Source organism: Bradyrhizobium sp. LA2.1 (genome assembly GCF_040547725.1).
Lineage (GTDB): Bacteria > Pseudomonadota > Alphaproteobacteria > Rhizobiales > Xanthobacteraceae > Bradyrhizobium > Bradyrhizobium barranii.
Map to the genome: position 1 here is coordinate 1 of NZ_JBEPQI010000040.1, position 56564 is coordinate 56564.

The 56564-nt window shown below is 63.6% G+C and carries 54 protein-coding genes and 1 tRNA gene; 27 read left to right on the forward strand and 28 right to left on the reverse strand.

What is annotated here, in order from left to right; genetic code table 11:
* Positions 1–204: 204 nt before the first annotated feature.
* Positions 205–1935: an adenylate/guanylate cyclase domain-containing protein gene (locus ABIB95_RS43555; RefSeq protein WP_354248759.1), complete on the reverse strand. Its 1731-nt coding sequence runs from the start codon at positions 1933–1935 to the stop codon at positions 205–207.
* A gap of 441 nt (positions 1936–2376) precedes the next feature.
* Between ABIB95_RS43555 and ABIB95_RS43560 the strand changes: the two genes are divergently transcribed.
* Both ABIB95_RS43560 and ABIB95_RS43565 read left to right on the forward strand, forming a co-directional pair.
* Positions 2377–3882 (forward strand): glycosyltransferase family 39 protein, encoded by a 1506-nt coding sequence (locus tag ABIB95_RS43560; protein ID WP_354248791.1) that lies wholly within the window; start codon positions 2377–2379, stop codon positions 3880–3882.
* A gap of 287 nt (positions 3883–4169) precedes the next feature.
* Positions 4170–4412, forward strand: coding sequence for a hypothetical protein (locus tag ABIB95_RS43565; protein WP_166081584.1), 243 nt, complete (start codon positions 4170–4172; stop codon positions 4410–4412).
* Positions 4413–4424: 12 nt separating this feature from the next.
* On the opposite strand, the gene ABIB95_RS43570 is transcribed toward ABIB95_RS43565, so the two are convergent.
* The 5 genes from ABIB95_RS43570 to ABIB95_RS43590 all read right to left on the reverse strand — a co-directional run bounded on the left by ABIB95_RS43570 (position 4425) and on the right by ABIB95_RS43590 (position 8154).
* The gene (locus ABIB95_RS43570; protein ID WP_354248760.1) at positions 4425–4628 is read right to left on the reverse strand and encodes a hypothetical protein; all 204 of its coding nucleotides are present in this window, start codon (positions 4626–4628) and stop codon (positions 4425–4427) included.
* 79 nt (positions 4629–4707) lie between these two features.
* Positions 4708–4914 (reverse strand): hypothetical protein, encoded by a 207-nt coding sequence (locus ABIB95_RS43575; RefSeq protein ID WP_071909669.1) that lies wholly within the window; start codon positions 4912–4914, stop codon positions 4708–4710.
* A 27-nt stretch (positions 4915–4941) separates the two neighbouring features.
* Entirely contained in the window at positions 4942–5076 is a 135-nt protein-coding gene (locus tag ABIB95_RS43580) for a hypothetical protein (RefSeq protein WP_256461605.1), read from the reverse strand.
* A gap of 586 nt (positions 5077–5662) precedes the next feature.
* Positions 5663–6688 carry a YcjF family protein gene (locus ABIB95_RS43585; protein ID WP_354121216.1) on the reverse strand — a complete coding sequence of 342 codons (1026 nt, stop codon included), beginning with the start codon at positions 6686–6688 and terminating at the stop codon, positions 5663–5665.
* Positions 6685–8154, reverse strand: a complete 1470-nt coding sequence (locus ABIB95_RS43590; RefSeq protein ID WP_354248761.1) for a YcjX family GTP-binding protein — start codon at positions 8152–8154, stop codon at positions 6685–6687. Before ABIB95_RS43590 ends, ABIB95_RS43585 begins: the two co-directional genes overlap by 4 nt.
* A 179-nt stretch (positions 8155–8333) precedes the next feature.
* Here ABIB95_RS43590 and trhA point away from each other — a divergent pair, with 179 nt between their 5' ends.
* The gene (gene trhA / locus ABIB95_RS43595) at positions 8334–9029 is read left to right on the forward strand and encodes a PAQR family membrane homeostasis protein TrhA (protein WP_028151267.1); all 696 of its coding nucleotides are present in this window, start codon (positions 8334–8336) and stop codon (positions 9027–9029) included.
* A 93-nt stretch (positions 9030–9122) separates the two neighbouring features.
* Entirely contained in the window at positions 9123–9917 is a 795-nt protein-coding gene (locus ABIB95_RS43600) for an SDR family oxidoreductase (protein ID WP_354248762.1), read from the forward strand.
* 139 nt (positions 9918–10056) lie between these two features.
* On the opposite strand, the gene ABIB95_RS43605 is transcribed toward ABIB95_RS43600, so the two are convergent.
* Positions 10057–10518 carry a MarR family winged helix-turn-helix transcriptional regulator gene (locus ABIB95_RS43605; protein WP_354248763.1) on the reverse strand — a complete coding sequence of 154 codons (462 nt, stop codon included), beginning with the start codon at positions 10516–10518 and terminating at the stop codon, positions 10057–10059.
* An 84-nt stretch (positions 10519–10602) separates the two neighbouring features.
* Between ABIB95_RS43605 and ABIB95_RS43610 the strand changes: the two genes are divergently transcribed.
* The 3 genes from ABIB95_RS43610 (at position 10603) to ABIB95_RS43620 (ending at position 13272) form a co-directional block, all read left to right on the forward strand.
* Positions 10603–11379, forward strand: coding sequence for an SDR family NAD(P)-dependent oxidoreductase (locus tag ABIB95_RS43610; RefSeq protein ID WP_354248764.1), 777 nt, complete (start codon positions 10603–10605; stop codon positions 11377–11379).
* A gap of 149 nt (positions 11380–11528) precedes the next feature.
* Positions 11529–12383 (forward strand): hypothetical protein, encoded by an 855-nt coding sequence (locus tag ABIB95_RS43615; RefSeq protein ID WP_354248765.1) that lies wholly within the window; start codon positions 11529–11531, stop codon positions 12381–12383.
* 25 nt (positions 12384–12408) lie between these two features.
* Positions 12409–13272, forward strand: a complete 864-nt coding sequence (locus tag ABIB95_RS43620; RefSeq protein ID WP_354248792.1) for an AIPR family protein — start codon at positions 12409–12411, stop codon at positions 13270–13272.
* Positions 13273–13297: 25 nt separating this feature from the next.
* On the opposite strand, the gene mdlC is transcribed toward ABIB95_RS43620, so the two are convergent.
* The 4 genes from mdlC to ABIB95_RS43640 form a co-directional block, all read right to left on the reverse strand.
* Complete coding sequence (mdlC, locus tag ABIB95_RS43625; RefSeq protein ID WP_354248766.1) at positions 13298–14917, reverse strand: benzoylformate decarboxylase; 1620 nt, start codon at positions 14915–14917, stop codon at positions 13298–13300.
* Positions 14918–15057: 140 nt separating this feature from the next.
* Positions 15058–15909: an HTD2 family dehydratase gene (locus ABIB95_RS43630; RefSeq protein ID WP_354248767.1), complete on the reverse strand. Its 852-nt coding sequence runs from the start codon at positions 15907–15909 to the stop codon at positions 15058–15060.
* A gap of 15 nt (positions 15910–15924) precedes the next feature.
* Entirely contained in the window at positions 15925–17028 is a 1104-nt protein-coding gene (locus tag ABIB95_RS43635; protein WP_354248768.1) for a CaiB/BaiF CoA transferase family protein, read from the reverse strand.
* Between the two features lie 9 nt (positions 17029–17037).
* Entirely contained in the window at positions 17038–18207 is a 1170-nt protein-coding gene (locus ABIB95_RS43640; protein ID WP_354248769.1) for an acyl-CoA dehydrogenase family protein, read from the reverse strand.
* Positions 18208–18332: 125 nt separating this feature from the next.
* On the opposite strand from ABIB95_RS43640, the gene ABIB95_RS43645 reads away from it, so the two are divergent.
* On the forward strand, positions 18333–19253 hold the full coding sequence (locus ABIB95_RS43645) for a LysR substrate-binding domain-containing protein (protein ID WP_354248770.1): 921 nt from the start codon (positions 18333–18335) through the stop codon (positions 19251–19253).
* Positions 19254–19490: 237 nt separating this feature from the next.
* Here ABIB95_RS43645 and ABIB95_RS43650 read toward each other — a convergent pair whose 3' ends face one another.
* Positions 19491–20765, reverse strand: a complete 1275-nt coding sequence (locus ABIB95_RS43650; protein ID WP_354248771.1) for a cytochrome P450 — start codon at positions 20763–20765, stop codon at positions 19491–19493.
* Positions 20766–20819: 54 nt separating this feature from the next.
* Positions 20820–22085, reverse strand: coding sequence for a cytochrome P450 (locus ABIB95_RS43655; RefSeq protein WP_247315191.1), 1266 nt, complete (start codon positions 22083–22085; stop codon positions 20820–20822).
* 390 nt (positions 22086–22475) lie between these two features.
* Between ABIB95_RS43655 and ABIB95_RS43660 the strand changes: the two genes are divergently transcribed.
* Together ABIB95_RS43660 and ABIB95_RS43665 are read left to right on the forward strand one after the other, a co-directional pair.
* The gene (locus tag ABIB95_RS43660; protein WP_502917934.1) at positions 22476–23630 is read left to right on the forward strand and encodes a YjgN family protein; all 1155 of its coding nucleotides are present in this window, start codon (positions 22476–22478) and stop codon (positions 23628–23630) included.
* A 3-nt stretch (positions 23631–23633) separates the two neighbouring features.
* Positions 23634–24746, forward strand: a complete 1113-nt coding sequence (locus tag ABIB95_RS43665) for a M48 family metallopeptidase (RefSeq protein ID WP_354248772.1) — start codon at positions 23634–23636, stop codon at positions 24744–24746.
* A 66-nt stretch (positions 24747–24812) separates the two neighbouring features.
* Here ABIB95_RS43665 and upp read toward each other — a convergent pair whose 3' ends face one another.
* The 3 genes from upp to ABIB95_RS43680 form a co-directional block, all read right to left on the reverse strand.
* Positions 24813–25442: a uracil phosphoribosyltransferase gene (gene upp / locus ABIB95_RS43670; protein WP_014492299.1), complete on the reverse strand. Its 630-nt coding sequence runs from the start codon at positions 25440–25442 to the stop codon at positions 24813–24815.
* A gap of 252 nt (positions 25443–25694) precedes the next feature.
* Positions 25695–26933, reverse strand: a complete 1239-nt coding sequence (locus tag ABIB95_RS43675; RefSeq protein ID WP_354248773.1) for a URC4/urg3 family protein — start codon at positions 26931–26933, stop codon at positions 25695–25697.
* A 7-nt stretch (positions 26934–26940) separates the two neighbouring features.
* Positions 26941–28197: a GTP cyclohydrolase II gene (locus ABIB95_RS43680; RefSeq protein WP_354248774.1), complete on the reverse strand. Its 1257-nt coding sequence runs from the start codon at positions 28195–28197 to the stop codon at positions 26941–26943.
* A 388-nt stretch (positions 28198–28585) separates the two neighbouring features.
* Here ABIB95_RS43680 and ABIB95_RS43685 point away from each other — a divergent pair, with 388 nt between their 5' ends.
* On the forward strand, positions 28586–29713 hold the full coding sequence (locus ABIB95_RS43685; protein WP_354248775.1) for a threonine synthase: 1128 nt from the start codon (positions 28586–28588) through the stop codon (positions 29711–29713).
* A 54-nt stretch (positions 29714–29767) separates the two neighbouring features.
* On the opposite strand, the gene ABIB95_RS43690 is transcribed toward ABIB95_RS43685, so the two are convergent.
* Together ABIB95_RS43690 and ABIB95_RS43695 are read right to left on the reverse strand one after the other, a co-directional pair.
* On the reverse strand, positions 29768–30583 hold the full coding sequence (locus ABIB95_RS43690; protein ID WP_354248776.1) for a DUF2927 domain-containing protein: 816 nt from the start codon (positions 30581–30583) through the stop codon (positions 29768–29770).
* A gap of 84 nt (positions 30584–30667) precedes the next feature.
* On the reverse strand, positions 30668–31246 hold the full coding sequence (locus ABIB95_RS43695; RefSeq protein WP_063985416.1) for a L,D-transpeptidase: 579 nt from the start codon (positions 31244–31246) through the stop codon (positions 30668–30670).
* 269 nt (positions 31247–31515) lie between these two features.
* Between ABIB95_RS43695 and ABIB95_RS43700 the strand changes: the two genes are divergently transcribed.
* On the forward strand, positions 31516–33063 hold the full coding sequence (locus ABIB95_RS43700) for an acetolactate synthase large subunit (RefSeq protein WP_028151250.1): 1548 nt from the start codon (positions 31516–31518) through the stop codon (positions 33061–33063).
* Between the two features lie 38 nt (positions 33064–33101).
* Positions 33102–33620, forward strand: coding sequence for a hypothetical protein (locus tag ABIB95_RS43705; protein WP_259256258.1), 519 nt, complete (start codon positions 33102–33104; stop codon positions 33618–33620).
* Between the two features lie 87 nt (positions 33621–33707).
* Here the strand turns inward: ABIB95_RS43705 and ABIB95_RS43710 are convergent, their stop codons facing one another.
* Together ABIB95_RS43710 and ABIB95_RS43715 are read right to left on the reverse strand one after the other, a co-directional pair.
* Entirely contained in the window at positions 33708–35246 is a 1539-nt protein-coding gene (locus ABIB95_RS43710) for a peroxidase family protein (protein ID WP_354248777.1), read from the reverse strand.
* Positions 35247–35582: 336 nt separating this feature from the next.
* Positions 35583–35816, reverse strand: a complete 234-nt coding sequence (locus ABIB95_RS43715; RefSeq protein ID WP_354248778.1) for a DUF3551 domain-containing protein — start codon at positions 35814–35816, stop codon at positions 35583–35585.
* 254 nt (positions 35817–36070) lie between these two features.
* Between ABIB95_RS43715 and ABIB95_RS43720 the strand changes: the two genes are divergently transcribed.
* The 6 genes from ABIB95_RS43720 to ABIB95_RS43745 all read left to right on the forward strand — a co-directional run bounded on the left by ABIB95_RS43720 (position 36071) and on the right by ABIB95_RS43745 (position 40884).
* Entirely contained in the window at positions 36071–36409 is a 339-nt protein-coding gene (locus ABIB95_RS43720; RefSeq protein WP_259256260.1) for a hypothetical protein, read from the forward strand.
* A 176-nt stretch (positions 36410–36585) separates the two neighbouring features.
* The gene (locus tag ABIB95_RS43725) at positions 36586–37071 is read left to right on the forward strand and encodes a hypothetical protein (RefSeq protein WP_354248779.1); all 486 of its coding nucleotides are present in this window, start codon (positions 36586–36588) and stop codon (positions 37069–37071) included.
* A gap of 99 nt (positions 37072–37170) precedes the next feature.
* Positions 37171–37653, forward strand: a complete 483-nt coding sequence (greA, locus tag ABIB95_RS43730) for a transcription elongation factor GreA (protein WP_354248780.1) — start codon at positions 37171–37173, stop codon at positions 37651–37653.
* Positions 37654–37855: 202 nt separating this feature from the next.
* A complete protein-coding gene (locus ABIB95_RS43735) occupies positions 37856–39442 on the forward strand; it encodes a tetratricopeptide repeat protein (protein WP_354248781.1) in 1587 nt (528 codons plus the stop codon).
* A gap of 20 nt (positions 39443–39462) precedes the next feature.
* The gene (locus ABIB95_RS43740) at positions 39463–40026 is read left to right on the forward strand and encodes a hypothetical protein (RefSeq protein ID WP_354248782.1); all 564 of its coding nucleotides are present in this window, start codon (positions 39463–39465) and stop codon (positions 40024–40026) included.
* A gap of 180 nt (positions 40027–40206) precedes the next feature.
* Positions 40207–40884 (forward strand): hypothetical protein, encoded by a 678-nt coding sequence (locus ABIB95_RS43745; RefSeq protein ID WP_354248783.1) that lies wholly within the window; start codon positions 40207–40209, stop codon positions 40882–40884.
* Between the two features lie 91 nt (positions 40885–40975).
* Here ABIB95_RS43745 and ABIB95_RS43750 read toward each other — a convergent pair whose 3' ends face one another.
* From ABIB95_RS43750 to ABIB95_RS43760, 3 genes are all read right to left on the reverse strand, one after another.
* Positions 40976–41341 carry a hypothetical protein gene (locus ABIB95_RS43750; RefSeq protein ID WP_354248784.1) on the reverse strand — a complete coding sequence of 122 codons (366 nt, stop codon included), beginning with the start codon at positions 41339–41341 and terminating at the stop codon, positions 40976–40978.
* Positions 41338–41772, reverse strand: a complete 435-nt coding sequence (locus tag ABIB95_RS43755) for a hypothetical protein (RefSeq protein WP_085398740.1) — start codon at positions 41770–41772, stop codon at positions 41338–41340. Before ABIB95_RS43755 ends, ABIB95_RS43750 begins: the two co-directional genes overlap by 4 nt.
* Before the next feature lie 62 nt (positions 41773–41834).
* Positions 41835–43112: a metallophosphoesterase family protein gene (locus ABIB95_RS43760; protein WP_354248785.1), complete on the reverse strand. Its 1278-nt coding sequence runs from the start codon at positions 43110–43112 to the stop codon at positions 41835–41837.
* Positions 43113–43422: 310 nt separating this feature from the next.
* On the opposite strand from ABIB95_RS43760, the gene ABIB95_RS43765 reads away from it, so the two are divergent.
* Both ABIB95_RS43765 and ABIB95_RS43770 read left to right on the forward strand, forming a co-directional pair.
* Positions 43423–44760, forward strand: coding sequence for a TAXI family TRAP transporter solute-binding subunit (locus ABIB95_RS43765; RefSeq protein WP_354178678.1), 1338 nt, complete (start codon positions 43423–43425; stop codon positions 44758–44760).
* 33 nt (positions 44761–44793) lie between these two features.
* The gene (locus tag ABIB95_RS43770) at positions 44794–45543 is read left to right on the forward strand and encodes a bestrophin-like domain (protein WP_354248786.1); all 750 of its coding nucleotides are present in this window, start codon (positions 44794–44796) and stop codon (positions 45541–45543) included.
* A 304-nt stretch (positions 45544–45847) separates the two neighbouring features.
* Here the strand turns inward: ABIB95_RS43770 and ABIB95_RS43775 are convergent, their stop codons facing one another.
* Positions 45848–46753 (reverse strand): LysR family transcriptional regulator, encoded by a 906-nt coding sequence (locus tag ABIB95_RS43775; protein WP_071917142.1) that lies wholly within the window; start codon positions 46751–46753, stop codon positions 45848–45850.
* Between the two features lie 113 nt (positions 46754–46866).
* Between ABIB95_RS43775 and ABIB95_RS43780 the strand changes: the two genes are divergently transcribed.
* The 3 genes from ABIB95_RS43780 (at position 46867) to fabG (ending at position 50548) form a co-directional block, all read left to right on the forward strand.
* Positions 46867–47763 (forward strand): sterol desaturase family protein, encoded by an 897-nt coding sequence (locus ABIB95_RS43780; protein ID WP_038388984.1) that lies wholly within the window; start codon positions 46867–46869, stop codon positions 47761–47763.
* Between the two features lie 394 nt (positions 47764–48157).
* A complete protein-coding gene (locus ABIB95_RS43785) occupies positions 48158–49684 on the forward strand; it encodes a coniferyl aldehyde dehydrogenase (RefSeq protein WP_354248787.1) in 1527 nt (508 codons plus the stop codon).
* Between the two features lie 183 nt (positions 49685–49867).
* Positions 49868–50548 (forward strand): 3-oxoacyl-ACP reductase FabG, encoded by a 681-nt coding sequence (gene fabG / locus ABIB95_RS43790; protein WP_354248788.1) that lies wholly within the window; start codon positions 49868–49870, stop codon positions 50546–50548.
* Positions 50549–51111: 563 nt separating this feature from the next.
* Here fabG and ABIB95_RS43795 read toward each other — a convergent pair.
* The 3 genes from ABIB95_RS43795 to ABIB95_RS43805 all read right to left on the reverse strand — a co-directional run bounded on the left by ABIB95_RS43795 (position 51112) and on the right by ABIB95_RS43805 (position 53468).
* Positions 51112–51186 (reverse strand) — tRNA-Val (locus ABIB95_RS43795).
* Between the two features lie 157 nt (positions 51187–51343).
* Positions 51344–52642 (reverse strand): coiled-coil domain-containing protein, encoded by a 1299-nt coding sequence (locus ABIB95_RS43800; RefSeq protein WP_354248789.1) that lies wholly within the window; start codon positions 52640–52642, stop codon positions 51344–51346.
* Positions 52643–52862: 220 nt separating this feature from the next.
* Positions 52863–53468, reverse strand: a complete 606-nt coding sequence (locus ABIB95_RS43805) for a DUF1134 domain-containing protein (RefSeq protein ID WP_028151234.1) — start codon at positions 53466–53468, stop codon at positions 52863–52865.
* 139 nt (positions 53469–53607) lie between these two features.
* Here ABIB95_RS43805 and ABIB95_RS43810 point away from each other — a divergent pair, with 139 nt between their 5' ends.
* Positions 53608–54093 (forward strand): YHS domain-containing (seleno)protein, encoded by a 486-nt coding sequence (locus ABIB95_RS43810; RefSeq protein ID WP_071916429.1) that lies wholly within the window; start codon positions 53608–53610, stop codon positions 54091–54093.
* 8 nt (positions 54094–54101) lie between these two features.
* On the opposite strand, the gene ABIB95_RS43815 is transcribed toward ABIB95_RS43810, so the two are convergent.
* Complete coding sequence (locus ABIB95_RS43815) at positions 54102–54932, reverse strand: 3'(2'),5'-bisphosphate nucleotidase CysQ family protein (RefSeq protein WP_247315146.1); 831 nt, start codon at positions 54930–54932, stop codon at positions 54102–54104.
* A 171-nt stretch (positions 54933–55103) separates the two neighbouring features.
* Between ABIB95_RS43815 and chpT the strand changes: the two genes are divergently transcribed.
* Both chpT and ABIB95_RS43825 read left to right on the forward strand, forming a co-directional pair.
* On the forward strand, positions 55104–55757 hold the full coding sequence (chpT, locus tag ABIB95_RS43820) for a histidine phosphotransferase ChpT (RefSeq protein ID WP_063985400.1): 654 nt from the start codon (positions 55104–55106) through the stop codon (positions 55755–55757).
* A gap of 195 nt (positions 55758–55952) precedes the next feature.
* Positions 55953–56564 (forward strand): Hpt domain-containing protein (locus tag ABIB95_RS43825; RefSeq protein WP_354248790.1); only part of this gene is annotated, 612 nt, incomplete at its 3' end.

Sequence of the window (56564 nt, forward strand, 5' to 3'; positions counted from 1 at the left end):
CCCACGGCCTGCAACGACCTGGGGGTTTGCGGGCTCCCGTCCGTCACCGCAACGTCTACAATAGCAGACCTGCGGCGCTTCGACTTACAAGGGGGAGTCTCCGCGAGCGAGGTGAGAGTTGGATTCGCGGAGGCTCCCCCTCACCCGGAATCCGCGCTGCGCGCGCATTCCGACCTCTCCCCGCAAGCGGGGAGAGGTGAAGAATCAGGCTGCGACGCGCTCGCTTCGGTCAACCAGCGCCGACAGCTGCCTCGTGTCCGCAACCACGCGCACGGCCAGGGGCTCGTCGCGGCCGCGGATCGCGACCTCCTGCTGCGGCAGCGCATCGTCGGCAAGGCCCGCGGTACGGCGGACCTCCTCCGAGACGATTGCTTCGCAGGCCAGTGTCTTGGTCATGTCCTGGAGCCGGGCGGCGACGTTGACGGCATCGCCGAGCGCGGTGAAGACGATGTGATCGCGATAGCCGATGTCGCCGATGATGACCTCGCCGCCGTGAATGCCGATGCCGAAGCGGATCGGCTGGCGGAGATCGTGGCTCAGGAGCTCGTTGAGCTCGTCGATATGCATGGCGATGCCGGCGGCAGCCTTCAGCGCTTGCCGGCAGGCGGTCTCCGGATCGGCTGACAGCCCGAACAGCGCCAGCATGCCGTCGCCGACGAACTGGTTCGGCTGGCCGCCGTTCTCGATCACGGCTCGCGAGACGGCGCCGAGGAAACGGTTGACGATGAAAACGGTGTCGAACGGCAGCCGCTTCTCGGCAAGCTGCGTCGAACCGCGCATGTCCACGAACAGGCTGACGAGGTAGCGCTCCTGGCCGATTCTGGCTGATGTCGAGGCCTGCCCGTCCGCCGAATGTGTGTGGGGCGTGAACAGCTGGAAGAAGGAGAGGTCGGAGTCCGGCCGCAGCTGGCAGGCAAGCCGGATCGAGGGATCGGCAGTGCCGACGCGCGCGAGCACGAAGGCCTCGCGCTGCGACGGCTCGGGCAGGGCGGCATGGTCACCGATGATGCGGATGCGGCAGGTCGAGCAGCGGGCGCGGCCGCCGCAGACGCTGGCATGCGGCACATTGTGGCGCAGGCTCGCCTCCAGCACGGAGAGACCCTTCGGCACGCGCACCGTCTTGCCGTTGCCGTAGGACAGCGCGATCATGCCGCGGCGCCGCTCGCGCAAGGCGCGCACGCCGCGTGCCGCCAGCGCCAGTCCGAGCAGGCCGACATAGCCGATGGTGAGGCCGCCGGTGATGCGGTCGAGCGTCGCCGCTTCCGCGGTCGAGCCGAGCTGGCGGCGGGTGAGATTGTGCGTGCGCCATTCGCCGTCGTCGACCTCGACCTGGACGCTGCGTCCGCCCTGGTAGACGCCGAGCAGCGACAGCGTCGGGATCAGCACGGCGGCGGCGAGCAGATAAGGCGCGGCGCGCGCGAAGAACGGTTTCAGGCGCAGCCAGAAATAGATGCCGATGCAGCCATGGACCCAGGCGATGATCAGCAGGACCGTCATGGTCCAGATCCGGTTCGAGGTGACGAAGAACAGATAGAGTTCCTGCGGATAGAGTTTCTGGTGCCCGTACAGCGTGTAGCCGAGCCGGACGCCGATCACATGGGCCATGACGAGGGCGGGGATGCTCAGGCCCAGCACGAGCTGGAGCGGCTCGATCGTCCGCCAGCGGAACTGGCGGCGCTGATAGAGCGCGTAGATGCCGAGCCCCATATGCGTGAGCGCGGCCGTATAGAACACGATCGCGATGGGGAGGAACCGCCAGAACGCCGTGTGATAGTAGACCCCGATCTCCATGGCATCGACCGAGATGTTGCCGAGCGCATGGTTGAGGAAATGGCTCACCACGTAGGAGAACAGGATGACGCCGCAGACCAGCCGAACCTGCCGCATGCTGGTCGCGCGGGAAAGTTCGGACAATCGTGAGGATGCAGTGGCCATGATTCGGTTGTATCAGTTCATGAAGGAGAACAGCCAGCGTAGCGTTTAATTCCAGGGGCGGACAGCTGGCCTGATCACATGCGCGGCAAGGTTACCGAACCGTAGGGTGGGCAAAGGCGCGCGCCACACCCACCGCTGTCGTCCCGGACAAGCGCCGCGAAGCGGCGCGCCGATCCGGGATCCATAGCCACAGGATCGGATTTGACGAAGACTCGTGGTTACCAGTTCGCGCCAAGACTTCTCCCTGTGGCTATGGGTCCCGGGCTCGCGACTTCGTCGCGCCCCGGGACGACATCGGTGTTTGCGGCACCACCCCCCGCATTGACTCCCCCTCCCAGGTTGGCGAAAAGCGCGGCCGTGACGACAGCCCCTGATATCACCGTGTCCCCAGCCGGCGCCGCGCGCCGGCCCCTCGTCGTGGCCGTGCTCGTCATCGCCGCGATGACGCTGCTGCGGATCGTCTACGCCTCCGCCGTCGAGCTGCGCACCGACGAGGCCTATTACTGGACCTGGTCGAAGGAGGGGGCGCTCAGCTTCCTCGATCATCCCCCCATGATTGCCTGGTTCATCCGTTTTGGCACCGCGATCTTCGGCGACACTCTGCTCGGTGTTCGTTTCGGCGGCATCGTCGCGATGCTGGTGACGCAGCTGCTGCTCGCCGATATCGTCCGCCGCCTCACGCATGATGCGCGCGCCATCATGTTCGCGGTGCTGATGCCGGAGGCTGCGCTCTATTACGGCCTGCTGATGGCCAAGGTCGCGCCGGACGTTGCCATGATCCCGTTCGCGGTGGCGATGATGTGGTCCCTGGTGCGGCTCGCGCAGGGCGGCGATGGACGCTGGTGGCTGGCGGCGGGCCTGTTCGCCGGACTGTCGATGCTGTCGAAATTCACCGCGATCATGTTCGCGCCGGCGGTCGCCGCGTTTCTGCTGGTGCCGGATTGGCGCTGGCGCTGGCTGCGCAGCCCTTACCCCTATCTCGCGGTGCTGATCGCGATTGCCGTGTTCTCGCCGGTGCTGATCTGGAACGCGCAGCACGACTGGGCCTCGTTCCGTTTCCAGGGTGTGCGGGCCACCGCCAATTACGGCATCTCGCTGCGCACGATCGGCGACTACATCGGCCTGCAATTCGGCCTGGTCGGCTTCGTCATGCTGCCGGTCGTGCTGTCAGGCCTCGTGATGACGGCGTGGCGCGGCTATCGCACGCGCGAGCCGATCGCGATCCTGCTGTCCACCGCGGTGCTGGTGCCGTTCCTCTATTTCTTGTTCAAGTCGACGACGCTCAGGGTCGGCGACACCTGGCCGATGTTCATGTGGCCGGTCGGCTTTGCTGCCGCTGCGGTCAACCTCGTCATGCTGTCGCGCGAGCACTGGTCGGCGCGGATGATCCGCTCGAGCATTTTCTGGCTCAACACGGCGGTCGTCTCCGGGATCGCCTTCGTCGTCATCGTATTCCTGTACTACGTCGCCGCGCCCTGGAATCTGCTCGGCAAGATCGACCCGATCGGCGCTGAAGCCGGCTACGAGCAGGTAGCTGTGCGTGCGCAGGCCGCGCTCGATGAGACCGGCGCGACCTGGATCGCGACCACGGACTATCGCACCTACGCGATGATGCGCTGGCTGTTCAGGGGCCGCGTGCCCGTCATCGAGATCAACGAACGCGGCCGCTTCCAGGATTTTCGCGATCCCGGCATGGATCGGATCAGCGGGCATGCGGGTATCTATGTGGGCCGAGAGCCGGACAATCGCGCACCGGTGTGGGGATCGATCCCTGCGAAGCGCGAGCAGCTCGGCCAGGTCGAACGTCGCTGGCGCGGCGTTCTGACGGACACCTATGTGGTTGAGAAGCTCACCGGTTGGACGCCGGAACTCTCGCCGCCAACGGATTCACCGCTGTTTCAATGGCGGGTGCTGGCGGGGGAATTCGAGAAGCGTACGCTCGCCTAGCGAGGCACCCTTCTTCCCTTGCGGGAGAAGGGGTTGACCACCACCGTAGCCAAGCATTGCAGATGTCCCAAATGCAATCGAGGCCACGCGTTGAAGCGGCTTGGCGTGGCATGATAACAACATAGAGCAGAAATCTGAGCTGATCGCTTAGCTGCAACCAGCATTTTTCCCGACATTCACAGGCCGCCATCCCAGATTACCACCCGCTCAAGCAATTAAGCCACTAAGCTGGAGCTATCGTGACGAAACATATTTTCTCTTATTGATATTATCTACGGGGATAGGACATGTTTGATGTCTATCGCAATGGCAAGCGGGACTTCCTCGTCGTCAGCAACGGCTCTCCGATGCCCGCGCTCTACTCTTCCAACAAATGGCGCAAGAGCAGAGCGAGAGTTCTCAAGGTCAGCGACGAGATCAAGGCAGCCGTCCAGGAGCGAGGTTATTATCTTGGCAGCGTGCGAGTGACCAAGAAGGACCTGATCCACACCGAGTGCAGCGTTGCCGATACGACACCGGGCAATCTCTGAACATCCGGCCGACTAGGCCGCCAACCGCACCAGCCCGGCCTCAGTCACGACGATGTCTTCCTCGATTTGCCGGATCGTACTCCTGCAGTCGATCCCGGTACATGCATCGAGATCTGCGATAAGTTTGCGACGCTGTGTTCGAAGCTCATCAAGAGCTGCTTGGTCCCTGAGGGAAATGTAGCCCTCCACGATCAGCTCAATTGCACCTGCCGCCATCAAACTCCCCACGCCTTGTTAGCCCCGTCAAGGCACTCCCGACCAGGCGAGGATCGAGCGTGCCAATTGGTTACGCGGCTCAATCCCGCGCACTGAGTTCTTCCAGAACAACGCGCCTCCGCAGCTCGTGTGCAGCAGCGGTCAATTGAGACCCTGCGATCAGCCCGAGCCGCTTCAATCTTGAGAGAGCGACGGGGTCACACAGCTCGATGGAGAGCCCGGCTCCCAATATCGCAATGGCGCGTTGCTCCTCCGCGTCGAGATCAGTCCATGGGATGCCCTTCATCACCGGCCTCAAATCGTCCAGTGCACCTCAAAATCCAAACGCGCGCCTGATTTGCCGCAGCATATCCATGGCCGCGTCGGTGTACCGACCGTTGGTCAGGTATCGATCCAGTTGCAGTGTGCTGATCAGCGCCACAAGCGCTGCCATTAAGCCCTTAAACATTGGGCCTCTCCTGAAAGAGACCGCCAACCGGGCGTGTCGAAATATTGAGCCGTTCTCAGAATGCGCGCCGCATATGGCGGCCTAATATGCAAATGGTGACATCGACTGGTAACCAGTTTCTTAACGGGTTGATGCGCCGTGGTATGGGGCGGCCAGAGGCTGACTTAAAAGCGACGACTTGAATTGCCGCCTCCTTGTGCTCAGTTGCCATTAACCGCGGCACATAATCCTCCAATACTCGAAAGGGCTAACTCGATAGTTCGCTTGCGAGGCGCGGCTTGACTGAGCAAGGTCATTTTACCGGACAATTGCCCTTTAACCCCGTCCGGGTCTGCCTCAGATCAGCCGGCGAGGGATGATATTCCTCTCGTTGGCTCGATTGGGTGGCATCAGCTGCTCGGAGCCTTTCGTGTGGTCCTTTGCTGTTGCGGCACTGTTCCTGGCGCTGTTGGTGTTTGGTGCGGTCGGGTTTATCATTGTCAGCTTCGACTTTCCCGATGAACCGCGAGCTTAAGCTTCGCTCATTCAGACGGCGCGCCATGTGTCGGTCCGGCGAATGGCGCGAACGATGGCGCGAATAGCGCCGCTACTCCTCGTCCTTCTTCCGCAGCAGATCCGTCGCGAGGTCCGACAGTTTTGGCGGCGGCAGCGCCGCGAACGGCAGCGGCCGCGTCACGTCGATCGCGGCCAGACCCAGCCGCGCGGTCAGCAATCCGTTCAGCACACCTTCGCCGAGCCGCTGCGACAGCTTTGCCGCGATCCCATGGCCGAGCATCTGCTGCACCAGGCTGTCGCTCGCGGCCATGCCGCCGGTGATGGCGAGATGGGCGATCACGTGGCGGAGCAGGCGGATCATGCCAAGCGCGCCGGGGCGGCCGCCATAGAGAAAAGCGAGCTGACGGATCAGGCGCAACGCGGCTACGAACACGAACAATACGTCGATCGCCGCGCGCGGCGAAACTGCGGTCACGATCGAGACCTTTTGCGCGGCCGACGACACCAGCCGCCGCGCTTCCGCATCCAGCGGCGACATCAGTTCGCGCTCGGCAAGCCGGATCATGTCGGCGCCGTCGATGATCTCGCCGGTGTGGCTTTCCAGCGTCGCGCGTGCGCGGGCGAGCTGCGGGTTCTGGTGCGCGATCTTCAGCAGGTCCTGCACGATCACGCGGCTCTCCTTGCGATCGTCGCTGGCAAGGACCGCGGCCGCGCGCGCATGCAGCTTCTCGATGGTTGCAAGGCGCGCCAGACCAAAGGCCTCGCGCCCGATCACCACCGCGAGCGCCAGTGCGGTGACGAAGGCGAATGCGAGGCCGACGAAGCCGAGCGTTTCGCTGCGCGCAAACAGATCCTCGATCAGACGGACCACGCCGAGCCCGGTGCCGAGCAGCGTCAGCCCGCCGAGCCCGGACCAGAACAGCGTGCCCCAGGGAAAGCCGCGACGCACCGGGAGCGCGGCCTCGATCGGCACCGGCAATGCCTGCGGATCGTGCTCGGGCGTGATCTGGATCGTGGTGCGGCCAAGCCGCGCCGCTTCGTCGGCTTCGGTGACGACGACGCCGGGATCGTCGAGCCGGAACGTCGCCGGCCGCCGCGGCTTGGATCGGTCGTTCATGACAGCTTGTCTCCGATCAGGAACTGCAGGGCACGGTCGAGGCGGATGTGTGGCAGCGCCGGCTCGTCATTGCCCTCGCGTTCGAGCTTTGGCGGACGGAAGCGCAGGAAGCGAAAATCGCTCTTCTCGGCGGCCTCGGTCGCGAGGCCCCGGAATGCGTCGGTGCCGTTGAACAGCGCCTCGGGGTCCGGCGGCAGGTCACCCGGAAAGGTCGCAACCTCCGTGTTGCCGTCAAAAAACTCGCCGCCTGCGCTTTCGCCGGCCGCCGGCGTTCCCAGGATCGACGGCAATTTGTCGCGGCCATGCGCGACCTGGGCCTCGCGCGTGGCGCGAACGGCGGCGAGCGCCACCACGTCGATCTCCGCGCCGGTATCTTCCGCGCGCACCACCGCGCGGGTGACCGCGCGGCGCAGCACCGCCTCGAGCCGGTCGTGACTGGAATGATGCAGATGGTCCGCCTTGGTCGCCGCGAACAGGATGCGATCGATACGCGGCCGGAACAGGTTGGAGAGGAACGTGCTGCGGCCGATGCGGAAGCAGTCGAGAATTCCGGCAAGCGCGGCTTCGAGATCGTGCAGCGCTTCGGGGCCGGAGTTGAATGCGGCGAGCGCATCGGCCAGCACGATCTGGCGATCGAGCCGGGCAAAATGATCATGGAAGAACGGCCGCACCACGACGTCCTTGTAGGCCTCGAAGCGGCGGACCATCATCGCCCACAGCGAGCCGTCCGGTGCTTGGCCGCCCACGGGCACGTCGAGCGGTGCAAAAGTCAGCGCCGGCGTGTCGGCGAGATTGCCGGGCATCAGGAAGCGGCCGGGCGGCAGCAGGCTCATCGCGAACCGCTCGTCGCGGCAGGCGCGCAAATAGCCGGTGAAGAGCTTTGCCGCGGTGAGCGTCGCCTGCTCGTCCTCGCGCGCCTCGGGCTTGAGCGTCGCGAGATGCGCGTGCCAATCCCCCGCAAGATGCGCGCGCGGCGCCTCGCGCGACAGCGCGAGGCTTTCGGCCGACCATTGCTCATAGCTCTTCTGGAGCAGCGGCAGGTCGAGCAACCATTCGCCGGGATAATCGACGATGTCGAGCGTCAATGTGCGATCGGCGCCGTTCTGGCGCTGATAGTCGATGACGAGCCTGAGTTCGCTGATGTCGACGGTCGAGTTCGGCCAGCGCCGCTCCTCGAGCAGCGCGCGCAAATGGTTCTCATAGGCGAAGCGCGGCACGGCGTCGTCCGGCTGCGGCGCCAGATGCGCCCGCGCGATCCGGCCCGAGGCATAGGCCTCGAACACCGGAAAGCGGCCGCCACGGGTGAGGCCGTGGATCAGCGCGGTGATGAATACGGTCTTACCGGCCCGTGACAGGCCGGTGACCCCGAGACGCACCGTCGGGTTGAAGAAGTGCTCGCCATAGTCGATCAGCGCCCTGGCCGACAGCCGCGCTTCTTCGACCATATCCTGGAAACTGAATGCCATATGAACGTGATTGATCTCGGGGCGGGCGGAACAGTGAAGCCGTTCACAAAAGTGGCAATTGCGTAGGGAAAATCAAGCTTCATACTTCCACCGCCTTTGTCGGCAAATCAGCCGTTTGAACGATGCGCCGATCGCGAAAGACCCTACAAGAGGGCATTGTCTGAGCCTTGCGGATTGCCATGACCGTCTTCCAGCTGAAACAGCTCGCATCCACCTCCGTCCACGCCGCGGCCGACGCGATCGGCTGGAACTACGACCGTGCCGAATTGATCGCGGACGGCGTGATCCACGCGATCGGCGTGTTCTGCGGCATCGTCGCCGCCACGGTCCTGGTGGTGCTGACGGCGGTTTATGCAGACGCCACCAACATCGTCGGGGTCTCGATCTATGTCGCCGGCCTGCTCTCGATGCTGGTGCTGTCGGCGACCTATAATCTCTGGCCGGTCTCGCCGGCCAAATGGCTGCTGCGGCGGTTCGACCATTGCGCGATCTATCTGCTGATCGCGGCGACCTACACGCCGTTCATCCTCGAGGTGAGGGACAGTGTGTTCGCGCTGGTGCTGCTCGGCGGCGTCTGGTGCGTCGCGATCCTCGGTATCGTGCTGAAACTTCTCTACCCCGGCCGGTTCGACCGCGTCGCAGTCGGAATCTATCTCGCGATGGGCTGGAGCGGCGTGATGGTCTACGACGCCGTGGTCAAGGCGCTGCCTGCGCTGGTGCTGGGCTTCATCCTTGCGGGCGGCCTGCTCTACAGCTTTGGCGTGATCTTCCATGCCTGGCGGCGGCTGCGCTTCCAGAATGCGATCTGGCACGGCTTTGTCTTGGCCGGCGCGGCGTGCCATTATACCGCGGTGCTCGACCTCGTGTTGAGCTGAGCGAGATCCGCGAAGCGGAATAAGCGAAGCGGTATAAGATAGCGAAGCGCTATCCGAAAAGAGAAGCGCTACAAGACAAAGAGGAGACGTCGCATGCAGGTGACCGGCAAGGTCGTGGTCGTCACGGGCGGCGCAAACGGCATCGGCAAGGCGCTGTGCGAGGCCTTCCACAAGGCGGGTGCCGCCAAGGTCGTCGTCGCGGACATGGATGCCGCCAATGCAAGAGCCGTCGCCGCCACGGTGGATGGCGCGGCCTTCCGATGCGACGTCGCGCAGGAAAAGGAGGTCGCCCACGTCATCGAGGAGACCGAACGGCAGTTCGGCCCGATCGAGCTGTTCTGCTCCAATGCCGGCATCGGCGGGGGCTTCGATCCGATGTCGGTCAATGCCGGCGGCGCCTCCGACGAGCCCTGGCAGCGGAGCTGGGCGATCCATGTCATGGCCCATGTCTATGCGGCGCGGCATCTCATTCCCCGCATGAAGGCGCGCGGCGGCGGCTATTTCCTCAACACCATCTCGGCCGCGGGCTTGCTGTCGCAGGTCGGAAGCCCCGCCTATTCCACCACGAAGCACGCCGCGGTCGGCTTTGCCGAAAATCTTGCGATCTCGCACAAGGCGGACAATATCAAGGTCTCGATCCTCTGCCCGCAGGGCGTCGACACCAACATGCTGCGCTCGATCCCGAAGGGTCCGCAATCCGGCGATGGCGATCTCACGCCGGAGCAGGTCGCGAAAGACGTGCTCGCCGGCCTCGAGCAGGAGACGTTCCTGATCCTGCCGCACCCCCAGGTGCTCGGCTACATGCGCAAGAAGACCGAGAACTACGACCGCTGGATCGGCGGCATGGCCAAGATCCAGGCGAAGATGCGGGAGGAGTTCGGGAAGTAGGGTAGGCTGGTGCCACCCGCACCGCTGTCATTCCCCGCGGAAGCGGGGAATCCAGTACGCCGCGGCCTATCGAGGAATCACGGCCGTTTCTGGAATACTGGATCGCCCGCCTTCGCGGGCGATGACACCGAGAGCGGGGCTACGCTGCCGGCTCCCCCTCATCCTCCATCCGGCTCTGCCGCAGCGCCCGCGCATAGAGCATCATGCCCTCGCGCACCGTGCGCTGCTCGGCCTCTGTCAGCGCGGCCAGCGCGCCGCGCACCTGTTGGCGGCCGAACGCGTGCAGCGCCTCCAGCGTGCGCCGGCCCTTCGCCGTGAGCGACAACAGCTTGCTGCGCGCATCGGCTTCGTCAGGCGTCTCCCGCAGCTCGCCGCAATCGACCAGCTTGCGCACCATGCGGCTGACGCTGGATTTCTCCAGGCGCAGGAAATCGCCCAGCTCGCCTGAATTCATCGGTCCGCGGATCCCGATCTCCAAAATGGTGTGCACCGCCGAGGGCGGATAGTCCGAGGCTGCCACCGTCGCGTCCATGAAGCCGAGCTCCCGCACCATCAACCGCGAGGCGGCGCGGATGTCGTCGATCAGCGAAGGCTCGGTCATGCTTGACTCACCGCATATAGTTGTATCATACAACTATATAACTATATGCGCGCAACGTCGCGCGCAAGCGTTTTGGAGTGACCCATGAGCGGAACTTTGCCGGCCGGGATGCGGATGAGAGGCAAGGTCTGCCTCGTCACGGGCGGCGGCAGCGGCATCGGCCGCGCCACGGCGCTGCGGATGGCCTCGGAAGGCGCCGAGGCGATTGTCGTCGCGGGACGGCGGGAGGCCGAAATCGAAGCCACCGCAGTCACGTGCCGGGAGCTCGGCGCTGACGCGATCGCGATCCAAACCGACATCACGCAAGAGGATGACGTCGAACGTCTGGTTCGCACGGCGGTCGAGCGCTGCCGCCGGCTCGATGTCGCCTTCAACAATGCCGGATTCCAGGAGCGCCGCGCGCCGCTGGAAGAGCAGGGCACGGAGATCTACGACACGGTGTTCGACACCAATGTCCGTGCGCTGTTCTTGTGCCTGCGCCATCAACTGCCGGCGATGCTGGCGCAGGGCCGCGGCAGCATCGTCGTCAACGCCTCCGTCAGCGGCGTGCGCAATCCCAATCCCGGCTTCTCGCTCTACTCGGCCTCGAAGGCCGCCGCGATCTCGCTGACACGCTCGGCCGCGATGGAGAATGCCCCGCGCGGCATCCGCATCAACGCCATCGCGCCCGGCCGCGTCGTCACCGACATGATGCTGCGCGCCGGCGTCGGCGATGTCGCAACCGTCAGTGCGGGCCTGCCGCTGCGGCGGATGGGGAGCCCGGAGGAAGTGGCGGAGGCCGTGGTGTGGCTGTCGTCCGACGCGTCATCCTATGTCGTCGGGCACGTGCTGGCGGCGGACGGGGGATTTTTGGCGTCCTGAGCCGAGTATGGCTCCAGTCTAGTTAGGTGCCGACTTTTAGCCAGCCGTTGTCGCGAACATCCAATCACCTTTACCCGTCAATATCCGAGTTGTGTTGGTGATACCACCTGGGGTAGTTATCGAGTAAGACAAAAATCCGGGGGGAAGAGGTGAGCATCCAGGTTCGTGACGGAATCGCAAAGCAAATTTCAGAACTAGCTAAGGAATATCCAGGCCTAGCCAAGGCGCGGGACAACCTTTTTGTTCTTTGGTTTCTCCAGGCGTACGTGCTGGGCGAGGAGACTAGCGATATAGATCAATATGTTTGCGGCTTTCGCGGCGACGGTGGAATCGACGCTATCTTCGTAGATGGTCAGGCTCGAATGGTTCATCTCGTACAAGGAAAGCTGCGGCAGACTTTTGGCAAAGTCGAACCTAGTCACGACATAGATAGGTTTGTGAGGGACTGCGCAATCGTATGTTCCGCCGACAAAGAAAAGCTGAATGTCTTACTGTCGCAGGTAAATGCACTCAGCAAAGAAAAAATAAAGCAGGCGGCGAAACGTATTGCTTCTGACGGTTATGAGCCGCGGCTCTATTACGTCACGACTGGTAAGGTCTCAAGGCAAAAAGGCGATCGATTTAGATCGGATGCGCGAGTGCATATCAGGAATGGTATTCTCGATATAGTAGGCTCGGATGAGCTTGAATATGTCTATCCTGACTTCCGAGATGGTATTGCGCCGCCTGTGCCGTTGACAGCTCTGGATGTCGAAGCCGGATCGACAGTAATTGATCGTGTTGATCCTGCATCTAAAATACGTTCTTGGATATTCCCGGCGGAGGTCCGATCCGTCTCGGCGCTCTACGAATTGTGCGGGACGCGCCTCTTCGCCAAAAATATTCGTGGTTATCTTGGCGAAAGCACCAGCATTAACAAAGCAATGGCTCAAACGCTGCATGGGAAGCCAGATGAGTTCTTCTATTTAAAACAACGGAATCACAATTATTTGCAGTCGAGCTGAATACATCAGGAGCGATGCTAACAAGATTCAATTGTCCAACGCCCAGGTCATTAATGGGCAGCAAACTGTCAGAACTATCTTTGAGCAAAGCAGCAAGCCGAAGGCAACGGTTCTCGTCAAAGTCATGCAAGTACCGCAAGACAACTACTCCAATTTCGTCTCGAGGGTGGTGCAGGCGACTAACTGGCAGAACGCCATTAAGCACTCGGACTTGATAGCTAACGACGAGCGCCAAATTCATATACAAAAAGAGTTTCGTAAATTGCGGTATCAATACATCCGCAAGCGACAATCAAAATCGGAGGCGCGTCGGGAGGCCGGGCGCACAACGAAGCAGGTAAAGAGAGATGAACTCGCCCAGGCTGTTGCTGCCTGTGAACTAGATCCGCGCGAGATTAGATCCGGTGTCGAACACCTATTCGAGATGCACTACAAGACCCTTTTCAGTCACTCGGACCCGTATTTTTATCTAGTGCGTTGGTGGCTGCGGCGGGCTGCAACTATTCGGGCTAGAGGGGATTCTGATAGAGGCTATGCAAAATGGCTTGTGATGTCGGCGATGTGGGGGCATCTCGCTCCCACGCTGTCGACGCGTGCGAATAGGCAGGCATTTGTCTCGGAATGTCAGCTAGAGAGCGGTAGGCTTTGGGATGCTTTGTGTAAATCGCTCGACAAGATGTATATCGTGACCCACCAATTCTATGTTGCGACCAACAAGAAGAGACAAGAGGGAGAACGACTAGACATTTCTCGATTCTATAGAGACGTCAAAGATTTGCTTACGACCTTTGCGCCCTATTGGCGATCGTCGGCTAACAAGCAGAAGAGGCAATTTACCAAGCAGCTCAGGATCATCGGAAGGGAACTAGATAACGCTTTGGCTGGATAAATGGAATTGTGTTTCGTCTAGGCCACTAACTCTTCGCGTACAGCACCGGCACCGCCGAATCCACGACGACCTCGACGAGGCTCGTCCCGTCGAACGCCATTCCGCGCTTGAGCGCCTCGCCGAGCTCCGCGGCCTTGCTCACCCGCACCGCATGGCACCCCATGCCTTCGGCGAGCCTGACGAAATCGATCCCCGGCAGCTCCAGCCCCGGCACGTTCCTCACCTGCATCACCTGGCTGAACGAGCGCATCGCGCCGTAGCCGGAATTGTTAATGACGACGATGGTCAGCGGCAGCTTTCGTTGCGCGGCGGTCCACAGCGCCTGGATCGAATACATCGCCGAGCCGTCGCCGATCAGGCACACGGTGCGCTGCTTCGGCTTGCCGAGCGCCATGCCGACCGCGGCGGGCAGGGAGTAACCGAGGCCGCCGCTCGCCATGGTGTAGAAACTGTCCTGGCCGCGCATCGGCATGAACTTCTGCATCGCCGGCCGGTGCGAGGGCACTTCCTCGACCAGTGAGGTGCCATCCGGCATCGCCTGCGACAGCGAATGCAGCAAAAATTCGACCGGCAGCGGATCGGCGGCCTGCGGCGCCGGCGGCAGCGTGCGGCCCTTTGGCGCTGCGCGTTTGCTCTCCGGCAGCAAGTCGAGCAGCAGGCTGAGCGCCGGCTTCATGGTCGCGATGATGCTGGTGCCGACGGGCGTTACCGCGGCCGCGTCCGGATCGTCGGTGATCTGAAAAATCGTCGCGCCGCCATCGAAGATCGCGGCATGGCCCTCGACATGGAAGGTGAACACCGGCGCGCCGACGACGACGACGAGATCGTGCTCGCGCAGCGCGTCGGACAGTTGCGCGGGCGAGGCGTGCAGGAAGCCTGCGAACTGCGGATGACGCTCGGGGAACGAGCAGCGCGCGGAGAACGGGCTGACCCAGACGCTGGCCCTGGCCTTCTCGGCCACGCGCACCATCAAATCGACCGCGCCGGCGCGGTCGACGCCGGGGCCGACCACGAGGGCGGGATTCTTGGCTGAGCCGAGCGCGGCGACCAGCGCCTTGATCGCGTCAGGCTCGGGCCCGATCTCGCGGCTGACCTTGCGCGCATCGACCGGTGCGGTCGCATGGGCCCAGTCGTCGATCGGGATCGACACGAAGGTCGGCCCGCAGGGCGGCTGCATCGCGGTGTAATAGGCCCGCGCGATCGCGGCCGGCACGTCCTCTGGCCGGGCCGGCTCGACGCTGTACTTGACGTAAGGCCGCGGGAATTCCGAGGCGCGCTCGGCATAGAGGAACGCCTGCAAGGGCAGGATCGAGCGCGCCTGCTGGCCCGCGGTGATCACGAGCGGCGTCTGGTTGCGATGCGCGGTGTAGATATTGCCAAGCGCGTTGCCGACGCCGGCGGCCGAATGCAGATTGACGAAGCCCGCATTGCGCGTCGCCTGCGCGTAACCATCGGCCATGCCGACGGCGGAGGCTTCCTGCAGCGCCAGCACGTAGTCGATGTCATCAGGCCAGTCGCTCAGGAACGGCAGCTCGGTCGAGCCGGGATTGCCGAACACCCTGTCGATGCCCAGCGAGCGCAGCAGGTCGAGCGTCGCCTGCTTCACGGTGACGGACTTGCTGCCGCTCTTGCCGTTCTTGGCCATGGTTTCCGTCCCCTGTAAATTCCTCATCCTGAGGAGCGCGGAACGCGCGTCTCGAAGGATGAAGGCCCGGCTGGTGGCCTCGCCCTTCGAGACGCGCGCGAAGGGGCGCGCTCCTCAGGGTGAGGGTCTAATAGCGGTGCCTACCACACCGCCGTGCCCTTCATCGTCGGCTGTCCCTCCGCATTCGCGGTCCACAGCTCCAGGCCCGCCTCGGTCTCGTTGGCGTTGATGGAGAACTCCGTGCCCTCGAACAGCGGCTGCACGCCGCGATAGGTGAATTTCTTCGGCGCCTTGCCGTCGTGCAGCTTCGCCGCCATCTCGACGATGAGCGCCGCCTGCAGCGGCCCATGGAAGATCAGGCCCGGGTAACCCTCGACCTTGGTAACGTAGTCGCGGTCGTAATGGATGCGGTGGCCGTTGAAGGTCAGCGCGGAATAGCGAAACAGCAGCACGGGATCGGACACATGCGTCTCGCGGTGCTGCGCCTTGGGCGGCGGGGGCGGGGCCTTGGCACCGGCGGGCGTGCTGCTCGTCATCTCGCGATAGACGATGTCCTGCCGCTCGCGGATAGCAACGCCCCGCGGCGAGGAGATGCTGTGCTCGACCGAGACGAAACACAGCGTGCCGGTCGAGCCGGATTTCACCTGCACATCGGCGATGCGCGAGGTCCGCGTTGATTCATCGCCGACGCGCAAGGGCTGCAGGAACTCGATCTCGCCGCCGGCCCACATCCGGCGCGGCAGCGGCACCGGCGGCAGGAAACCGCCGCGGGTCGGATGGCCGTCGGGGCCGAGCATCGACATCGGAAACACCGGCTGCGCCAGGCACCAATGCACCGTGAACGGCGCGGCATCGCCCGCTTTGGGCTCGCCGACTTCCTGGAACAGCGTCGCGCGCAAGCCCTTGGCGAGCTGCGCGGTGACGATGTCGGTGGCCTCCGTGCTGCGGCCGATCCATTGCCTGAGATGGTCGATGTCGAGCTTCTCGGTCATGACGCCTCGCTCTTGTTATGACTTCCTGGTCGGCCGCTCGCCGATGCCCGGCACAGCGCCGTAAGCGCGGGTCTCGCCGACGATGATCGGCGCCGGCGCGGGATAGCTGACACGTCCCTGCGGCGTATCGACCTCGATGCGGCGCAGATGCGGATGATTGGTGAGGTCGGCCATGGTGTTGACCTCGGCAAACGCGATGTCGGCGTCCGACAGCCGCTTCAACAGCTCGTCGCGCGTCATCTTGCCGAAAATGTTCGCGACCGTCGTGTCGGTGAAATCGCGGTTGCGCACGCGCTCGACCATGTTGGCGACGCGCGGATCGGCCGGCAGGTCGGGCTGGTCGAGCACCTTGACGCACAGCGTCTTCCACTCGCGCTCGCTCTGGATCGAGATCAGGATGTCCTTGCCGTCCTTCGAGGTGAACACGCCGTAGGGCGCGATCGAGGGATGGCGCAGGCCCATCCGCTTCGGCGGATTGCCGGCTTCGGAATTGAGCAGCGGCACGGTGCACCAGTCGGCCATCACGTCGAACATGGAGATGCGGATGTCACAGCCCTTGCCGGTGCGCCCGCGCGCGATCAGCGCTTCCAGGATCGCCGCATGCGCGGTGGCGCCGGTCGCGACGTCGACGATCGACATGCCGACGCGCGAGGCGCCGTCAGGGTTGCCGGTGATCGAGGCGAGGCCGCTCTCGGCCTGGATCAGCAGGTCATAGGCCTTGCGGTGGGCGTAGGGGCCATCGTCGCCATAGCCGGTGATCGTGCACGAGATCAGCTTCGGATAGTCCTTCAGCAGCCGTTCGCGTGAAAAGCCGAGCTTGTCCATCGAGCCCGGCTTGAGGTTCTGGATCAGCACGTCCGCGCTTGCGATCAGCTTCTCGAGCTCGGCGCAGCCTTCTTTCGTTGCGAGATCGACCACCGCCGATTGCTTGCCGCGGTTGAGCCACACGAAATAGCTGCTCTGGCCCTTGGCCGCCGCGTCATAGCCGCGAGCGAAATCGCCTTCGGGCCGCTCGATCTTGATCACCTCCGCGCCGGCGTCTGCCAGCCGCGACGAGCAGAACGGCGCCGCGACCGCCTGCTCGACCGCAATCACCCTGATCCCGTCCAATGCTCCCATGATGCGACCTCAGTACGAGCGGGGCATGCCGAGCACGTGCTCGGCGACGTAGGACAGCACCAGGTTGGTCGAGATCGGCGCTACCTGATAAAGCCGCGTCTCGCGGAATTTGCGCTCGACGTCGTACTCCTCGGCGAAGCCGAAGCCGCCATGGGTCTGGATGCAGGCGTTTGCCGCTTCCCACGACGCATCGGCCGCCAGCATCTTGGCCATGTTGGCCTCCGCGCCGCAGTCGAGCCGGGCCTCGTATTTGCGCGTCGCTTCCTTCACCATCAATTCGGCCGCGCGCATCGAGGCGTAGGCCTTGGCGATCGGAAACTGAATGCCCTGGTTCTGGCCGATCGGCCGGCCGAACACCGCGCGCTCCTTGGCGTAGTTCGTGGCCTTCGCAATGAACCATTTGGCATCGCCGACGCATTCGGCCGCGATCAGGATGCGCTCGGCATTCATGCCGGAGAGGATGTAGCGGAACCCCTTGCCTTCCTCGCCGATCAGATTCTCCGCCGGCACCTTCATGTCGGTAAAGAACACTTCGGTGGTGGCGTGGTTCATCATGGTGCGGATCGGTCGGATCTCGAGGCCGTTGTTCTTGGCCTCGCGCATGTCGACGATGAACACCGAAAGACCATCGGTGCGCTTCTTGCTCTGCTCTTTCGGCGTGGTGCGCGCCAGCAGCACCATCAGGTCGGAATGCTCGGCCCGGCTGGTCCAGATCTTCTGGCCGTTGACGATGTAGCTGTCGTTGCCTTCCTTGCGCGCAAACGTCTTCAGCGAGGAGGTGTCGGTGCCGCTGGTCGGCTCGGTGACGCCGAAGGCTTGCAGGCGCAATTCGCCGCTGGCGATCTTCGGCAGGTACTTCGCCTTCTGCTCGTCACTGCCGTGCCGCAGCACGGTGCCCATCGTGTACATCTGGGCGTGACAGCCGCCGCCGTTGCAGCCGGCACGCTGGATCTCTTCGAGGATCGCAGCCGCGGCGGAAAGCTTCAGGCCCGCGCCGCCATATTCCTCGGGGATCAGCACCGAGAGATAGCCGGCCTGCGTCAGTGCATCGACGAAGGCCTTGGGATAGGCCATCTCGCGATCGAGCTTGCGCCAGTACTCGCCGGGAAACTGCGCGCAGAGCTTTGCGACGGCTTCGCGGATGTCGGCGTGATCTTCGGTGTGGTGTTCTTCACTCATGGCGTTTCCCGTATCTAGCGGCAGTCAAGATAACGCCGGCCGATCCTCTGGCGTTGTGAAAACATCGCCAGCCCCCTATGCTCATTTGCTATAGCGTATGAAGTAGCCTTCCAGGATTGGCAAGCATGGATTTCCGGCAGCTCAGGACCTTCAGTTGCGTGGCGGAGCTCGGCAGCCTCTCCAAGGCGTCCGACACGTTGCGTGTGGCGCAGCCGGCGCTGAGCCGGCAGATCAAGCTGCTGGAACACGAGCTGCGCACCGAATTGTTCACGCGCAACGGACGCGGCATGGTGCTGACGGAAGCCGGCCGTCTCCTGCTGGCACGTACCTCCGGCATCGTGCGGCAGATCGACCAGATCCGCGACGATATCCAGTCGACCAAGGGGCCGCCGTCCGGCCAGGTTGTGCTCGGCCTGGTTCCGACCGTGAGCTGTGTGCTGTCGGCGCGCTTCGCGCGGCGCTGCGTCGAAAAATTTCCCGGCATTTCGCTGCGCATCGTCGAGAGCTACAGCGGCCATCTCGTCGAATGGCTGCATCGCGGCGAGATGGATCTGGCCATTCTCTACGGCCGCTCCGCCGATCTGCATCTCAACGTGGAGAGCCTCGGCCGCGACAACATCGTCGCGGTTGGTCCGCGCGGCTGCGGCCTCGGGCGCAAGAAGAGCGTCGATGTCGGCTGGCTGCTGCGGCAGCGGCTGGTGCTGCCCAGTCATTCCCACGGTCTCCGCGCGCTGATCGAGCACGCCGCCGCCCAGCGCAAGATCAAGCTGAACGTCCAGCTCGAGGCGGATTCGTTCCGCGTGCTGACGAGCCTGGTCGAGGAAGGCCTTGGCTTCGCGCTGCTGCCGCCCTCGTCGGTCCACGGCGAGGTCGCCGACGGACGGCTGGAGACCGCGCCCGTATCCAAGCCGATGACGCGCGAGCTCATTTTCGCCTCTCCGATCGACCGCCCGGCCTCGACGGCGTCGCTCGCCATCACGACGCTTTTGCGCGAGGAAGTCGCGGCCTGCCGCAAGGAAGGCCTGTGGGACATCAAGTTGAGTTAGATGCACGCGTGTCCTAGAACAGCCGCGCGCCAACTTGCCTTCGCATCTGGCGCGACCTGTCATGCCGGAATTTTATAGCTGGACCGGATGAAGAGTGAGGAGCGTGCGCTCCCAGCCTCACCCTCAGTGTCATCGCCCGCGAAGGCGGGCGATCCAGTATTCCAGAGCCGGCGCGGCTCGAGCCGAGAGGCCGCGGCGTACTGGATGCCCCGCCTTCGCGGGGCATGACAGTGGGGCCTACCCCGGAATCCTCACCGGCAACGACTCATAGCCCTTGATGAAGCTCGAATAGATCCGCTTGGGTTCGCCGACCACCTCGATGCGGTCGAAGCGCTTCAGCATCTCCTCCCAGACGATCCGCAGCTGCAGCTCGGCCAGCCGCATGCCGACGCAGCGGTGGATGCCGAAGCCGAACGAGAGGTGGGTCCTCGGGCGGGGGCGGTCGATGATGAAGTCGTTCGGCTTCTCGAACATCTCCTCGTCGCGGTTGCCCGAGACGTACCACATCACGACGCGGTCGCCCTTCTTGATGTGCTTGCCGCCGATCTCGGTGTCGGCAAGCGCGGTGCGCCGCATATGCGCCAGCGGCGTCTGCCAGCGGATCACCTCGGGTACCATGGAATCGATCAGCTCCGGATTGGCGCGCAGCTTGTCGAACTGGTCCGGGTTCTCGCTCAGCGCCAGCACCGAGCCGCTCATGGTGTTGCGCGTGGTGTCGTTGCCGCCGACGATGAGCAGGATGATGTTGCCCATGAGATTGTCGGGGTCCATGAAGCGCGTCGCATCATTATGTGCCATCAGCGACAGCAAATCGTTGCGCGGCGCGGAATTGACGCGCTCGTTCCAGAGCTTGGACATGTAGGCGTAGCATTCGTCCATCTCGCGGCGGCGCTCTTCGGCGGAGGCGACGATGCCGCTCTTGGGCAGCGCGGTCGCGACGTCGGACCAGCGCGTCAGCTTGCGGCGTTCTTCCCAGGGGAAGTCGAACAGGGTCGCCAGCATCTGCGTCGTCAGCTCGATCGAGACGCGCTCGACGAAATTGAAGGTCTCGTTGCGCGGCAGGTTGTCGAGCACGGTCTGCGAGCGCTGGCGGATCAGTTTTGCCAGCTCGTCCAGATGCGTCGGCGTGAACATCGGCGACACCGTCTTGCGCTGCGCCGAATGCTGCGGCTGGTCCATGGCAATGAAGCTCGGCCAGTCATAGCCCTGCGGCACGTCGCGGATCCCGATGCCGCCGAGCGTCGAGTCCGAGGAGAAGATGCCGTGACTGGTGTCGACATGCATGATGTCGTTGTACTTCACCACCGACCAGTACGGCTCGATCGGCGCATTGGTGCAGTAATGCACCGGCTCTTCCTTGCGCAACCGCTCGAACCACGGCCACAAGGTGTCGTCCTGGAACAGCCGGGGTGCGCCGGGGTGGAATTGCGCCAGCGGCGTCGCATAGGCCTCCTCGCGGGCCCTGCGCATGCGTTCGACGTTGTCGGTCTTGACCGGAGTCTGGATGTTCATGGTCGTAGCTCCAGTGTTTCTCTTTCTCCCCGCAAGCGGGGAGAGGGAGTGATCTCACGCCGTGATCTTCACCGGCAAGGTTTCAAGTCCCTTTACGAAACTCGAATAGACCCGTTTGGGTTCGCCGACCACGTCGATATGGTCGAAGCGCTTGAGGATCTCTTCCCAGATAATCTTGAGCTGAAGTTCGGCAAGCCGCAAGCCGACGCAACGGTGAATGCCGAAGCCGAAGGACAGATGCGTGCGCGGGCGGGCGCGGTCGATGATGAAATCGTAGGGCTTTTCGATCGCTTCCTCGTCGCGGTTGCCCGAGACGTACCACATCACGACCTTGTCACCTTGCTTGATCTGCTTGCCGCGGAACTCGAAGTCGGCAAGCGCGGTGCGCCGCATATGCGCCAGCGGCGTCTGCCAGCGGATCACCTCCGGCACGAAACTGTCGAGCAGGCCGGGGTTCTCGCGCAGCTTGCGATACTGCTCCGGATGCTGGCTCAGTGCGTAGATCGATCCCGACATCGTGTTGCGGGTGGTGTCGTTGCCGCCGACGATCAAAAGGATGAGATTGCCGAGGAAGTTTTTCGCATCCATGTCGCGCGTCGCGGCGCCATGCGCCATCATCGAGAGCAGGTCGCTCTTCGGCGGCTGCTCGATGCGTTCCTTCCACAGCCGCGCGAAATAGCCCGCGCATTCGGTCAGCTCGGCCTGCCGCTCGTCTTCGGTCGCGACGAGGCCGTCGGGGCCGGGAATGGTGGTCGCGATATCAGACCAGCGCGTCAGCTTGCGGCGGTCCTCCCAGGGAAAGTCGAATAGCACCGCGAGCATCTGCGTGGTGAGCTCGATCGAGACACGATCGACCCAGTCGAACACCTCACCGCGCGGCAGATTGTCCAGGCACTCGGCCGAACGCTCGCGGATGCTGAGCGCGAGATTGTCCAGATGCGTCGGCGTGAACATCGGCGCCACGGTCTTGCGCTGCGCCGCGTGGCGCGGCGGATCCATCGAGATGAAACTCTCGCGGCGCAGGTCCGGGTCGATGTCGCGGATGGTGATGCCGCCGAGCGCGGAAGCCGAGGAGAACACCGAATGGTTGGTCTCGATCTCCATGATGTCGTTGTAGCGCGTCACCGACCAGTACGGCCCGAACATCGAGTCCTTGCAATAGTGCACGGGATCCTCGCGGCGCAGCCGATCGAAATAGGGCCAGAACGTATCGGTCCTGAACAACTCGGGATCGCCCGGATCGAACTGCTCCAGCGGCAGTGACGTGGCGCGCGCGCGTAGCTCGTCGAGCTTCGCCGCGCTCTCGATGGTCCCATGCATGACCGCTCTCCCTGACATGAACCGCGCGTTCTCGTTGAATTCTGCGCTGCGGTATTTGATTTGCAATTACAGCCGGTTGTCTGCGTCGGAGCAAGGGAGACTTTTGCCACATCCAACCTTTGCGAGAGGTGGCTAGATGCGTAGCCCGGATGGAGCGGCGCGAAATCCGGGATTCCGGCCGCCATTGGCGCTGTCCCGGATTACGCTCCGCTCCATCCGGGCTACGGATCAGCAACCGTCACGCAGATGTGTCAACGTGATCTCCCGCACCCCCGCGCCTGCGGAATCATGCGAGAAATCGAGGTAAATCGAACCCAGCCATCTTGGGGATCGACCAAATCTCTGATCTATAGTTTGACCGTATCAGGTCCGCACCCCGAGGTTGCCGCCGTGAACGACATGCAATGGGCCCCCATCGGGTCCGAACCCTTACCCCCGCCGCTGCCGCCCACGCGGGTCGATTTCACCGGCAACCGCTCCGAGTTCCGCAAAATGGTCACCAAGGGTGCCATGCTTGAGCTCGTCACCTTCGGCTTCTACCGGTTCTGGCTGGTCACCGACATCCGCCGTCATTTGTGGACGAACACCGCGGTCGACGGCGATGCGGCCGAATACACCGGCCGGGCCAAGGAGCTGCTGATCGGCTTCCTGTTCGCGCTCGCGATCCTGGTGCCGATCTACCTCGCTTATTTTCTCATCGGCATCGAGTTCGAGCGCTGGCAGGGCTTTGCCTCGACGCCGCTGTTCATCAGCTTCTATGCCTTCGGCCAGTTCGCGATTTTTCGCGCGCGGCGCTATCGCCTGACGCGCACGGTCTGGCGCGGCGTCCGGTTCTGGATGGACGGCTCGGGCTGGGCCTATTCGTTCCGGGCCATGGCGTGGGGCCTGCTGGTGTTTCTCACCCTCGGCCTGGCGCTGCCCTGGCGCGAGGCGTCGCTCGAACGCTACAAGATGCGGCACACCCATTACGGCGATCTCTCCGGCGATTTCGAAGGCGACGGCTGGACCTTCTTCAAGCGCGGCTGGTGGCTGTGGCTCTTGAGCCCGATCGCAATCGTGATCTTCCCGCTCGCCCCGTTCTTCTATGCCGAGTTCAAGGCGCGTGAATGGCGCTGGTGGCTCGACGGCATCCGCATCGGCGGTGTCAGTCTGTCCTCGGAGTTGCCGCACAACGCGTTCTACGGCCTGTACTGGAAAGTGATCGGCTGGTGGATGCTGCTTTCGACCATTTTCGCCGCCTATATGGGCGGCGGTGCCTTGCTCGTCGTCCAGCTGAGTGGCGTTCCGGCTGATCAGGTCTTCGGCCCCGGAAATGCCGGCAAGAGCATCCCGATGCTGGTCATGATGGTGATCGGCTATTTCGCCGTGGCGCTAGCGATCAACATCGTCATGCGGGTCTATCTGCAGCGCGATCTCTGGGCCAAGGTGCTGGAAACCGTCGAGGTGCATAACATCGGGGCCGCGGCGGATGTACGCGGCAGCGGTGAGCTTGCCAGCGCGCTCGGCGAAGGCTTTGCCGATGGGCTCGATGTCGCGGGATTCTGATCTGTGAGTGAGTTGTCCACCGAGGTTCCGGCGCAGTCCGCCAAGCCGACGATCTTCTTCGACGGCGTGTCGAGCCGCAGGCGGGAGGTGTCGCTGGCGCTCGGTGACGCGCTCGACATCGTCGAGGAGGGCGGAGCGCCGGTTCGCTGGACCTATGCCGACATTCGCCGCGCCGACAGTCCGGCCGGGATATTGCGCCTGGCCTCGACATCCGCGCCGCCGCTGGCGCGGCTTGAAATTCGCGACGCCGCGCTCGCCGCCGACGTGACCGCACGCTGCATGCGTATCGACGAGCACCAGACGTCGCGCCGCGGTGTCGCAAAAATCGTCGGCTGGTCGGTGGCCGCCGCCGTCTCCATCGTTTGCGTCGTGCTGTTCGGTGTGCCGCTCGCTGCCGACCGGCTCGCGCCGCTGGTGCCCAAGCCGATCGAACGGCGCATCGGCGACGCCTCCGAAGTCCAGGTGAAAACCATCTTCGGCCGCAAAGCGTGCGAGGACCCCGCGGGCAAGGCCGCGTTCACAAAACTGGTCAATCGTCTGCGCGATGCCGCCGGCCTCGACGACGATTCCATGACGGCCGGTGTACTGCCGACCTCGGTGCCGAATGCATTCGCGCTGCCCGGCGGCAAGGTGTACGTGCTGAGGGGTCTGGTCGACAAGGCCGAAAACCCCGACGAGCTCGCCGGCATCCTTGCCCACGAACTCGGCCATCTCAAGCATTACGACAACATGCGCGGGCTGATCTACAACGGCGGCACATCGTTCCTGATCGGCCTGCTGTTCGGCGACGTCACCGGCTCGAGCGCCGTGATCTTCGCCTCGCGCAGCGTGGTCGAAGCCTCCTATTCGCGCGAGGCCGAGACCGCTGCGGATACGTTCGCGATCGAGATCATGCACAAGCTCGGCCGCTCGCCGAAGCCCGCGGCCGAATTGATGTTCCGCATCACCGGCAAGGAAGGCGGCTCCGGCCTCACCACGATCCTGGCGAGCCACCCGCTCACCGAAGACCGCCTCGCGCGCATGACGAAGGAAGATCGTCCCGCCAGCGGCCCGCCGCTGCTGACGGACAAGGAATGGCAGTCGCTCAAGCTGATTTGCGGCAGCGGGAAGATCTAGAGCGTTTTCGAGCGAAGTGGCGACCGGTTCGCGTGAAGAAAACGCGGCAAAAAAAGAGCTCCGCGCCTACCGCGTCCCGTAAGCGCGGTCGCCGGCATCGCCGAGGCCCGGCAGGATAAAGCCGTTCTCGTCGAGACCCTCGTCCACTGCAGCCGTCCAGATCGGAACGTCGGGATGCAGTCCGCGCAGCCGTTCGAGCCCCTCAGGGGCCGCGATCAGGCAGGCGAGGCGGATATCCCTGGCGCCGCGCTCCTTCAGCCGGTCGATCGCGGCGACGGCCGTGTTGGCGGTGGCGACCACCGGGGTCACCACGATCGCCAGGCGCTCGCTGAGGTCGGACGGCGATTTGAAGAAATACTCGACCGCGGCAAAACTGTGCGGCTCGCGGTAGAGGCCGATATGGGCGACGCGCGCGGTCGGCACCAGATCCATCATGCCGTCGACGAAGGTGGTGCCGGCGCGCAGCATCGGCACGAACACCAGCTTCTTGCCGGCGATCTTGGCCGAATGCATCGTCGCCAGCGGCGTCTCGATGACGGTATCGGCGAGCGGCAGATCCCGCGTGATCTCGTAGCACAGCAGCATGCCGATCTCCTTGATCAGCTCGCGGAAGGACTTGGTCGAGATGGACTTGTCCCGCACCAGCGTCAGCTTGTGCTGCACCAGCGGATGATCGACGATCGTGACGCCTTCCATGAAACGCTCCTAACGAAATGCACTTGGGTGAAACGCGACGGGCCGTTGCTTCTTCCCTTCTCCCCCTGTGGGAGAAGGTGGCATAGGCGGCCCTTGGGCCGCCGTTCTTAAGAACGCCGATGCCCCGCATCGGCTACGGCGCCGGATGAGGGGTCTCTCTCCACGAACTCCAATGAGAGATGCCCTCGCGGAGACAACCCCTCACCCGGCTTCGCTTTCGCGAAGCCACCCTCTCCCACAGGGGGAGAGGGTTTAAAAAACCGTGCCGTCGCTGATCACCTTGAGCGGCGGTGCGCCATCCGGCCGGCGCGCGAAGGCGATGGCGCGGCCGGCAGCCCAGCTGCCACCTTCGAGAATGCTCGCGAGGGGCAAGGTCTCGGGCGTGCGGCCGAGCCTGGCGCGGACGCTGCCCGCAAGCCGGTCGAGCAGCGCGACGGTGAGCGCGCGCCACTCTACGACGAGCAGGGAATCCACCGCATGCGCGCGCTCGGCATCGCCGGGATCGCGCAGGCGCAGTACCTCGTGATCGACGAACAGGCCGCCATTGCGGTATTCGGCGAGCCCGGTGAGGCCATCGATGTCGGTGACGTCAAAGCCGGCGCGCTGCAGCGGTTCGATCAGCGAATAGCTCAGCCATTGCGACAGCTTGTGCAGGGGTACGAGGCCTGCCGTTGCGTCGTCAGCCTTGATGGCCGGGTGACGCCAGCAATCGCCGAGCGGAATCCCGGCGAGCTCGAGCCGTGACGGCCAGATCGCTCCAAGCTGGTTCAGCACTGCGGACAGGATGGCGGGCGCGGCGACCGCGCCGCCCGCAGCCTGTGCCGCGATGTGATCGAACAGGCCGCCTGGCCGCGGCGTATCGTGCAGGCCGAAAATGTCCGCGCGCTCGGCAACCAGCTTGCCCAGACGTCGCAGCAGATCAGTGCGTCCGTCGAGACCGAGCAGCGGATTGGCATCGCTCGCCTGAAAGGCCGAGATGAGGGAGGCCAGCGGTAGTTTCGCCAGCACGTCTGCATCGGCCCTGAGCGGCGCACGCGCATCGCCGGAGAACAGGCCGGCTGCAAACATGTCGAGGCTTGCGATGGCAAGCCCCTCCGATCGGCCGATACTTTCGCCGGTCACGGCATCGCGATAGCGCCACGTGGCTCCCGCACCTGCGTCGAGCAGCACGCTGACGATGGCGAGGTCGAACTCCGCGCGCGCACGTGCCGCGCGATCCGGCCACGATACTTTGTCGGCAAGGCCCGCCCAGCGATCGACGCCGCCGAGCACGAAATGCCGCCAGCGGGCATGGAAGGGGATATCCAGCGTCGGATAGGCTTTGCGCGTGACCGCGACCACGGCATCCGCAACGCCATCCATCCGATCGAGATCGATCGTGAAATGATTGAGCCCGCCGGCAAGGCCGATCTCGAGCATTTTGCCGGCACGCGCACGAACAGCTCCAGCGCTGAGCAGGGAGCGGGCCTGTTGTTCCAAAGCCTCCGCCATCGCGCGATCAGTACTTTTCCAGCGAGCGCCCGACCACGCCGTTCACGTCCTTCTCCGGCGCGATGTCGGTCGAGTAATAGCCGGCAGCCTTTTTCGCGGCGATCTCGACATGGGCGTCGGCCGGAATGAGCTCCAGCGGGATCGGCACGCGCTCCACGATGTCGATGCCCTGCGAGGTCAGCGCGTCATGCTTCATGTCGCTCATCGACAGGAAGCGGTCGATGCGCTTCAGGCCGAGCCAGTGAATGGTATCCGGCATCAATTGCTGGAAGCGCGCGTCCTGGACGCCGGCAACGCATTCGGTGCGCTCGAAATAGGCGGCCGCCGCGTCGCCGTCTTCCTGGCGCTTGCGCGCATTGTAGACCAGGAACTTGGTGACCTCGCCGAGCGCGCGGCCTTCCTTGCGGTTGTAGATGACGAGCCCGAGCCCGCCCTCCTGCGCGCCGCGCGCGGATTCCTCGATGCCGTGGATGAGATAGGGGCGGCAGGTGCAGATGTCGGAGCCGAACACGTCGGAGCCGTTGCACTCGTCATGCACGCGGCAGGTGATCTTGGTGCGGTGGTCCGGCAGCTTTGTCACATCGCCGAACATGTAGACGGTGGTGCCGCCGATCGGCGGCAGGAACACCTTCATGTCCGGCCGGGTGACCAACTCGGGGAACATGCCGGCGGTCTGCTCGAACAGCGTGCGCCGCAGCTCGGTCTCGCCGGTGCCGAAGCGCGTCGCAAGGCCCGGCAGGTACCAGACCGGATCGATCGCGATCTTCACCACCGACACGCTGCCATTGGCGTGCACGACCTCGCCGTCGGCGCGCAGCCGTTTTGCGGCGAGCGCCTCGCGGATCTCCGGCAGGTCGAGCCGCGCGCGCGTCACCGCGATGCTCGGCCTGATGTCGACGCCCTCGGCGATGTCCTTGCCGAAATTCTCCGCGACGAGATGCCCCCAGGGATCGAGCGCGACGATCTTGTCGGGATCGCGCCATTGCTCGAACGGCCCGATGGTCGCGGCCGGAAAGGTGTTGGTGAGGTCGGGCCGGCGGATCGGATCGAGCGCGCCGGCGGACACCGCGAGCGCCCGGTACATGGCGTAGGAGCCGCCATGGCTGCCGATCACGTTGCGATCCCCAGCGCGCGATACCGTGCCGATGATCGGCCCCCGGGCGCGTGCGTCGGCTGCGCCCCAGTGAATCGGAAACGCGGCCTTTTTGCCCGGCTCCGGATGGGAGGTCAGGCGGATGTGATCGGTACGGTTCGCGCGGCTCATGTCCAGGCTCCCAAAAAGCCGACGGCCCGCCGCTCGGACGGGCCTGGCTCACTTGCGTTGCCGGTGCCGAACACCGGCGACGCGAGCTCAATCCAACATATTGTAGCGGCTGGCGACGACAGACAAGTTAATGGTTCCCCGCCGGGCAGGCGACCCTGGCCAAATTCCCGTCACTGACGGGCAGGTCCGGCTCGCCTGGATGCCGCTCCTTCGCCCCGGCCGAACCTTGCTATTCGATCCGCGCGATAGGTCTAAGGATTTGAAGTAGTTATATTTTTTATGTTTTCAAGAGGGCGGCGCGGCGGTTGCGCCACCGCGGTGCCGTGGACTGGACCAGACCCACATAATCGGACAAATCGTATAGATCGCCTCTCGCCTGGAGACTGCCATGCCCACCGCCAGCTACATCGACCCCCGTAACGGACGGCTCTATCCGCTGGACCAGCCGCGCTGGTGCTCGGACGAGCGGACGCCGCTGCTGGTGACGCCGGGACCTGGCATATCGCGCGCGGACATCGACGGCGCCACGCGCTCGCTGTGGCGCTACCGGGCGGCGCTGCCGGTCGAGATCAAGAAGCCGATCACGCTTGGCGAAGGCTGCACGCCGCTGGTCCAGCAGGACTGGGGCGATTTGCGTCCGTTCTTCAAGCTCGAATGGTTCAACCCGACCGGCAGCTTCAAGGACAGGGGCTCTTCGGTGATGCTGTCGTTCCTGCGGCAGATCGGCGTCGACGCGATCCTTGAGGACTCCTCAGGCAATGGCGGCTCATCGATGGCGGGGTTAGGTGCCGCCGGCGGCATGCGCGTGAAGATCCTGGCGCCGGCCTCGACCTCGCCGGCCAAGATCGCGCAGGTGCGTGCCTATGGCGCGACAGTTCAACTCGTCGAGGGCCCGCGCGAGGAGTCTGAAGCCGAAGCCATCCGCCAGTCGAGCCAGACCTTCTATGCCAGCCACAACTGGCAACCGTTTTTCCTCGAGGGCACCAAGTCGCTCGCCTATGAAATCTGGGAAGACCTCGGTTTTCGCGCGCCGGACAATGTCATCGTTCCCGTTGGCGCCGGCAGCAGCCTGCTCGGTTGCGCCTTCGGCTTCCGCGAGCTGCTGAAAGCCGGGCAGATCGCGAAGCTGCCGCGCCTGTTCGCGGCGCAGCCGCTAAACTGCTCGCCGATCGATGCCAGCTTCAAGGCGGGTGTCGACACGCCGGTCGCCCGCGAGGTGAACAAGACCGTCGCCGAAGGCACCGCCATCAAGAATCCGCTGCGCCTGCGCGAGATCATCGGGAGCTTGCGCGAGAGCGGCGGCGGCACCGTTGCGCTGACCGAGGACGAGATCGTCGCCGCGTTGCGGCGTCTTGCGCGGCAGGGATTGTTTGCCGAACCGACCAGCGCCAGCGCGGCCGCTGCGCTTGAGAAACTCTCCGGCGCCGGATCGATCAAGGCGAACGAGACCACGGTCGCGGTCCTCACCGGCACCGGCCTGAAGGCCGCGACCACCGTCGCCGATCTCGTGCAGTAGGGGCGGAGGAGGCGTTCCGCTTACCCTCCCCCTCAGGTGGAGGGTAAGAAGTATCTACTCCTTCAGATCATTCACGCGCCTCACCCAGGCGCGCACATCGGCGAGCACCTGGGGCAGCACCGCCCTGACCTCCTGCACGGTCATGCCGGGCTTGATGCGGGGATCGTAAAGCAGGTTGAGGATGTACTGGTCGTAGACGTCGAAATAGCCCATCGACACATTGTCGTTGAACATGGTCCACGGCACGCTCGCGGTGTCGTTGATCGGACCGAGCGATTGCAGCAGTTCCTCATAGGCGCAATCGAGGAAGGTGAAATCGCCGTTGTCGACGGTGAGGATCACGTCGGAATGCTCGATCTCGAAATTGTCGTTCTTGCGGAAGCCGGACAGGCATTGCGGATCGAGCGAGGTGCGGATCTCGCGCGCCTTCTCCGCGCCGTAGAAGCTGGAAATCGTCCGAAACAGGTCGCGGTCGCGAACCAGCTTCACCCGCACGTTCGCGGCTTCGCTGGTGTCGATCATGGCGATGTCGAGATGCTGCACGCGCCTGCCGATGTCGGCCACGACCTTGGCGAGCTGCGTCTTGCGGTCGGCGCGCTCGCTCTCGGCGTAGACGCGCACCGGCCCGTCGAATTTCCGGATGCGGTCGACGCGGCCGGCGAGGTGGTATTCGGCGCCGAACGCCGTCTTCAGAAAGCCTTCGACGATCTCGCCGTCGGTAAAGCTCTTCTTCTCGGCGCGCTGGCGCGAGGCGATCGCGGGCAATTCGCCCGCGACGGCGATGGTAGCGGTGTCAGGGGCGAACGCGAAAGTGGCGAGCGCCAGCAGGGCGATGCGAAAGCCTGACGAAGGCGGGGCCAATGCGCTCATTACGTCCCGACGCTGCCGTATTCGGCAGCGACGCACAAGACCGCATATTCACGCGCCCTGCGGGTTCCCGCAGTTCGCCGACGGCTAGTTGTTGAGCACGACCACCTTGGTACCGACCGAGACGCGGCTGTAGAGATCGCTGACGTCCTCGTTGGTCATGCGGAAGCAGCCCGAGGACACGGCCTGGCCGATCGTCTCCGGCTCGTTGGAGCCGTGGATGCGGTAGAGCGTCGAGCCCAGATACATCGCGCGCGCGCCGAGCGGATTCTCGATGCCGCCCTTCATGTGGCGCGGCAGGTCGGGCCGGCGGGCCAGCATCTGCGACGGCGGCGTCCAGTCCGGCCATTCCTTCTTGGCGGTGATCCTGTGCACTCCGCCCCAGCGGAAGCCGTCGCGGCCGACGCCGATGCCGTAGCGCAGCGCCTGGCCGTTCTGGAGCACCAGATACAGGCGGCGCTCGCTCGTGTTCACCACGATCGTGCCGGGGGCGTAATTGCCGTTGTACATAATGGTGGTGCGGGGGATCGGGCTAGAGCCGCCGCGGAAGAAGCTCGGGCCGAAGCCCATGATCTCGCGCGAGTCGAACCCCTCGGCGAATGCGCCGCCGGCGGTGGCCGACAGCAGTGCGATGGCGGCAATCGGCGCGGCAAAAAATCGGATCATTGTTTCCCCCAGTAAAAAAATCGGATTCAACTGAAGTCACAGGCCATATTTGCGGGCATTTCGCAAGCCACGGGCCCGTGAGGGAGATCATCCTTAACGTCTGGCGTTACCAAACCGGCAACCATGCTAATTTGCCTGAAAGCATTAGCCAAACAAGCGGATCGTCGCGCGGGGCAGGCCGGCGATGCCGGCTATTGCTTTGACGGAGGCGGCGAACAATGATTGATCGAGCGGACATTTGAATATTGCCGGTTGCAGGGAGCTTTGGGATGAACGGTGCGGAAAGCCTGGTGCGGACGATGGTCAAGGGTGGGGTGGATGTCTGCTTCACCAACCCAGGCACCTCCGAGATGCATTTTGTCGCGGCGCTCGACCGCGTGCCGGGCATGCGCTGCGTGCTCGGCCTGTTCGAAGGCGTGGTGACCGGCGCCGCTGACGGCTATTTCCGCATGAAGGGCACGCCGGCTTCGACGCTGCTCCATCTCGGCCCTGGCCTGGCCAATGGCCTGGCCAATCTGCACAACGCCAAGAAGGCGAATTCCGGCATCGTCAACATCGTCGGCCAGCATGCGGTCTACCACATCGACTACAACGCGCCGCTGACCTCCGACATCGAGGGCCTGGCCCGGCCGATGTCGTCCTGGGTCCGCACCTCGCCGGACTCCAAATCGGTTGCAGCTGACGGCGCCGCGGCGATCGCCGCCGCCAAGAGCGCACCGCCACAGATCGCGACCCTGATCCTGCCCGCCGACACCGCCTGGAACGAGGCCGATGGCATCGCCGAGGTACCGGCCGAGCAGCAGCGCGCCAGCTATTCGCCGCAGGCGGTCGAGCGGGCCGCGAAGATCCTGCACGGCGACGGCGAGGGTACGCTGCTGCTGATGACCGGCAGCGCGCTGAGCGAACAGGGCCTGGCGCTGGCCGAGCGTATCGCCGGCAAGACCGGCTGCACGGTGATGGGCCCGACCTTCCGTCCCAAGATGGCGCGCGGCCGCGGCCGCTATTCGATCGACCGCATTCATTACGTGATCGAGAACGCGCTGCCGATGCTGGCGAAGTTCCGGCACATCGTGCTGGTCGAGTCCGACGATCCCGTGGCGTTCTTCGCCTATCCGAACAAGCCGAGCATGCTCAAGCCCGAGGGCTGCGAGGTGCATCGCATGACCTCCTGGGGCGAGAATTCGGTCGCGGCGCTCGAAGCACTGGCCGGCGCGGTGAAGGCGAGCGCGAAGGACGTCAAGCCGCAGGCCTTGGCTGAGCTGGTGAAGCCGACCGGCGCGCTGACCTTCGCCTCGATTGCGCAGGCGATCGCATGCGCCATCCCCGAGAACGCGATCATGGTCGACGAATCCCTGACCACCGGCCGCGGCTTCTTCCCGCCGACGGCGGCGGCCGCTCCGCACGACTGGCTCCAGAACATGGGCGGCTCGATCGGCTTCTCCACGCCGCTGTCGATCGGCGCCGCGATCGCATGTCCGGACCGCAAGGTGATCACCATGGTCGGCGACGGCAGCGCGATGTACACGATCCAGTCGCTGTGGACGCAGGCCCGCGAGAACCTCAACATCGTCACCATCGTGTTCGCCAACCGCATCTACCAGATCCTGCGCGGCGAGTTCGACAATGTCGGCGCCGGCGAGCCCGGCCAGCGTGCCAACGACATGCTGCGGCTCGACCGTCCGACGCTGGACTTCGTCGCGCTGGCGAAGGGCATGGGCGTCCCCGGCCGCGCCGTCACCAATGCCGAAGAGTTCAACAAGGCTCTGGCCGAAGCCGTCGCCGAGCCCGGGCCACGGCTGATCGAAGTCCAGATGTAGGGCGCAGCATCAGGGAGCGCCGAGGGCCGGGGGGCAAGATGCAGACCGAGCTGAACAAGGTGATCGCGGCGCTCCGGGACTTCTACGCCCACGAAGGATTCTTGTTCGAGAAGGACGTCGGCGAGCGGGCGGTGACGCACCGCTTCGCCGTCTATCTGGAGCGGCAATTCTCCGGCTGGTCAGTCGATTGCAACTACGACCGCCTCGGCGAGCGCACGCTGCATCTGCCGCACGGCACGATCGTCTCCACCGACGATCATCTGGGAAAGTCGATCTACCCCGATGTCGTCGTGCATCAGCGCGAGATCCCGAACAATCTGCTCGCCGTCGAGATCCGCAAGGCGAGCAATCACACCTCGCTCGACCACGACCAGCACAAGTTGATGGCGCTGACCGACGCGCATGTCTGGTTCGCGTACTGGATCGGCGTGCTGCTGGTGCTGGACAGGCAGCATGTCACGATTTCGGAAGTCTATGTCAGCGGCGTTGTGGATCAACCGCTGTCGCTATGGTTTGCGGCGCGGCTGGAGGAGAGCGGTCTGGGGGCTGCGCATTAGACCGTCTCCACAGCGTCATGGCCGGGCTTGTCCCGGCCATCCACGCCTTGTCACGCAGCAAAAAGAACGGGTCTCATCGCATCAAGCTCAGTGCAGCGGATCGCCCTGGCCGAGCGCGTAGGCGACGAAGTCCTTCAGCGCGAAGCTGGAGCCGGTCACCGGCGTCCATTGCGGGTCGAGCGACAGCACGGAGGAATGGTCGCCGAACATCATGCCGACGAAGACCTCGGCGACGATGCGACCGCCGACGGGGCCGAGCTGCGGCGTGTTGATTCCGGTCGCCGGCGCGCCGGTGGCCGGGATCGTCACGGCGGTCTGGAATTGCCGCGCCTCGGCCAGGATGTAGGTCCAGAGCGGGCAATTGCCGGCAAACGCGCCGTTCGCGATGGTCGCGATCCCAGTTTGCGGATCGCCTTCGCCGGGTTCATCGACGGCCTTGCCGATGATGATCTGATCGTCCGTCAGCGGCGTCAGGTTCATCGCTTTTGCGACGGCCTGGCCTGAGGGCAGGCCGAGCCGCCAGCTGCGCTCGAGATTGCGCAGCGCCAGCGACGACGGATTGGACGCGACCTCCGGCGGCAGCTTGCGCAGCGGATCGACCAGCGAGGCGTCGATGCGATAGGCGAACTGCAGCCGCCGCTTGTTGTCGGGATTGGTGTCGTCGTCCTCGACACCATAGGGGCGCGTGTCCAGATCGATGAAGCGGCCCCAGTCCATGGCGCGTCCCGGGCCCATGGCGCGGAAGCCGGTCAGTGCGTTCTTGTCGGGATTGTGGGGGTCGGGGAAGATCTGCAACAGCATGTTGTCCGCATCGTTCAGCCGATAGCCGGGGCGGATCATGGAATGGCCGAGACGGTAGGCCGCAACCGAGAACTCGACCGGCATGAACGGATAAGTCTTCCAGTGATAGTGGGCGAGCTTGCTGCGGTCGTATTGGCCCGCGGTCCTCAACTCGTCCAGCACGCTGGCGTGGACGATGCGCGGCAGGAAGTCGTTCAGCACGACGTATTGATAATGGAATCGGACGCGCTGCTGCACCTCCTCGAACGACAGGCTGTCATTGTCGTCGACCATGCGGTTGTGAAAGCGCAGCATCAAGGCCTGGAACTGCGAGACGATGCTGTTCTCGTCGTTGCGGGGGTCGCCGATCAGGGCGCGGCCCTTGAAGCGCGGCAGGTCGCTGGCATCGGGTACGCCCGCGCCGGTCAGCTTCTCGCCGAGCCGGAACTTGATGCCGTCATACATGTAGGGCTGATCGTTCGGACCACGGCCGTAGAGATTGTCCAGATCGAGCGACGGCGTGCGGAAGTCGACGAGCCCGTCGGGGTCCTGCTGCTTGGTCAGCGAGCTGACCGGATCGAAGGTGATGTCGTGGTCGATGAACTGGCCGAAATAGGTGTAGAGCGCGGGAATGCCGCTCTCCTCCGCGTCCGGCCCGTCCTTCGGACCATCGAAGTCGGCGACCATCTTGTCGGCCAGCGCCGAAAGGTTCGCGACATTGTCGGCGTCGTTCGGACCGAATTTCGCCGGCGTGAGCTTGCGGAACATGCGTCCGAAGCGGCCCTGGGAAAGCGGCGAACGCGTTGCGTTCAGACCGCGCGGAACAATGCTGTGGCGGCTGCTCATTGAAAACACCTCCCTGAAAAGTCACGACGTGCAACGAATAAAGCTAAAGTTGTTCGCAACAGAATATGCATGTCACGCTAGATCAGGCGATTGGGTGCCACAAGCGATCTGCTTCACACACTGCGCGACATCGATGATGTTCCGAAAGGGAGCGTTGCGAACAAGCTGCGGTCGCGCTTTGCAAATTCTTCCCGGAGCGATGACGGATAACATTCTCGTCATCGGCAGGTGCAAGCGGCTTCGCGCAAGTGAGTCCGCCGGACTGTCGGCGAAGTGGATCGTCTTCACGCAATAAGTGTGGCGGCGTGCGCGTCATGCGCGCACGCCGTGATGTCGTCAGTAGGCATGCTGCTGCGAGAACGCGTAGCGCGGATTGATGCCGCAAGAGGCCGACGTGCCGGAGGCGGTGGCGAGGCACTGCTGATAGCTCGCGAACTGGCAGTTGCCGGGATAGCCCCACATGCGTCCCTGCAGGCAATATCGATCGTTTGCAGGATGTGCCTGGGCGGCCGGGGATGCTACGGCGACCAGGGCGGCGAACGATGCGAGAGTGAGGATGATGCGACGCATTTCAATCTCCTTCGAGAGCGGGTGGACGGGAACGTCAGCGAGCTGGGCTCGTCTGAGGCATGTCATGCCTATCTTGGTGTCGGCGGAATGCCGTGCGTTCGCGACGTGGCACATCATGACGCAGCCGGCGGCCAGCAATGTGATCTACGCCACAGTTCGCGGTGGGGGTCCGGGCCTATCGTGAGCAGACTTGCGCGCGTCGATCCCGGAGAACCAGGCTTGTCTCATTCGGATCAGGTATTTTGGAGGTTCTAATGCAAAGGTCATATTTGCTGGCTGCGACAGCAGCGCTGGCGCTTTTCATGCAAATACCGCTCGCGCTGGCCCAGAGCGCGCCGGCCGCCGGTGGAACCGCAGCGCCTGCCGCGACAACCACTGCGCCGGCAGCGACGACGACAACGCCGGCCGCGACCAGCGACACCTCCAGCCAGCCGGCCGACTCCAAGAAGAGCGCATCGAAGAAGCCGGCGAAGAAGAAGATGACGCGGCAGCAGGAAATCGATCATTCGGTCGACACCGGCACCGTGCCCGCACGCTACCGCAGCTCTGTGCCCAAGCAGTACCAGCAGTACATTCCGTTCGATAAGCGGTGACGGGTCTCACGCCGGGCGACGTGACCGGACGTCGGGCCGCCGGTGCCATCGTGTGACGGCCTTGGCGTGACGGCGGGTCTTGGCGTGAGGCCTTAACCAAGCGGAATCCGGCCATACATCCCCAGTGGCGGTCTGCGAGAGCGGTGCTAGAGTAGGCCGAAGCCCCGGGGGGAGAAATGAGCGACGACGTGAAGGATGCTGGCCTTGTGGCCATGATCAGCAGCATCCTGGGAGGCAACAAGCGCGCAGACAGCAGTGCTCCGCCGCCGCTCACCGAGGTTCCGCCGACAGCGCCGACGAACGGGTTCGAGCCGATCGAGCCGTCCACCCCCGATCCTGCACCGGCCGAACCCGACGCTGCGCCCGATGCCGTGCCGGCTGCCGCGAAGCCGGTCGAGCGGCCAGCGAAAATCACGACGACGCCTGATGGCAAGAAGCTGCTTCCCGCCGAGGCGATTGCCGATCTCGTGCTTGGCGAGCTGCGCAAGCTGGAGAATTTTCCGGCGACCGGCGCCTCCGTCACGGTCTACGGTTACAAGCACTGGAACGCGATGATCACCTTCGCGCCGTTCTCGACCACGTTCCAGAACGCGACGCGGTTCCGCCAGGCCGTACCGGACCTGGTCTTCAAGCTGCGCCGTTTCGTCGAACTTGAGATATAGTCCGGGACAATCACCGGCTGCTGTTCGGCCCGATTCCCCGCTCTGGGGCGCGGGACGAGGCGCGAGCGGGTGCCCGAAACAGTTCGACAGGATCTTGAATTGAGCGTCGCCTTTACCAAGGAAGAAAGCGCCGAAACCGCGTCCGAGACGCTGCTGCCGGATCGCCCGGTCTCGCCGCATCCAAACCTCGTGACGGAAGCCGGCTTGCAGGCGCTGCAGGCGCAGCTTCGCGAGGCGCGCGGGGCCTATGAAGCCGCGCAAGCCATCGAGGACGTCAACGAAAAGCGCCGGCAGTCGGCGGTGCCCTTGCGCGACGCTCGTTATCTGACCGAACGGCTGCGCACGGCGCAGGTCATTCCCGATCCGGCGTCGACCGATGTCGTCGCCTTCGGCAGCACCGTGACCTTCAGCCGCACCGACGGCCGCGTGCAGACCTATCGCATCGTCGGCGAGGACGAAGCGGATCCAAAGGCCGGATCGATCTCGTTCGTGGCGCCGGTCGCGAAGTCGCTGATCGGGAAGGCGGTCGGAGATGTCGTGGGTTCGGGCGCGCAAGAGATCGAGATTCTGTCGATCGCGTAGCGATGCGATCCGAGGCCAGAATGATGCGCGCGTGAGGATCCAACTCCGACGGCTCTGGCTTCGGATTGGTTTCGCCAACTTCGAGGCGCCGCTGGGTCAGTTGCGCTGCCGCGATTCACTTCGCTGTTCAAAAGCCGCGAAGGTCATATAGTGAGGGGGTATCAAGACCAATTCATTGCGTGTCAGGCCAAGGGAGCGATCCATGCGGAAGTCCCTATACTTCGTCATCGCAGCCGGTCTCGGCCTATCAGGACCACAAGCTCTGGTCGCGCAAGACGATGTAGATCAGCAGCTCGGCAGCGTTCATTTCCAGACCTCTTGCAACGATGTGGCCCAGCGTCGTTTCGATCGCGGGATGCGCTATCAGCATTCCTACTGGTACGCCAACGCCAAGGAGATCTTCGAGGAAGCCATCAAGGCTGACCCGACATGCAGCATGGCCTATTGGGGCATTGCGCTCACCTACATGGACAATCCGCACAATGCTATTCCAAAGCCGAACCTGGCGCCGGGCCTCGCCGCGATCATGAAGGCCAAGGAGATCGGCGCCGCGACCGAGCGCGAGCGCGACTACATCGATGCGCTGATGGTGATGTATGCCGATTACGACAAGATTCCTCACGCCCAGCGGATGCGCATGCTGCGTGACGCGCAGGCGCGCGTCGCGGCAAAATATCCAGACGACGACGAAGCCCAGATCGCCTACGCCATTACGCTCAATACGTCGGCGGATCTGAACGACAAGACCTATGCGCAGCAAATTAAAGGCGCGGCGATCCTCGAGCCGATCTCCAGGCGGCTGCCGCTGCATCCAGGCGTGACGCATTATCTGATCCATCTCTACGACTACCCGGCGCTGGCGCAGAAAGGGCTCGATGCCGCCAATCGTTACGCCAAGATCGCACCGGCCGCGCCGCACGCCCAGCACATGCCCTCCCACATCTACACGCGCGTCGGCTATTGGAAGGAATCGATCGACTCCAACACCGCTTCCGTGAAAGCCGCGATGGCCGAAAAGTCGGTCGGCAACTACCTGCATGCGCAGGACTACATGGTCTATGCTTACCTGCAGCTCGGCCAGGACAAGCAGGCGCGTGCCGTCATCGACGACATGATCAAGGAGACCGACATCAAGGCGACGGTCGCGGCGGCAGACTACGCGCTGGCGGCTTCGCCGGCGCGTTATGCGATCGACCGTGGCGATTGGGAGGGGGCCTCGCAGCTGCCGGTCAGGCCGAGCAACCTCAACTTTGCGATGGCGGTAACGCATTTCGCCCGGGCCCTCGGCGCGGCGCGCTCCGGCAAACCGGAGGCCGCCAAGGCCGACATCCAGAAGCTGGCAGAATTGCGCGACAAGCTGCAGGACGCCAAGGACAATTATTGGTCCGGAATCGTCGACATCCAGCGTCAGGTCGCCGTCGCCTGGGTGCTTTACGCCGAGGGCAAGTACGACGAGGCACTCAATGCGATGAGTGCCGCGGCGGATGCAGAGGACAAGACGGAAAAGCACGTGATCACGCCCGGACCGCTGGCGCCGGCGCGCGAGCTTTACGGCTTCATGCTGCTCGATCGCGGCATGGCCAAGGAGGCGCTTGCTGCATTCGAGGCAACCAAGGCGAAGGAGCCGAACCGCTTGCACGCTTTCGCGGGAGCGGCCAAGGCGGCCGAAGCCCTTGGTGACAGGGAAGCGGCACGACAGAACTGTCAGCAGCTCGTCACGCTGACGGCCAGTGCCGATTCGGAACGCCCCGAGGTCGCGGCGGCGAAGCAATACCTCGCCAGCAACTGAGCCGGAACGAGAACGGTGGAATGATGAGAAAGGCAGCCGCCATCGCCGTCGCAGCAATCTCGCTGGGAAGCGCGCTGGCGGCGTCGCTCGTGTGGCTCCATGTGCCACGGCATGCCGCCGCGAATTCCGCCACGCCGGTGTGGCGCGAGGTGACTTGGCCGTTCTCGATCGACCAATGGGGCAAGGGAAAGGCGTTCCGCTGCAGGGCTTCCGACTGCGGTGTCGAGGTGACGCTGTACCTGCGTGCCAAGATAGGTTTTTGCAACTGCTCGACGGGCGTCGCCGATGATGATGACCTCGATCGTATGGGCGATACCGTTCTCCTGGGCGAAGTCTCTCCACGCGGTTCCGGCCATCCCATCAGGATTGCGTCGATGAACGGTCGCAGCCGCGCCTACACGCTCAACTCACGTGGCGCTCCCGGCAAAACGCTGGTGTCAGTCGTCTACAACGAGCGTTGCGACATGATCGCAGCGACCGCTGTCATTGGCCACGACCGGCCGGAGACCATCGAGCCCCGCGTGATCGAGTTTCTGGGCGGCAGCACCGCGATGCACTGGGCTGAGGTCACACTGGGTCTGTGATCGACTGCACCTTCCCGATCGGCGGGCATTTCAATGCGGCGATTGGCCCGCGCAGCCGGGGCGAGGATTGCTATCGACAGGGGCAATCTCATTCGCCTAAACATGAGCCATGCGTTTCCGTCGTCTTGTCCCGATATCGAAGGTCTCCGCCCTGTCCGCGAAACAAAGCGCGGCGGCTGGATGAGACGGTTTCTGTCGGGGGCGTTGCCGTTCTACGCGCTGGCCGGATTGGCCATGTGCATGTACCTCGTCCTGTACAAGACGAACCTGTTCGACTTGAACGCCATCGTCCAGGATGCGACCGGTTCGGCATGGTTTCCGGTCTTCATGTTTGCTTGCGTGCTCCTGGAGTCGGTCTTCCCGTATTTCGGCTATTTTCCCGGAACCGCCCTCATCCTGATGTCCGTGGCGCTCAATCCGAAGCCTGCGGATGTCTCCGTTTTCATCGTGGCGTGGGCGGCCATCATCGTGGGCGCCATTCTGAGTTACGGACAGGCTCGGTTTTTCAGACCGATGTTGCAGCGGGTTGCCTCAAAAGCGGCACTGAGCCGATGTGAGTCCCTTCTCGACTCCTATGGTCCGTACGCGCGCGTTGCCTTGTTCGTTCATCCCAACGCTTGCGCGATGTATTTCACGGCACTCGGACTTCTCGGCCGAAACCTGACGCGAGAGCTTGCCCATCTTTGCGTAGGCGCGGCGGCTTCCGTGGGCATTCTGTTCGTCGTCGTGACCAGACTGGTGTCGTCCGCAGGCGCCACCGATGACGGGGAATTGCAGGTGCTGCTGGCGGCAGGCCTGGTCGCCATCGGAACCCTCGTCGGTCTCTACGCGGCCTTACGTCCGGATCGGGCTGCTTGAGGATTGATCCAGAAGAGCGCGAAGCGGTTTTCCGACCAGAGAGCGCGCTTTGAGCTTGGTCGGTCATGATCCATGTGCGGAAGCACCCAAGTCAGACCCTAAACCAAGGCAGGGTGAGATAGACGCAAGCGATCATCGAGAGGATGGGAATGACCCACACCCATCCCGACCAGAAGTTTCGCACTGAACGTCCGGGTAACGACGCAGCAACGAGGGCGACGATCAGTGCCCCGAGCGCGGCCGTCGCGGCCCACCCGTACCAGTACATCGCTGGAGCTAGAAATCCCATCGCAGGGTCAGCAACGTCTCGCGAATGATGCGTGCCCGCCAGCACGATGCCGAGCGACGGGAAAACGGTGAAAAGAGCAAGGTCCTTTGCGAGCGCAACCACGTAGAGGAAGCCAAATGTCGTCCCGAACGCGAATGCAAAGCGGCGGAACGCAGCCGATAACGTCATGCGCCGAACCCCCTGATGTTGTTTACGACGTGGCCAGTTAGGAAGCCCCACCAGATGACAAAGGCGAGGATCGAGGTGAGCATCGTGCGCGTCTGAGCAGGCTCGTCGGCACGCGGCCGTCGCCAGCAAACCCAGTAGGCTGGTAGCAACGCAAAACCGATAGCGGCGAAGTGCTCCTTGAGGTCGAAGAAGCCCAGGGCTGGCCAATGACCGGCGCGCTCTAACTCTGGCCTGATGTCGACGCGAAAATACAGATAGATGATCCCACCGAGCAGGATGGAGATGGCATACAAGACGACGACGGCGTCGGCGAACCGGGCCGATGGCACGGAGCGAAAGCGGCCGAAAAACGAACTGGGGCGCGTTCCCACAGTCGCCCACGTCGCCAAGGTCTGGTGCGTAATCGCGCCAAGCAGTGCAACGGCGACCAAGCCGTGAATAATCAGGAGTACTGTCGCCAGAACCTCACTCCCGGCCTATTGCCCGCTTGCTGTCACGTGAAGAGTTCCTCAGTCCCGAATGGCTCCGCCGACCACGGCCGGAAGCGATTGAGGGTGAACTTCGTCTTCTGGCCGGGTTCAACGTCCACCAGCACGTAGTTGTACTCCTCTTGCGGAGGCTGGCCCTTCCAGTAAAGGTCCCGCGGATAGTCGGCGGGCACCTTGATGCTGGTTCGCCCCGGCAGGATTGGGTCTTGTTCTGCGCCCCCGCCGCCCAACATCAGATACTTTACCCCATCTACATCGTAGATTTCCGTGGTGTGGACGTGCCCGTTCAACACGACCACCTCCATGTCCTTGGCATACGACGCAATCACCTTGTGCGGGTTATCGGGAGCCGGGATCGGGCCTAAGCCTGACCGCGCAAAGACGGGATAGTGGAAGACGATAAACGCCTTCCGAATGCCATTGGCCTTCGCCTCGTCCATCCACTTTTGAAGCTGCGTCATTTGTTCGGCATATTTTGGCCGATCAGCGTCCCACAGCGACGGCGAGCGGTAATCGTACTTGCCACTCCAGAGATAGATGAAGCGGGTGCCCTTGAAGTCAAATTTGTAGATGAGGTTTTCCGGCGTGACGCCGAATTTTTTCAGATACGGCACAGCCGAAAGTACGCCCTCAATCTTTGGGTCGGCCCACACCTCATGATTACCCACACTCATGAAAAAGCGCCCATCCAGACCGGCTGCGCGCATCTCGTCATCCGGCGCGGGTAGCTTCTTCAACATTGTTTCGTTCACGCGCTTCCAGTATGGGCTGTCACTTACGGTCAAGCCCTGATTGCCCCACCACACAGCGTCACCGCTATTGACCACGAATTTGGCGCGACCGGATTGAACGTCCTTGACAATTTCGCGCGTCACCCATTCGCCGCCCTGAAGCCGGAACATGGTTCGATGCACTCCGGGAAGCAGTTTCACGTCTTCAACGGATGCCTCAGTGACCCAACCCTTATCTACCGTCAGGGTCATCACTTCCGTCTTGGATGCGAACGGCATGACGACCTTGACCAGGTCCTTTGTGACCGGATCGAAGATCATCTTCACATCCTTCGCTACGACGGCCTCGGCGACCTTTTCCGGCATGACCAATCCGAACATCTCGACGAAGAACTTGCTGAGGTCCGGTTGTCCCTCTTTCAACGGGAGGTACATCATCGGTCGGGTATCGCCGACCGCAGCGAATGAAAAGCCGGCTGCGGGAAGCGGTGCTTGCGCGGGCGTTGTTTGTGTCTGGGCACCGGCAACGAGTGGCACGGAGAATGCGGGCACTGCTGCGAGTGCGCCTAGAACCAGGCGACGACTGGGCTCGTTAGGCCAAGAGGATTGCATGATGATCACCCCTGATCGAGGAGAGGGAATGAGCCGCCGCATAGGGCGCGCAAACAGCCCGATTTGCCGGCCGTTTCCCGTAGACCTTCAGCGGTGGGTAAGCTTGATATAGATCAACGTCCTCATCTGCCGTAGCAGCGAGCACGTAGAGCGGCGGCTGGCAGCTATTCTGGCCGCGGACGTTTGCGGGCATCGCAGGTGTGCAGAAATACAGCGGCAGGGGCGTGGCGAACCCACACAGGTGGCGAGCATGATGTCGATGAAATTGCCGCTGTGGCTTCGCTTTTTCCTGCTCGTCGGCGTCGTCGCCTTTGCAGCAGGCGCAAGTCTCCTTGCCTATCGGTACTACAGCCGCCCGGTAACGCTGACTGTGGCGGTCGGGTCGCTCGACGGCGAGGCAGCGAAGGCAATGTCAGCGATAGCAGGCGAGTTCGTTTCAGCGAACGCGCCGGTCCGGCTCAAGGTCATCGACAGCGGCACCGCGCTCGAGGCCGCTGCGGCTTTCTCCGCGGGCAAGGTCGATCTCGCTGTGGTTCGCGGCGATGTCGGCGACTTGTCGCAGGCGCAAGCCGTCGTCGTCGTCAGCCATATGGCCGTACTGATCATCGCGCCGCCGGGATCGTCCATCGACAGCATTGCCAACCTGAAGGGACGCACGGTCGGCGTGGTCGGCGGAGCAGTGAACGCCAAAATTGTCGATGTGTTGACCAAGGGATACGATCTGGCGGGCGCAAAAGTTGTCTTCAAGAACCTTGCCTTGACGGATGTCCGGCAAGCCATTCAGTCAAAACAAGTCAGCGCCCTGCTTGTCGTGATCCCGCTCGCCGAAAAATACCTCTCGCTCGTTCGTGGATTTTTTCAGCTCGACCGTAAAAAGACCCCGGTACTGATCCCAATCGAGTCCGCAGGGGCAATTGCAGAGAATGAGCGCGCTTTTGAAAGCTTCGACGTCCCGAAGGGCACGCTGCGGGGATCGCCGCCGGTCCCGGAAGATGACCTGACGACCCTGAGGACCTCGCTATACCTGGTTGCGCAAAGGAAGCTTGGCTCTGATCTGGTAACCGACCTCACGGAGGCGATCATGAGCGCGCGCAGGAATCTGCTGCGCGAGCAGCCGATTTTCGCGCAGATCACCGCGCCCAGCACCGACCAGGATGCCTACCTTCCGCTGCATCCTGGCGCGGCAGCCGTCTACAACAGCACCACGCAAAGCTTCATGGATGAATACGGCAACTGGATCTATTTGACGCCGATGGTACTGGGTGGCGCTGCCACCATGCTTGCGGCGGCGTGGAAATTCCTGGGCCTCGGCAGCCGCGCAGCCGAAGGCCCGCTCGATTCTCTCTACGCCCTGGCGCGCCGGATTCGGAAAGTCGATACAGAGGCTGAACTTTCGGATATCGAAGACGAAATCGACCGCATTCTAAAGGCGGAGCTCGCCAAATCCGCTGCTGGAGACGAGAGCGCGGTGGATGATGCCACATTGAACGTGGCAGCCCACCGGCTGGAGAGCTTGATTCACGACCGACGCACATTGATCGCCAAGGGACCCGCAGTTGCCTCCGCGGCGAAGGCGACACAGCGCTAAGTCACGACACGCCTCGCAACACAGTGGTGAATCATGAATGCAATCGCGCTATCGTGCATCACGTTTCTATGCATCTCAGGCGGTGCCCTGCTTGGTATGTTCCTTCCTGGGCATCACCTGAGCACGGATGACAAGGATGTCGTCAGGCTGGGCACGGGCCTCATCGGGACGATAGCCGCGCTTGTCCTCGGCCTGCTGATCGCCTCGGCGAAGGGCTCCTACGACACGCAGAGCACTCAAGTCACGCAGATGACGAGCAATGTTGTCCTGCTCGATAATCTGCTGGCGCAGTACGGACCGGAGACGAATGACGAACGCAATCTGTTACGGCGCGCCATCGTTGTTTTAGCCGATCGAATGTGGCGCGAGAAAAGTTCCGAGGTTGCCAAGGCGAACCCCTTCGAGGCGAGCGCCGTAAGCGAAACATTCTATGCGAAGCTTCAGCAGCTTTCGCCGCAGAACGATTCCCAGCGCTCCCTGCAAGCCAGGGCCATACAGATCGCCACCGACATTGCGCAAACCCGCCTGTCGCTGTTCGCACAGACGAACAACTCGATCCCCATGCCGTTCCTGGTGGTGCTGATTTTCTGGCTCACCATCATCTTTGGAAGCTTCGGCCTGTTTGCCAAACCCAGCGCAACCGTTTTCGGCTCGCTGTTCGTTTTTGCACTGTCGGCCGCCGGGGCGATCTACCTGGTCCTGGAGCTGGGGCAGCCATTTGCGGGTTTGATGCAGATTTCCAGCGCGCCACTGCGCAGCGCCCTCACGCCGCTCGGTCCCTAACGTTCGCATGATCGAGGTTGCCGGCCAGAGCGAGCCCCGACTGCTATCGTGGTCGTCGCGACCTGCTGCGGCGGCTGTTCGAGTTGATCAAGATGCGCATTGTGCTGCGATGTCCGAATCTGGCCCATGTCGGTCGGCTGCCTGATTTCCGCTTGCGAGGGCAAAGCGGACATTTGGGAAATTAGCGAGGTCGGCTAAGGGCCCACAAGCAGACTCTGGCGTCTGGTCGATCACTTCGAAACAGTCGTCATAATGGACAGGCCGGTAATCCGCACCGGACGATGCGTCGAGTGCGACAAGGCGCCTAGACGTTGATCTCGGCCGCTGCCCGCACAATCGCTGCTACGGTTGCCTTGGCTGCCGGCGACGAGGTTCTCCCTCGCAAACACACGATGCCCGTGCTTGACGGCGGCGACTGCCAGCCATGTACGACAAGCCGGACAAGTGCGCCGGATTCCAGCTCCCCCCGTACCGCCGCGTTCGTCGCACCCAGAACGGTATCCGTGGTGAGCGCGACCGTCTTGAGCAGGCCGTAGTTGTCGCACTCGAGCGCAATGGCGGCCTCCTGGCCCGCAGGCAGGCCCAGCAGGGCGGCGAGCTCCACCTTTGAGGGGCTCAGCAACTTCGGTGCGGCGAGACCGTACGCCCAGACGTCCTGCAGCATGTGCTCGCGCCCGGCCAGCGGATGTCCTGCCCGCACATACAGGCCGGCCTGCTGCCCCCCGATCAACTGGATGTCCAGCGCGGCATCCCCAGGCATGTCACGGACATCGGCGGCAAAGAACTCGATGCTTTCGGTGCGCAAGCTCTCCAGCAACTGCACCCAGTTGCCGACCTCCATGCGCAGCGCCACCTGCGGGTGCTGGCGGCGCAACGCCACAAGCGCGCGTGGCATCAGGGTGGCCGTTAGCAGCGGCCCGACGCCGAAGGCCGTGTCGCCGAGCTGGCTGTCGCGGTAAAGATCCACGTCGCGCTGCAGGCAACGCGCCTCGAACAGCAGCTTGCGCGCCCGCTCAATGACGAATTCCCCGGCACGGGTGGGGCGGACATCACCAACGTCGCGGTCGAACAGGCGGATACCCAGGTCGTTCTCGATGGCCTGGATGCTGCGGCTGAAGGCCGGCTGGCTCAGGTGGGCGGCTGCGGCGGCGCGGGCGAAGTGCAGAGTGTCGGCAAGGGCGACAACGTGATTCAGGCGGCGCAGATTCATGGCATTGCTCTCCATGCATCAAGACGATGAATATTATGCATTGGACGCAATATGGCGACACCCCTTAGACCGTTCCACAATTCAAAACATGAGAGCGGCAGGAGACGTCCCATATGAGCTCGCAATTGCAGTACCTTTTAATTGGCGCCTGCATCCTAGGCTTTGCCGCCATGGAGTTCGTCACCCGGCGGTATCAAGCCACCGTGCGCGGCAACGCGACAGCCAACGACGCCTGGCTTGAAGTGCTGATGTTCGTCAGCCTGATCGCCATCACTCAGCCTATCGCACTGCTGGGCAGCAACGCGTTGTGCAGCTGGCTCATGCCGACGCAGCACGACGCCTGGGCCAACCTGCCATGGTGGGCGATGGCCGGACTGCTGCTCATCGGCGATGACCTCACGCAGTACCTCTGGCACCGCGCCTCGCACACGCCCTTGCTGTGGCCGCTGCACCGCGCGCATCACAGCGCGGCCTACATGAGCGTGCGCATTACCTACCGCAACAACTTCTTTTACTACCTGATGATGCCGGGCCTGTGGATCGGCGGCGTGGCGGTGTACCTGGGTTTCGGCCCAGTCTATGCGGCGTACCTGGTGATCAAGTTGGCGGTCATCCTGGGCGCGCACTGCGCTTGGGCGTGGGATGCGCCGCTGTACCGCATCCGCGCGCTGCATCCGCTGATGTGGGTGCTGGAGCGCACCATCTCCACGCCGGCCACGCACCAGGCGCACCATGCGCTCACCAACGAAGATGGCATTGGCCACTACAAGGGCAACTTCGGCAACCTGCTGTTCTTCTGGGACGTGCTGTTCGGCACGGCGCATATCACACGCAAGTATCCCGCCAAGGTCGGCCTGCAGGACGACATCCTGTTTGGCCCGGAGCGCTGGACGACGCAGATGTTCTACCCGCTCGTCCACTCAAAGCGCGAACATTCGGCGCTCCGCCCCGGCGGCCGTGGCTTCACCGAAGCAGACCTGCAGACCGAAGCTAAGCAGAAGGCCACCTGAACGCGGGTAGCGTCGAGGCGCCGCAGCAAGCGTTCGCGATGCCTCGGAAGGAGCTGGAATGGGTAACCATCTGGTCCGCGAGCGGCCTCTTGGCCACACCGAGATGAGCCGAGCGGAAACCATCGTGCTTGCGGCTGGAGCACCGCGCTTGTGGCGATCTTCATCCGACTCATTGGTCTTGGTTAGGAGAAGTCGATGATCGTCTGTTCTTGCAATGTGTTCAGCGACCACCAGGTGCGGTCAGTGGTCATAAAAGAAGCGCGACGGCCCCGCATGAGCGAGGTGTATGCCTGCCTCGGATGCTGCGCCCAGTGCGGCTGCTGCGCTCGCGCCATCAAGCGGATCATGGATGAGAGGCCGGGCTCCGTCCATGCGAGCGCAAGCATGCACTGACTTGGAGTTGACACGGTCACGGTCAGCACGTGCCCTGGTTATCCACCTGGAGGACACGCGAAACCCAGAGAAAGCGAACATCATGAACGTGCCTGTCAATTTCCGTTCCGTCGACATTCCCGCCGAACTGCAGTCCTGCTTCGCCGCGCAGCGGGCGGCCTATTTGGCGGCGCCCGAGCCATCCTACGATCAGCGCATTGCTGACCTGAAGGCCCTCGGGCAACTCCTGAAGGACAACAAGGACGGGCTGGTCGCAGCGATCAACGCCGACTACGGCAACCGGTCTGAATTCGAGACCCTGTTCGCCGAATATTTCGTTGTCCTGGAAACAATCGCCGACGCCAGAAAGAACCTGAAAAAGTGGATGAAACCGCAGCGCAGGCACGTCGACTTCATGACCTACCCGCTCGCGCGCAACCGCGTCATCCCACAGCCGCTCGGCGTCGTCGGAGTCATCGTTCCCTGGAATTTCCCGCTTAACCTCAGCTTCTGCCCGCTCGCCGCAATTCTGGCCGCCGGCAATCGTGCGATGGTCAAGATGTCGCAAAACTCAAGAGCGCTCGCCGAGGTCCTGATCCGTGTCTCGCCGAAGTATTTCCCGCTCGAGAAGCTTGCCTTTTTCGAGGATGGCGGCGGACGAGGACCCGCATTCTCGTCATTGCCCTTCGACCATCTGCTGTTCACGGGATCCGGCGCGACCGGTCGCGCAGTCATGGCAAACGCGGCCCGCAACCTCACCCCTGTCACGCTTGAATTGGGCGGCAAGGCACCAGCAATTGTTGGGCCTGACTTCCCGGTCAAGACAGCGGCAGAGCGCATTCTCTGGGTGAAGATGTTCAATGCCGGTCAGATCTGTACGAATGTCGACTACATGTTTCTGCCCAAAGGGAGTGAGGACGAGTTCGTCCATCATTGCCGCAAGCTGTTTGCCGAGCGCTTCCCGGACATCAACGGTCAAGACTACACGTCGATCATCGATGAACCGTCGTTCACGCGGCTGCAGGCGACCCTGGAGGATGCCCGTACAAAGGGTGCAGTCCTGGTCAATCTTGCGGAACGGCAGATTCCGGACACGAAGCAGCGCAAATTTCCACCGCATCTCGTGCTAAATCCGACGGACGACATGATTGTCATGCAGCGCGAGATCTTTGGCCCGATCCTGCCGATCAAGACCTATACAGATCGGCAGGAGGTCGCCGACTATATCAATAGTCACGACCGACCGTTGGCAATCTATCCATTCACCTCCGGTGCCGAGCTGCGCGACTTCTACATCTCGCGGGTGATGTCGGGTGGCGTATCGGTCAATGAAGCTCTCCTGCACGTCGGCCAGCACGACCTGCCATTCGGTGGGATCGGTGCGAGCGGTATGGGCCATTACCACGCGCGCGAGGGGTTCAACACCTTTTCAAAATTGCGCCCGGTCTTCTATCAAGGTCCTCTCTCGCCGATCCAAATGCTATTTCAGCCGCCCTACGCCGGCCGCCCAATGAGCATCCTGCGGACGATGATCAAGTGGAAGACGTGATGCGTGACTGTGGCAGATCGGCGCCAATGATATGCGCCGCAAGCCTGGGCGGATGCCGGGCGTCGTCGGCATTTTATCCCGGTATCGTCGCGGTCGATCTCAGCCAGGGCGGCGCACATTTTGAAGCTCTGCTGACTATAGTGACTGCGGCGTCGATTCATTCTCATTCGCACGGAGACCGCCATGAAGGGTAACGTCTTTATCATCACCGGCGCGCTGGGCGCGCTTGGCAAGGTGGTCGCCGAGGAAGCCCTTTCGCGCGGCGCGCGAGTCGCCGGTATCGATCATGCTGAGTCGCAGTTCGCCGCAACAGCCCAGCGGATCGAATTTGGCCGCATCGACCTGACCGATGCGGCACAGGCGAAAGAGGCGATCGATGCCGCCGCCGCGCATTTTGGCGCGATCGACGCGCTAATCAATATTGCTGGCGGATTTGCCTTCGAGACCATTGCCGACGGCGATCCCAAGGTTTGGCAGCGCATGCATGCTCTCAATGTCGAGACCGCGCTGAATGCTTCGCGCGCAGCGATCCCGCATCTTCTCAACTCGCGGGCGGCCCGCATCGACAATATCGGTGCGACGGGCGCACTGCAGGCCGGCCCCGGCATGGGTCCTTATGCGGCGTCGAAGGCCGGCGTGCATAAGCTGACGGAGTCACTAGCTGCCGAGTTGAAAGGCAAGATCACCGTCAATGCGGTGCTGCCCTCGATCATCGATACCGCGGCAAACCGCGCCAGCATGCCGAAGGCCGATTCTTCCGAATGGGTCGCGCCAAAGGAACTCGCCGATGTCATCCTCTTCCTGGCGAGTGACGCCGCCAGCGCCGTTACCGGCGCGCTGCTGCCGGTCAACGGGCGGGTCTGAAGCGCGGTTGCGCCGCTACCAGCTTCCGAAGCACAGCTCAGCTACCGGATGCCCCTGCGCCGATATCGATGTACGTCCCAGTCGCCTGTCCCGCAAAGACCACCGAAAGATGATAGTCCTCGAGGTTCTGTGAATAGGATAGCTCCAACCCAGCTTACTGCGATGACCGAGGTCGGCGTGTCCGCTTCGGGTCCAAAAGCCGACCTCGGGTGAATGACCGCTTTTGGCAAAGCGGACGTTCGCACGCCTCGCAAGGGAGCTTTCAGCGGCTCTTGAAATCTAGGATCTATGGTGAGCGCACATGGGGTCGAACCATGGACCTCTCGCGTGTCAAGGCGGGCTAGTCGCTCGGTGGTGCGGGCCTCTCCTTGGATGATGCCATCATGCCCCTGTGTTGCCCGACGGAGCAAGCGGATTTCGGAAAAGTCGTAAGTTATTGATCCAACTGACGTCGGCTACTGTGCATGGGGTTGTTTTCGACATTTTTGTTCAGACGGTCCCCGACAGCCGCAAGGCTTGGGTGATCGTTCGCAACCGGCGGAGGGTTCAGGAGGATGGATGGATGGTGGGCGCACAAGGGATCGAACCTTGGACCTCTCCCGTGTGAAGGGAACGCTCTCCCGCTGAGCTATGCGCCCGGGACCATCATGCCGACGGCCGGACTTTCGGCCGGCCGGCACATCGGAGCCCGCGATTTAGAAGTGCGGGCCAAAGGTGTCAAGTTTCCAGGCGCCTCGAGGCCGGAAAACCTTCCGTCAATCACGCAATCGCAGGCGAAACCGTGGTTTGGGCCGCTTATGCGCCCTGCTGGCGGGCGCGGGAGGCGTGGGCCTGGAGCGCGCGGATGCGCTCGGCGAGCGTTCCGCCGCCTTCGGGCAGGGTGATTGCGGCCGCGCCATTGCCGGCGGCGTCATTGGCCGGGCGCGGCGCCGGTTTCGGGGGCTGGCAGGCCTCGGCCGCCAGCAGGGCCTCGATCGGCGAGTTTGGGCCTTCGAGCTGCATCGCGAGCTTGGCGACCTCGGCGGCGATGTCGTTGATGCGTTCGCGCAGCAGCGCATTCTCCATGCGCTCGGTCGCCCAGGAACTCTCCGCCTGCTGCTGGATTGCGTTGATGTCGCGCTGGAGCTTGGCGCGCTCGTCGCGCGCGGTGCGCAGCTGCTCCTCCAGCGCGGTCTTTTCCGCGCGGAGCGATTCGAACGCCGCCGACGACTTGCCGCCGCTCAAGCCGGCGATCTCGACGCGCAGCTCCTTGATGATGCGATCATTGCCCTCGTTGGCCTGGCGGAGCTGGTTGTTCTCGTAGTCGCGCTCGGCGAGCAGCTTGCCCTGCGTGGCGAGGCGGCCTTCGAGATCGGCGACGCGGCCCGACAGCATCTCGGCCTCTTTCACCTGCACGATCAGCTGGCGATCGAGCTCGGTGACGCGCTGGCTCAGATTCTCGACACGGCCGCGCGCATCGCCGAGCTCGCGGGAGGCGGTCTCGGATTCGGTCCGCTCCTGCGTCAGCCGCGCCTGCGTGGCGGCAAATTCCTTCTCGGCGTCGCCGACGCGATTTTTCAAGTTCTCGATCTGCGCGCGCACCGCGACCAGCTCGACCTGCCGGCTCTCCGCCATCATCGAGCGGTCGGACAGCTCGGAATTAATTTTTGCGAGTTCGCCCTGCTTGTCGGTCAGCGCGTTCTCGGCGGCGCGCAGGGCCTCGGTCTTGGCGCTGAATTCCTCTTCGGTGGCGCGGAGCTGCTCCTTCACCGCCTTCTCGCGCGCCTCCAGCGCGAAGATCGTGGCGTTCTTCTCGCCGAGTTCGATCTTCATGCGGTTGATGGCGTCGCTCTTCTTGCCGAGCTCGGCGAGCTGGCTCGTGGTCTTGTTCTTGAGCTGGTCGACGCTCATCTCGAGCCGCCGCGCCGACATGGCGAATTCGGCGCGGAGCTGGTCCTTGTCGGCCTGGATCTCGGCCATCGAGAGCGGCGTGGCGGCCTCGAGCCGGCGCGTGGTCAGGCGGACCGCGCGGTTATGCACCAGCGGCACGATGGCAAGCCCGCACAGCATCGAGAGCAGGAAGCCGATCGCCAGGTACATGATCGGTTCGACCATGGGGCCAGAACTCCGAAAGCAAGGAAAAATTTACCAAAGACAATGCATGGCGGGCCGGCAAAAAGCCAGCCCCGCCCTGTTGTTAACGTGAATCCGGAATCGGACCCGAGGAGGGAGCCCTAGAGCATGATCCGGGTCCGAAGCGCCGCGTCAGCGCAAAGTGCGCAGCGGCTTTCCGGAAAGATCATGCTCGAACAACAATCTAAAGCGCGATCGCGCCTTAGAACGGGTTCCAGGTCGCGCGCGGGGTGAATTTCAGATAGCCGATATTGGCGCCCAGCCGTAGCCCGAGGCCCGAGCGGATCGGCACCAGCACGATGTTGTTGGCGGTGAGCGCCGTCATGCCGAAGCCGCCGATGATATAGGCCGAGCCGTCGATGCCGGCGAAGCGCTGGTAGATCGCGTTGGTGGCGGGCAGGTTATAGACGAGCGTCATGGTGCGCGCGCCGTCGCCGCCCCAGTCGAAGCCGAGCGAGGGGCCCTGCCAATAGACGCGCAGGTCGCCGGCGTTCTTGGTGTAGAGCGTGCCTTCGCCGTAGCGCAGGCCGGCAACGAAGGCGCCGGACCCTTCCTCACCCAGGATATAGCCGTTGGGCAGGCCCCACTGGCTGACGGCCTTCTCGATGATCGAGGCGAGCCCGCGCGAGACGTTGCCGAAGAAGCGGTGGCCGGCGGTTACGAGTTCGTCCGGCCCATAGGTGCTGGGTGACGGGCTCCGCTGCGGCGGCGGCAAATTGGGCGGCGGCGGCTGCTGGGCGGAGGCCGGGACGATCCAGCCGACCAGCGCGGCAAGCGCGACCGCAGCAAGGCGTGATGCGAAAGTCATAAAAGAACCCCTGGTATCGAATCCCGCCGCTTCCTTAACCTGACGCCAACAGGCACGGCTCTAGGTTGCGCCGGATGTCCCCTCGACTCGGATGTTATCCGCAGCAACTATGACGGCACAACGGCAGGAAGATAGCCCTTTGCGCCCCGGAATCGCCTTGATCCGCTTTCTGGTCTGCCTGCTGGCCGGCATTTGGATCGCTTGCGCAGGTTTGCCGGCCGAGGCTGCCACCACCGAGCGGATCGTCGTCAACCGCTTCAGCGGCGTGGCGATCGAGGGGTTCGACCCCGTCGCCTATTTCGTCGATGGCGCGGCCGTGCAGGGGACGGCCGAGTTCGAGGCGAACCTCTGGGGCGCGGTCTGGCGTTTCCGCAACGAGGGCAACCGGGCGTCCTTCCTGGCCCATCCCGAGATCTATGGACCGCAGTTCGGCGGCTACGATCCCGCCGACATCGCCCGCGGCGTGGCCGTCGCTGCCAATCCCCGCTTCTACGTGATTTCGGCGCAGCGGCTCTATCTGTTCAGTCGGGAGGCCAATCGCGATGCCTTCGCCGCCGACCCGGAGCGCTTCCTCTATGAGGTGCGCAAGCGCTGGCCGGCGCTCCAGGAGCAGCTTAGTCAATAACAGCTCAGTCAGTAGCTGCCTGCCGCCCGCGGATCGCCCCAGGCGATGAACTCCGGGATGATGAAGCCGGTGTCGCCGCGCTGGCCGAATCGGAGCTCGCCACCCTTGCCGTCGGTGACCTTGCCGCCAGCCGCCGTCACGACCGCGCAGCCCGCCCCGACATCCCATTCGCAAGTGGGTCCGAAGCGGGGATAGATGTCGGCGCTGCCCTCCGCGATCCGGCCGAATTTCACCGCTGAGCCGACCGTCTTCCTGACTGCATTGGGCCGGCCGTCGATGAACGCTTCGCTTCTGAGGTCGCCATGGGAACGGCTCACCGCCGCGATCCAGGGCTCGCCCTGCGTCGGCAGCGTGCGGGTGCGGACCGGTTCGGCAGCACCGATGCTCGTGCCGTCGAACCTGACGCGCTCGGCGCCGCGGCCGACGATGCCGCGCCAGAGCAGGCCGAGCGCAGGCGCGGCTACGATGCCCAGCAACGGCACGCCTTCGGTCACGAGGGCGAGGTTGACGGTGAACTCGTCGCGGCCGGCGACGAACTCCTTGGTGCCGTCGAGCGGGTCGATCAGGAAGAAGCTGTCGCGGAATGGCGGCGAGGCGAGCTGGGTCCGCTCTTCCGACAGCGTCGGCACGTCGCCCGCAAGCTGCGCCAGGCCGTCGGCGATGATGCGGTCGGCGGCGAGATCGGCCTCGGTGACCGGCGAGCCGTCCTGCTTGCCGTCGACCCGCATCGCTGCCCGGTTGACCGCGAGGATCGCTTCGCCCGCCTTCACCACCAGCGCGGTAAGCGGCTCCATCAGGTGGGAGGCGGCCGGGCCGTCAATGATCCGCTTCACCTGCATGCCTCATTCATCGGCAATTCCATCCCTACTCGACTGATTCGCCGCGGCTTTAGGGCCGCTTCGAACCGATCGCAAGCTAGCTGCCACGGGCTTGCGAATGTTAGAACCTGCGGCATTCGTCAAGCATGCGTGATTCGCCGCGTCCGCGCCGTGCAATTCCAGGAACCCTTTATGTCTGACGCTTCGTCACCCGGTACCGCTACCGCTCCAGATGCGCTCGAACTCGCCGCGCTCCTGTGCTCGCGGGTCTGCCACGATCTCATCAGCCCTGTCGGCGCCATCGTCAATGGGCTCGAAGTGCTCGACGACGATCCCAAGCCCGAGGATCGCGAGTTCGCGCTCGATTTGATCCGCAAGAGCGCGAAAACCGCCTCCGCCCGCCTCCAGTTCTGTCGCCTGGCCTTCGGCGCGGCCGGCTCGTCCGGCGCGCAGATCGACCTCGGCGATGCCCAGACCATGGCGCGCGGCCATATCGAGGACGGCAAGTGCTCGATCACGTGGAATCTGCCGCGGCTCCTGCTGCCGAAGAATCGCGTCAAGCTGCTGCTCAATATGCTGGTTGTTTCCCAGCACACGATCCCGCGCGGCGGCATGCTGACGATCGACCCGATCGGTGACGGCGAGACCATGAGCTTCCGCGTCACCGCGACCGGTCATAATGCGCGCCTGCCGCAGAACATCTCCGAGCTCCTGAGCGGGGAGCGCGGCCCGGCCGCGGATGCGCACGCGATCCAGCCTTATTATACGCGGCTGTTGGCAGAGGCTTGCGGGCTCACCGTGAGGCTCGCGCACGAGGGCGAAGCCATCACCATCACCGCGTCGTAGGCGCGTCGCCGCCCTCAAACGTTAATCGAATCTTTACGAGGCGCTTCGGCTTGTCCGGAGCGCCTTATCTCTTTGTTGGTTCCGTTCTTTTGCACATACTCAACCATTATTAAACGCTTTGCGGTGAAGCTGGCCCCATTCCGAAATGGCGCATCACAAGTCGTGCGCGCCCTCCCTGTATGAAGGCCTGTTTTCATGGATGATCTGTTGCGGGAGTTTTTGACGGAGACCAGCGAGAGCCTGGACACCGTCGACAATCAGCTGGTGAAGTTCGAGCAGGAGCCGAACAACGCCAAGATCCTGGATAACATCTTCCGCCTGGTCCACACCATCAAGGGCACGTGCGGCTTCCTCGGACTGCCGCGGCTTGAAGCGCTGGCACATGCCGGCGAGACCTTGATGGGCAAATTCCGCGACGGCATGCCGGTGACGGGGCAGGCCGTGACGGTGATCCTGTCCTCGATCGACCGCATCAAGGAGATCCTCGCCGGGCTGGAGGCGACCGAAGCCGAGCCCGAGGGCACCGACCGCGATCTCATCGACAAGCTGGAAGCGATGGTCGAGCAGGGCATGGAGGCTATGGCCGCAGGGGCCGCTGCTCCTGTCGCTGAAGCGCCGCCGCTGGTGCCGGAAGCTCCGGCCGAAGCCAAGGCTGCACCTGCCAAAGAGATGACGCAGGGCTCGCTGATCGACCAGACCCTGGAGCGTCCGCTGCGTCCGGGCGAAGTCTCGCTCGACGAGCTCGAGCGCGCCTTCCGCGAGACCGCGATCGAAGCGCCGGCCCCCGTCGTCAAGGCCGAGCCCGCG

Bases quoted from the DNA above. Each gene is read 5' to 3' on its own strand.
- ABIB95_RS43680 (WP_354248774.1), bottom strand. From the start codon at position 28,197: ATGAGCCGCGCGAACCGTACCGATCACATCCGCCTGACCTCCCATCCG.
- ABIB95_RS43725 (WP_354248779.1), top strand. From the start codon at position 36,586: ATGAGCGACGACGTGAAGGATGCTGGCCTTGTGGCCATGATCAGCAGC.
- ABIB95_RS43635 (WP_354248768.1), bottom strand. From the start codon at position 17,028: ATGGGAGCATTGGACGGGATCAGGGTGATTGCGGTCGAGCAGGCGGTC.
- ABIB95_RS43555 (WP_354248759.1), bottom strand. From the start codon at position 1,935: ATGGCCACTGCATCCTCACGATTGTCCGAACTTTCCCGCGCGACCAGC.
- ABIB95_RS43705 (WP_259256258.1), top strand. From the start codon at position 33,102: ATGCAGACCGAGCTGAACAAGGTGATCGCGGCGCTCCGGGACTTCTAC.
- ABIB95_RS43740 (WP_354248782.1), top strand. From the start codon at position 39,463: ATGATGAGAAAGGCAGCCGCCATCGCCGTCGCAGCAATCTCGCTGGGA.
- ABIB95_RS43630 (WP_354248767.1), bottom strand. From the start codon at position 15,909: ATGACCGAGAAGCTCGACATCGACCATCTCAGGCAATGGATCGGCCGC.
- ABIB95_RS43640 (WP_354248769.1), bottom strand. From the start codon at position 18,207: ATGAGTGAAGAACACCACACCGAAGATCACGCCGACATCCGCGAAGCC.
- trhA (WP_028151267.1), top strand. From the start codon at position 8,334: ATGACCGTCTTCCAGCTGAAACAGCTCGCATCCACCTCCGTCCACGCC.
- ABIB95_RS43645 (WP_354248770.1), top strand. From the start codon at position 18,333: ATGGATTTCCGGCAGCTCAGGACCTTCAGTTGCGTGGCGGAGCTCGGC.
- ABIB95_RS43775 (WP_071917142.1), bottom strand. From the start codon at position 46,753: ATGAATCTGCGCCGCCTGAATCACGTTGTCGCCCTTGCCGACACTCTG.
- ABIB95_RS43600 (WP_354248762.1), top strand. From the start codon at position 9,123: ATGCAGGTGACCGGCAAGGTCGTGGTCGTCACGGGCGGCGCAAACGGC.
- mdlC (WP_354248766.1), bottom strand. From the start codon at position 14,917: ATGGCCAAGAACGGCAAGAGCGGCAGCAAGTCCGTCACCGTGAAGCAG.
- ABIB95_RS43735 (WP_354248781.1), top strand. From the start codon at position 37,856: ATGCGGAAGTCCCTATACTTCGTCATCGCAGCCGGTCTCGGCCTATCA.
- ABIB95_RS43685 (WP_354248775.1), top strand. From the start codon at position 28,586: ATGCCCACCGCCAGCTACATCGACCCCCGTAACGGACGGCTCTATCCG.
- ABIB95_RS43770 (WP_354248786.1), top strand. From the start codon at position 44,794: ATGAATGCAATCGCGCTATCGTGCATCACGTTTCTATGCATCTCAGGC.
- ABIB95_RS43575 (WP_071909669.1), bottom strand. From the start codon at position 4,914: ATGAAGGGCATCCCATGGACTGATCTCGACGCGGAGGAGCAACGCGCC.
- ABIB95_RS43655 (WP_247315191.1), bottom strand. From the start codon at position 22,085: ATGCATGGGACCATCGAGAGCGCGGCGAAGCTCGACGAGCTACGCGCG.
- fabG (WP_354248788.1), top strand. From the start codon at position 49,868: ATGAAGGGTAACGTCTTTATCATCACCGGCGCGCTGGGCGCGCTTGGC.
- ABIB95_RS43805 (WP_028151234.1), bottom strand. From the start codon at position 53,468: ATGACTTTCGCATCACGCCTTGCTGCGGTCGCGCTTGCCGCGCTGGTC.
- ABIB95_RS43580 (WP_256461605.1), bottom strand. From the start codon at position 5,076: ATGTTTAAGGGCTTAATGGCAGCGCTTGTGGCGCTGATCAGCACACTG.
- ABIB95_RS43565 (WP_166081584.1), top strand. From the start codon at position 4,170: ATGTTTGATGTCTATCGCAATGGCAAGCGGGACTTCCTCGTCGTCAGC.
- ABIB95_RS43590 (WP_354248761.1), bottom strand. From the start codon at position 8,154: ATGGCATTCAGTTTCCAGGATATGGTCGAAGAAGCGCGGCTGTCGGCC.
- ABIB95_RS43750 (WP_354248784.1), bottom strand. From the start codon at position 41,341: ATGACGTTATCGGCTGCGTTCCGCCGCTTTGCATTCGCGTTCGGGACG.
- ABIB95_RS43650 (WP_354248771.1), bottom strand. From the start codon at position 20,765: ATGAACATCCAGACTCCGGTCAAGACCGACAACGTCGAACGCATGCGC.
- ABIB95_RS43765 (WP_354178678.1), top strand. From the start codon at position 43,423: ATGATGTCGATGAAATTGCCGCTGTGGCTTCGCTTTTTCCTGCTCGTC.
- ABIB95_RS43800 (WP_354248789.1), bottom strand. From the start codon at position 52,642: ATGGTCGAACCGATCATGTACCTGGCGATCGGCTTCCTGCTCTCGATG.
- ABIB95_RS43585 (WP_354121216.1), bottom strand. From the start codon at position 6,688: ATGAACGACCGATCCAAGCCGCGGCGGCCGGCGACGTTCCGGCTCGAC.
- upp (WP_014492299.1), bottom strand. From the start codon at position 25,442: ATGGAAGGCGTCACGATCGTCGATCATCCGCTGGTGCAGCACAAGCTG.
- chpT (WP_063985400.1), top strand. From the start codon at position 55,104: ATGTCTGACGCTTCGTCACCCGGTACCGCTACCGCTCCAGATGCGCTC.
- ABIB95_RS43715 (WP_354248778.1), bottom strand. From the start codon at position 35,816: ATGCGTCGCATCATCCTCACTCTCGCATCGTTCGCCGCCCTGGTCGCC.
- ABIB95_RS43815 (WP_247315146.1), bottom strand. From the start codon at position 54,932: ATGCAGGTGAAGCGGATCATTGACGGCCCGGCCGCCTCCCACCTGATG.
- ABIB95_RS43675 (WP_354248773.1), bottom strand. From the start codon at position 26,933: ATGGCGGAGGCTTTGGAACAACAGGCCCGCTCCCTGCTCAGCGCTGGA.
- ABIB95_RS43695 (WP_063985416.1), bottom strand. From the start codon at position 31,246: ATGATCCGATTTTTTGCCGCGCCGATTGCCGCCATCGCACTGCTGTCG.
- ABIB95_RS43745 (WP_354248783.1), top strand. From the start codon at position 40,207: ATGAGACGGTTTCTGTCGGGGGCGTTGCCGTTCTACGCGCTGGCCGGA.
- ABIB95_RS43570 (WP_354248760.1), bottom strand. From the start codon at position 4,628: ATGGCGGCAGGTGCAATTGAGCTGATCGTGGAGGGCTACATTTCCCTC.
- ABIB95_RS43605 (WP_354248763.1), bottom strand. From the start codon at position 10,518: ATGACCGAGCCTTCGCTGATCGACGACATCCGCGCCGCCTCGCGGTTG.
- ABIB95_RS43560 (WP_354248791.1), top strand. From the start codon at position 2,377: ATGACGCTGCTGCGGATCGTCTACGCCTCCGCCGTCGAGCTGCGCACC.
- ABIB95_RS43610 (WP_354248764.1), top strand. From the start codon at position 10,603: ATGAGCGGAACTTTGCCGGCCGGGATGCGGATGAGAGGCAAGGTCTGC.
- ABIB95_RS43700 (WP_028151250.1), top strand. From the start codon at position 31,516: ATGAACGGTGCGGAAAGCCTGGTGCGGACGATGGTCAAGGGTGGGGTG.
- ABIB95_RS43710 (WP_354248777.1), bottom strand. From the start codon at position 35,246: ATGAGCAGCCGCCACAGCATTGTTCCGCGCGGTCTGAACGCAACGCGT.
- ABIB95_RS43690 (WP_354248776.1), bottom strand. From the start codon at position 30,583: ATGAGCGCATTGGCCCCGCCTTCGTCAGGCTTTCGCATCGCCCTGCTG.
- ABIB95_RS43780 (WP_038388984.1), top strand. From the start codon at position 46,867: ATGAGCTCGCAATTGCAGTACCTTTTAATTGGCGCCTGCATCCTAGGC.
- ABIB95_RS43720 (WP_259256260.1), top strand. From the start codon at position 36,071: ATGCAAAGGTCATATTTGCTGGCTGCGACAGCAGCGCTGGCGCTTTTC.